The organism is Mycolicibacterium pyrenivorans, from assembly GCF_025821625.1.
In the GTDB taxonomy this organism is placed as follows: domain Bacteria; phylum Actinomycetota; class Actinomycetes; order Mycobacteriales; family Mycobacteriaceae; genus Mycobacterium; species Mycobacterium pyrenivorans.
Genome location: NZ_JACKSH010000190.1, coordinates 57,672 through 107,720, shown reverse-complemented (window position 1 = coordinate 107,720; position 50,049 = coordinate 57,672). Strand labels below are relative to the sequence as shown.

The window sequence follows — 50,049 nt, the reverse complement described above, 5'->3', positions numbered from 1 at the left end:
GCCCCCGCCGCCGGCTCCCGCGCCGCTGCCCCCACCGGGACCGCCCGCCGAGCTGCTGCCGCCCGCGCCGCCCCCACCACCGCCGGGGATCTAAGCCCGTGACCGTGCGGATGACCCCGCAACGGTTCGAGGAACTGGTCGGCGATGCGCTCGACCTCATCCCGCCAGACCTGGCCTCGGCGATCGACAACGTGGTGATCCTGGTGGCCGACCGCAACGCCGACGAGCCGGAACTGCTCGGCCTCTATGAGGGGATCGCGCTGACCGAGCGTGATTCGTGGTACGTCGGATCGCTGCCCGACACCATCACGATCTATCGCGAGGCGCTGCTGGACATCTGCGGCAGCGAGGCCGAGGTGGTCGACGAGGTCGCGATCACGGTGATCCACGAGATCGCCCACCACTTCGGCATCGACGACGACCGGCTGCACGAGCTGGGGTGGGCATGACGGCTGGGTGGGCACGTGCGCAGCACAGGGCGCGGCACCCCGAAGTCGTCGCCCCGGAGTGCTATGAACGGGTCATGACCCGTGAGTGCCGCGCCTGCCGAGAGGGCTTGGAGCACTGCCACGGCGCGCTCATTCACCACGCCTACCGCCGGTCCGAATGCACCGAGGACGGCTGCACCACGCCGGACGGTGTGCACACACTGCACATCGACTGCAGCGCCGTCGACTGTGCGTGCGACCCGGCCGTCGGAGGCAGGCCCTCAGCCCATCGGGTCGGCTGAGCGAGCCGCGTCGTCCCCGATCCGCGTCACCGTCGGTGCGGTGCCGAACGGAGGGGTCAGCGTCCCCCACTGCACACAACTCCAGCGGCCGTCGGTGACGGGGGCGAGCACCACCGATTCGGTGTTCGCCAGATGGTGGTCGATCGCGAAGCCGCCGTCCACCCCGGCGAGCACCGCCGAGACCAGCCGGATGGCCGCACCGTGGCTGACGACCACGATGTCGCTGTTCCAGGTGTCGTCGTCGAGGTAACGCAGCCTGATCTGGTCGATCACCGGCACGTAGCGGTCGAGCACGTCGGCTCCGGATTCGCCGCCGGGCAGCGACAGGCGGAGCTCACCGCGGTGCCAGCGCCGGTAGACGGCGTTGAACTCGTCGTGGGCTTCTTCGTCGTTGCGGTTCTCCAGTTCGCCGACCTGGACCTCGTGGATGCCCTCGAGTTCGTGGGTCTCGGCGGCTGCGCTGATCACGGTGCTGATCTCCAATGCCGTCTGCACTGCGCGGGTGGCCATCGAGTGCGCGACCATCGCCGGGGGGCGCGGCATCGCGAGGGCGAACGTCCTGGCCTGGTCGCGACCGAGGTCGGTGAGCTCGGATCCCGGCGGCCGGGTGTCCAGGCGCCGGTCGACGTTGCCGTGCGACTGCCCGTGGCGCACCAGCACCAACCGCCCGCTCACGGCTTGCCCTCCCGCAGGCGGTCCAGCCACGCCGCCGCCTCGTCGAACTGGGGCGGGCTCGCCCCCGCGGTCTCACCGGTCGGCCACGAGCCGAGGTAGCGCACGTCGGCACAGCGCCGGTGCAGCGCCCGCAGCGCCTCGGCGACCGAGTCGTCGTCGATGTGCCCGACGAAGTCGAGAAAGAACATGTAGGTGCCGAGCTCGGTGCGGGTCGGCCTGGACTCGATGCGCGTGAGGTCGATGTCCCTGATCGCCAACTCGGTCATGGCCGACACCAGCGCGCCGGGGACGTTGTTGAGCCGCAGCACCACCGATGTCCTGTCGGCCCCCGTCCTCTTGGGCGGCGGACCCGGAGGGCCGACGAGGACGAACCTGGTGCGGGCGTTGGGTTCGTCGACGATGTCCGCGGCCAACGTGTCGAGACCGTAGCGCTGCGCGGCGAGCGCGGTGGTGACCGCCGCGTCCGCCCGTCCCGCGGCGACGTCCTGTGCGGCGGCGGCGTTCGAATTGGCAGGAACGAGTTGAGCTTTCGGCAGGTGCCCGGACAGCCAGCGCTTGACCTGTGCGGCGGCGACCGGAAACGCCGCCACGGTCTGCACATCGGAATCCGCGGTGCCGGGGCGGACGGCGATGGTGAAGGACACCTCGAGCGTCAACTCGGCGTAGATCTGCAGCGGCGTACCGTCGGCGAGCCTGTCGAGTGTCGGCAGCACCGATCCGTCGATGGAGTTCTCGATCGGGACGCAGGCGAACTCGGCCTCCCCGGAGCGGACGGCGGCCAGCGCGGCGGGCGTGCTGTCGGCCGCGATCGGCGTGACGGGCTCGGTCCCTGCGGCGCCCGAAGCGCATGACGCCGGGATCAGGCCGTTGCCGGCGATGGCGCGCAGGGCGGCCTCGGTGAACGTTCCTTCGGGACCGAGATATGCGATGCCGGGCACGACTCCAAGACTATCGGTAGGACCGGTAATCCCGTTCCGCTGCACCAAAGCCTTGCGCGAACGACCCCCCACTAGTTAAGTTAGCCTCACCTTACCAAGAGAAAGGTGGCGAGATGGCATCTTCTGCAACTACCGCGGCTCCGACGACGGCGGAGCGGATCCGCAGCGCGTGCGTGCGGGCCGGCGGCGCGATGCTCGCCGTCGAGGGCCTCAACCCGACCCCCACGCCTGTGCATCATCTGCTCGGCGACGGATCGTTCGCGATCACCGCGCCCTCCGGCGGAGTGCTGGCCGCGAAGGTGCTCACCGCGGGCAACACCGGTGTGCCGGCGGTACTGGAGATGACCGACTACGCTCCGCTGCCCCTGCGGGAACCGGTGCGCTCCCTCGTCTGGATCCAGGGCACCCTGCGCGACGTCCCGTCGACCGAGATACCCGGACTGCTCGACCTGATCGCCAGTTCGGACCCCAACCCCGCTCTGCTTCAAGTCAATTCGGGCAACGCCGGGTCCGACACGACGGCAGCGCCGGATACCCGCTACGCGCTGATGCGCCTCGAGATCGAATCCGTCGTGGTGGCCGACGCCACCGGCGCCGAGTCGGTCCCACTCGGCGCCCTCCTGGGGGCCAGCCCGGATCCGTTCTGCGCCATGGAGTCCTGCTGGCTTCAGCACATGGAGTCCGCGCACCGCGACGTCGTCGACCGGCTCGCCAGCCGCCTGCCCACCACGCTGCGCCGCGGCCGGGTGCGGCCGCTTGGCCTCGACCGCTACGGCGTGCAGTTGCGCGTCGAAGGCGACGACGGCGACCACGACGTCCGGCTGCCGTTCGCCAAGCCCGTGGACGACGTGACAGGGCTGAGCCAGGCGATCCGGGTGCTGATGGGCTGCCCGTTCCTCAACGGGTTACGCGCGCGGGGGGTCTGAGTGCCGCCGGTCGCGTCGCGATCCGGTTACCGTGGCTGCGGTGAGCGCGCCCGAGGATGATTTGACCGCGACGCAGCGACGAGCGCTGCGCATCGAGATCGCGGTGGTGCTCGCGGTCACGTTCGCCCTCAGCGCCTACACCGCGTTGCTCAGCCTCATCGAGGGCGTGCTGCTCGGCCTGTCGGGTCAGACCGTGGCGCTCAATCCGCAGCGCTCGGCGTTCGGCCTCATCGACCTCGGACTGAACCTGGCGAGCTTTTTCCAACTGCTGGCGTGGGGTGCGCTGGCGATCTACCTGCTGTGGCGCAGCGGGTTGCGCCCCGCTGCGGTCGGGCTGGGTCGAATCCGCTGGCGGGCCGACGTTCTCGGCGGAATCGGGCTGGCCACCCTGATCGGCGTCCCGGGACTGGCGCTCTACCAGATCGCCCGGATTCTCGGGGTCAACGCCTCCGTGGAACCCGCCGAGCTGAACGACACCTGGTGGCGCATCCCCGTGCTGCTGTTGCTGTCCTTCGGCAACGGGTGGGCCGAGGAGGTCGTCGTCGTCGGGTTCCTGCTCACCCGGTTGCGGCAGCTGCGGGTCAACCCCTGGACGGCGTTGATCGCCTCGAGCCTGCTGCGCGGCGCATACCACCTCTATCAGGGGTTCGGCGCGGGCCTGGGCAATCTCGCCATGGGGCTGGTGTTCGGGTACGCCTGGCAGCGCACAGGCCGGCTGTGGCCGCTGATCATCGCGCACACGATGATCGACGCCGTGGCCTTCGTCGGCTACTCGCTGCTGGCCGGCCACCTCGGCTGGCTGCGGTAGCCCCGGGCACGGGTACGCGACGGTGGGCGTTTCTGCACGTACATTCTTGCTGTGACCGACAAGCGGCCGCCTTTTCCGGGGCCGGCTCCCCCTCCTCCGGCAGGAGGAGCGCCGGGTCGCCGTGAGCCGCCGCAGGCGATCCGGCGCGACCCGAACTACCGGCCTGCCTGGCCGCCGAACCCGGCCACCCCGCAGCGCAGGCCTGCGCCACCGCCACCCCCGCGGCGCAGACCGCCTCCGCCCGCCGCACCCAGGCCGGCTCCGCCGCCCGTCCGGAAACCGGGGCGCCCGCGCCGTGTGTTCCGGATCCTGCTGAGCTGCCTGCTGGTCCTCGTGCTGGCGATGGTCGCCGCAGTCGTCTGGGTGGAGACGTCCCTCACCCGCATCCCGGCACTGGGCGACTATCCCGAACGCCCCGCGCAGGGAGCCGGCACCACGTGGCTGCTCGTCGGTTCCGACGGCCGCGAGGGCCTCACCCCCGAACAACAAGCCGAACTCGCCACCGGTGGCGACCTGGGCGCCAGCCGCACCGACACGATCCTGCTGGTCCATCTGCCCGGGCTGTTCTCCAGCACCCCGGCCACGATGGTCTCGATCCCACGCGATTCTTACGTCCCCATCCCCGACTACGGCAGCGACAAGATCAACGCGGCCTACTCGATCGGTGGCCCCCCGCTGCTGGCGCAAACCGTGGAGCAGGCCACCGGCCTGCGCATCGACCACTACGCAGAAATCGGTTTCGGCGGTTTCGCCGGCCTCGTCGACGCCGTCGGAGGGGTGACGATGTGCCCCGCCGAGCCCATCAACGATCCCCTCGCCGGCATCGATCTGCCCGCCGGCTGCCAGGAGCTGGACGGGCGGGCGGCGTTGGGCTTCGTCCGCAGCCGCGCCACCGCACGCGCCGACCTCGACCGGATGGCCAACCAGCGGCAGTTCATGTCGGCGCTCGTCGACCGCGCCGCCAGTCCCACCGTGCTGCTCAATCCGCTGCGGTGGTTCCCGATGGCACGCGCGGCGGCCGACACCATCACCGTCGACGACGGCGACCACATCTGGGACCTCGCCCGCCTGGCGTGGGCACTGCGGGGTGACCCGTCCTCGCTCATCACCGTCACCGTGCCGATCGGCGAGTTCACCGACAACGGCTCGGGGTCGATCGTGGTGTGGGACAGCGAGGCCGCCCAGCGGTTGTTCTCGGCGCTGGCCTCCGATGCCGCGATACCGCAGGACGTGCTCGAGGCCGCGAATCCCTGACTCGGGCGGCTCCCTCTGAGGCTCTAGTCCGCGGCGGGGCCGGCGTCCCTGCCGGCGCCGGTCAGCCCGTTCTGCAGCCAGGCTTTCGTGCGGCCCGGGTGGTTGGTCGCGATCCAGCCGACGCCGAGGTCTCGGCAGTACTGCACATCCTCGTAGTGGTCGACGGTCCAGCAGTACAGCGCCCGGCCCTGGGCGGCAGCCCGGTCCACCAACTCGGGATGTTCGCGCAGCGTAGCGATGGAGGGCCCGACAGCGGTCGCGCCGACCGTCGTGGCGGCGCCGCCGCCGAGATAGCGCGACGTCTCACCGAGTAGGACGGTCGGCAGCATCGGCGCCGCCCGCCGGATCCGCCACACCGCCGCGGCGGAGAACGACATCACCACGGCGCGGGACAGGTCCGCCGATGCCGGCGAGGCGATGCCGTAGCGGTGCAGCAGGGCCAGTACCTTGCTCTCCACGAGCGCTCCGTAGCGGACCGGGTGCTTGGTCTCGATGAACATCTTGACCGGCCGATTCCAGTCGAGCACCAACGTCACCAGGTCCTCCAGCGTCAGCAATCCGGTGTCGCCCTGACTGCCGTCGGCCCGCCGGCTCGGATGCCACGCGCCGTAGTCCAGGACCCGCAGCTGCGCGAGCGTCATCTCGCTGACCAGGCCGGTCCCGGTCGACGTGCGGTCCACGCTGCGATCGTGCACACACACCAGGTGGCCGTCCTTGGTCAGCCGCACGTCGCATTCGACCCCGTCGGCACCTTCGTCGAGAGCACGGACGTAGGCGGCCTTCGTGTGCTCGGGACGGTCCGCCGAGGCGCCGCGATGCGCCACCACGAACGGGTGGCCGCCGAACACCTCGCCGGAGCTCATACCGCTATGCTGCCGGGTTCGCCCCTTCGGACTCAACCGCAGGCGCGGGTTTCTCGGCGTCCGGGGTGTCCCGAGGGGTGTCGTCGCCCGGCCCTGGTTCGTCGGTGGCGACCATCACCCAACGTTTCGTCGGCCGCTCGACGGGCTGCCGCTCGAAACCGAGGAAGACCTGCAGTGCCAGCAGCAGCGCCGCGAGCGCCAGCAGGTACGCGACGATCGTCGTGACGGTGTTGTTGGCGATGGCCTGGGGATCCGTGGTGAAGCTCGTGGCAATGGAGAACAGCGAGACCGCCGTGCTGACCACCCAGACCACCCACCAGACCGCGATCGGCCTGCGCAGCCATTTCCGTCGCGCCTCGATGTCGGCCAACTCGATGACGTACACGGGCGCCCACGCCAGGTTCACGATCGGCACCAGACAGCCGGCGCGCAGGGCCCATACCGACCTCGGCTCGTGCAGTCCGTGGAAGGCGAACGCGGCCGACCGCCGCGCGATCAGCCAGTTGGTGAGCACCAACGCGCTGCCCACGACCATGAACATCGCGATGACGCTGAGCGCCACCCCACCCCAGGTCGCCGCGCCGGCCACCCACGGATTGAGCAACACCGAGCGGTTGACGATAAGCAGCACGTACCTCACCAGGTGGACGAAGGCGGCGGCGCCGAGCACCGCCATCGTCGTCACCAGCGTCATCCGCACCGCGGTGGCCGACGGGCCGCCGCGTGGAACCTGCTGCTCGGCTGGAGCATCGAAGTGCTCCACCAGACCCCACCGGGGGATCGTCAGGTAGCGAGGCGTCGGGCCGAGTTCGCGCCGCCCGCGCCGGGGCGGCGGCGGCGTACCCGGGCGCACCGCGACCCACCGGTAGCCCGGCGGCAGCAGCGGGCCGGAACGCCGCTGAGCCTGCTGCGGTTTCGCCTGCCGCGCGTTCCACTCCGACTGGCCGGCCGAACCCGAGGGCGCGAGCAGCGTGCCGCGGCAACGCGGACACCAGACCCGCTGCCGGTCGCGTACGTTCCACCGCGTCCCGCACTGGGAACACACCTGGATCATGTGATCAGCCTAATGGGGTATCGAATCGGGACTCGAGGACGAGACCGGATCAGACCGTGCCCACGCCGCCGTCGTCGGTCACCACCGGGCGGCCCGCCCCGGCCCACGCCAGCATGCCGCCGGCGATGTTGACGGGTTGGTAGCCGTTTCGCGCCAGGTACTGCGCGACCCGCTGCGACCGCCCCCCGGCGTGGCAGACGACGAACAACGGGGCCTCGGCGTCGATCTCGGCCATCCGTGCCGGCACCTCGCCCATCGGGATGTGCTGCGCGCCCGGGGCGTGGCCTCGCTGCCACTCGTCATGCTCACGCACGTCGAGCAGCACCGCCGCCTCGTCGAAGTTCACGGGCACGTCGTTGATCGCGGCCTGCGGCACATCGGTGTCATCCATGGCCTCATGCTGGCACGGTGCCGGCGCCGGACACCACGTGGATTGCTCCAGCAACGGAGGCCTATCCACAGTTTCCACAGGTTCATCCACAGGCGGGGAAGGGCTCTGCGAGGCTGTGAGCCCGTCTGATGGCGAAACCGGTCACCGCGGCTGTGCATAACCTGTCGGCGCGCCGTGCCGGCGATCAACAGGCGGGGCGCCGCACGAGCGAAATGCCTCGCACTGCTAAATAATTCGCATTCTGCGCGGCGGCCCGCGGCCCGATTTCGCTGCAGTGAACAACAGGGGTTATGATCGCCGTCACATGGGTCACTCTGTGACCGATCTCACTGGGGGAGTTTCACAGCGTGCAGGTGAGGAGCGTCTGATGGCATCGTCGTCAATGGACTCGGGGTCAGCATTTCCGCCGTCCGGGTGGCAGTCGACGTCGCGTCCCTACACCCGCAGCCAGCTGATGGCGTGCATGCGGGCAGGCCTCATCGCTCTCGTGCTGCTGGGTTTCCTGGCCCTGATCGTGCTGTTCTGAACTCACCCGTTAGCGTCGCCAGAACCTGATCCGGCTGTACCGGCTCGGACCGTCCAGACCACTCGGTAGGACTGCGTCGCCTGCACCCATCCGAATTCCCGCGAATCGGTCGCACCCGGTGCACCGGCGTTGTCCGACAGGGCCTCGAACGTCGCGCCAGACCCGGAGCGCCGCACACCGCCCACGCGCTTGACCAGATATCGCGTCGACAACCGCGGATCGGGGAAAACGCGAATCTGCCCTCTTCTCGGCGTGCCACCCCGCAGCGCCAGCAGTCCGTCGCCGGGCCGCAGCGTCGGCAGCATCGAGTCTTCGACGACGACGAAGCGCCGCACCGGCCAACCACCGAAAGCAGGTCGCGGCCCATGGTTACGGCGCATGGGCTAAGGGTAAGTTAGGGCACATGCTGCATCGACTCTTCGCCAACGCCACTCCTGCCCATGCCCACTGCGACTTGTACTGCGGTGTCTACGACCCCGCGCAGGCCAAGATCGAGGCGCTCTCGTGCCTCAAGACGCTCCAGAAGTACCACGACTCGGACGACGACCACTTCAAGACCCGCGCCATCATCATCAAGGAGCAGCGGGCCGAAGAGGTCAAGCATCACCTGATGGTGCTGTGGGCCGACTTCTTCACCAAGGAGCATTTCGAGCAGTTCCCCAACCTGCACCAGCTGTTCTGGGACGGTGTCCACGGAGCCGGCGACGTGAAGAAGTCGCTCGACGTGGCCGTCGCCGAGAAGCTACTGAAGACCATCGACGAGATCGCCGACATCTTCTGGCAGACCGAGAAGGCCAAGGGCATGGGCGTCTACCCGCCCGCCTGACACGCCTCTCACACAACAGACGACGCTGCCCGGCTCGGTCCTCGACCGAGCCGGGTTTTCGTTTCGTGACCGATTGGCACTCGTGTCCACTTGCGTGCCAGTGGCCCCCTGCCTCATCCTGAGCGAATCGACCCACAGTCGTGTCGGGCATTTGCTGACGGATGCGGGGAGGCGAAATGGCTCTAGGGTCCGGCCGGGCGATCGAGATCGCGCCGTTCCATTCTCGTGGTGCTCTCAAGGGCTTCGTGGTGTCGGGCCGGTGGCCCGATTCGACGAAGGAATGGGCGCAGCTGCTCATGGTCGCCGTCCGCGTCGCATCGCTGCCGGGATTGCTCTCCACCACAACCATTTTCGGTGTGCGCGAGGAGCTGCCCGATCGGCCCGAACCGGGCACCGTCGGTCTGGTGGTGGCCGAGGGCACTGTGGTCGGCGAATCCGCCATGGCCCCTGGCCATTTCGCGGACCGTCAACCTCCGGCACTGCTGATGCTCCACCCCCCGTCGGAGACCACACCGTCACTTCCCGAGTGCACCGGCGCCGCATCGGGTTGCGTCCTGCTCCCCGGGCTGCCCCACCTCGGACTCGAGCACCGCGCGGCGTGGGTCGAGGCGGAGTCCGACGGGACCGTCACCTCGATGGTCAGCCGCGTCGGCGTGGACCCGATCAGCCATCCGGACACGGCAATCCTCGCTATGCTGCTTGCCGCATAAGGCGTTTCGAACTCCTTTATCGGCATCCCCCGAAGGCGCGATTCGGGTTCCCGAAAACCCTTCCCCGACTGGCGCTGTCGCATTTCGCCGACTAGGGTCGGTGAAGTCAGCGAAGGGGAGTAGCCCCCAATCGTCGAGTCGACATACTGGCGTGAGCCCGGCCGGCGAACCACACCTCGAACCCGGGGTGCGGTGGGCGAGACCTTCGACCGAAGCCTGACGGGTCGTGAGCGAGACCTGTTCGGCGACGCGTCGAAAGGTCCATCCCATGCTCACGGCCATTCTGGTCAGTCTCGCAGTGGTCTTCGTCGCCGAACTGGGCGACAAGTCTCAGTTGATCACCATGACGTATTCGCTGCGCCACCGCTGGTGGGTGGTGCTGTCCGGCGTCGCGATCGCCGCGACGCTGGTTCACGGGCTGTCGGTCGCCATCGGCCATTTCCTCGGATTGACGCTGCCGGAACGCCCCATCGCATTCGCCGCCTCGATCGCTTTCCTGCTGTTCGCGGTGTGGACCTGGCGGGAGGGCCACCGCGAGGACGACGACGAGGAGGTGCGCGTCGCCGAACCCCGGTTCGTGGTGTTCGCGATCGTCTCGTCGTTCGTGCTCGCCGAACTCGGCGACAAGACGATGCTGGCCACCGTCGCGCTGGCCAGCGACCACAACTGGGCCGGCGTGTGGATCGGGGCGACGATCGGCATGGTGGTGGCCGACGGGGTGGCCATCGCCGCCGGAATGCTGCTGCACAAGCGCCTGCCCGAACGCTTCCTCCACGCGTCTGCCAGCGTGCTGTTCCTCTTGTTCGGCCTTTTCCTGTTCTTCGACGGCGGCCTGGGGCTGCGGTGGGTGGCCGTCGCAGTGACGGCAACGACCGCGGCGGCCGCCGCGGCGGCCGCCGTCGTCGCGTGGCGCCGCTCTCGGAGACGTCCTGGACCGTCCGCCGACCACGAACCGGCGCCGAATGCTGCCCGGCATGCCACTGGCTACTGACACCAATGCCTGGCACCCTTTGCCGGGCCGCCGCCAAAGTCCGCAGCGCCACATGGCGTGGAGCTCTGTCCGCAGCTTCGCGGCCGCAACCCCTCACCAGGGCTCCAGCAAACCTCGTGGCGCGTGGTTGTCCCGAATGCGGAAGTTGCCCACGGTAAACAAAGACACTGTTGTGACGAGGCTGACCAAGAGGCGGGCGTATGCTTGCTGCCGTGCCGTTGATCTTTGCTTAGCCGCACCGTGCTCTGTCGGTGTGAAGTCCTGCACCGTCGCCGTTGACGCCAGCAGCGGCTGACCGCCTCCCGGAACCGGGTTAACTTTTATCCGGTTTGCACTTGGTTGTGGACACAACTGTCGCTACGATGATCAGCAAATACGCCGCCCTAGAACACCGCTTGTCCGCATGTGGAGGTCAATCCCGATGAGCAATACGTTTGCCGCTCGCTTAAATCGCCTGTTCGACGTCGTCTACCCGCCAGGACGTGGCCCGCACACCTCGGCCGAGGTGATCGCCGCGCTCAAGGCCGAGGGTGTCACGATGTCCGCTCCGTACCTGTCGCAGCTGCGCTCCGGCAACCGAACGAACCCGTCCGCGGCAACGATGGCCGCGCTTGCCAACTTCTTCCGGATCAAGCCGGCGTACTTCACCGACGACGAGTACTACGAGAAGCTCGACAAGGAGCTCACCTGGCTGGCCGGGATGCGCGACGAAGGTGTTCGCCGCATTGCGGCGCGCACGGTCGGCCTGTCCGCCGAAGCCAAGCAGGACATCGCATCGAAGGTCGACGAACTGCGCCGTCGCGAGAACCTGGACAATTAGCCCGGTCTTCTTGGCAGGTCGGAAGCCGGCGAACCACGTCTTATCGGGAGCGGCTTCCTCTGCCACCGCGGGCGTCCAGGGCGAGTCGATACTGGCGGGCGATCTCAAGAATCCACTCGCGGTCTGAGTAGGTAGCGGGTTGGCGTAGCCACGCACGACCGGGGAACTCCGTGCGTCGCGGCTCCGGCGCGTCGTCGGTGCCTTCGGATATCCATCGCGCGACGACCTCGGCCTGCTCGACCGGCGACACGTCCGCCTCGAGCTCGGCGAGCTCTCGCCGGCCATCGAGATCGCCTCGGTCGTTACGGCTGCCTGGGTTGCCTCGGTTGCCTCCGTCGCCTCTACCGCGCACCGTCGCCGTGCCACCGGCATCGACGCGGTGCCGGGCACCGTCGGCGGCGGTGGCCTCCAGGAACAACGCATCCGAGATCAACGACATCCGCTCGGCCACCCTGAACACCAGCGGCCCCCGGGGACGGACACCGATTCCGACGTCGGGGTGGCGCCGGCCCAGCTCGTCGAGAAGCGGCTGGATGGTGCGCAGCTCGTGACGCGCCCCGAACCAGTCTTCCAGGCTGGGCAGCAGCGATCCCGCGGCGACGATGAGCATCGCGCAGCCCAGCAGCGTCGCAGCGGCACCCACGCCGACCAGGCCGCTCGTGCCGACGGCGCGAAGCAGGAAGAACGCCAGCGCAAGGACGATCAGCACGATCCCGACCGTGAACACGAACAGCGCCCGACCGCGACGCGTGCGGTTGGAGTGCCGCAGCCCCGCCCACACCACCAAGCTCAGCGCCAGCAGCACGTAGAGCAGCGGAAGCAGCCACGGAAGCGAGGTCACGCCGGAGCCGAGGCTTCGCCTGAGGTACTCCTCGGGAGACATCTCCGGTTGTTGCCCCGCGGAGAAGAAGACGACCAGGCTCGCCACTGCGATGACGGCGGCGACGCTGTACTGCGCGACGGCGATCTTCTTGACGACCGGGGGTGGCCGACTGGACGCAACCGTCGTGATCATCACGCAGCTGCCTGCCGCGCAGCCGATCAGCGCCACCTGACTGAGCCCCATCGAGATGTTGGGCCACCGCAGCAGCGTGTCGATCAACAGCGTGAGCGGCTGCCAGTTGAACGCCGCGACCAGGCCGAGGCTGCCCAGGGCCAGAATCATCGCAGTGCTGACCAGCGACTGCTTGTTGACCAGCGCCCACCCGATCCGCAGGCCGGTGGCCAACCCCAGGAGTCCGGCGATCACCCAGACGATCAACCAAACGCCTCTCCCAGGCGAACCTGAACGATCGACGACCTGTCAGAGGGAAGCCGACCCAGCCGGTAGATCAGCAGCGCCGCGAAGTCCTCGGCCTCCTGCTCGTGGTCCTCTCCGTGGGGGCCCATACATCCGGTGCGCTGATTGAGCATGTAACCGATCAGGTCGGAGCTGGCCACCTCGGTGTTCTCCTCGGCCGCCTGGATGACGGGAATGCCCTGATGGCCGAGGACGAGATGCCCGAGTTCGTGCGCGAGCGTCCGATCCCATGCCGGTAATCCCTGCTGGATGAGGAAGACGTCGCGGTCGGCGTACTGGCGCCACTGACCGCACACCCCCGGCGGCAGATCGGCGGTCGTGAGTTCGATCGGTCTGTCGCGGTTCTCGCTCACCGCGTCGATCAGCCGAGGCAACGACACCTCACCCCTCTTCGGGGCAAGATCGAGAACCTCACTGACCGCGCGGGTGACATTGCGGCTCGCAGGCATGAAAACCCCCTCTCGATAAGTCCACTATCCGCTGCCCACTCCCGCAGAGCGAGCAGAACTCGTCAGTTCATGAACCGGACCGACCGGGTGGTGCACACCGCACGGCCCGCCTTCGCCTGGCGGTAGCCCAATAATCCGCCCGTCGCGGTGAGGACCAGGATCCCCGCGACGCCCGGCACCGCCAGCGCCGCGATCTGTGGGATTCCGGCGGTCCGTAGATACTCCCCGTAGCCGACGCGATACGACGCGGGCATCGCGACATTGCCCGCTGCTGTGGCCGGCAGAGGCTGCCGGGCAGGCATCGGATCTGCGGTGCCCTGCCGGGGAGCGGCGGGCATTCCGGCCCCCGACCCACCGACCGGACCCGCAGCGGCGCCGGAACCCGTCGGGGCGGCGATCAGGACGGGCAGGCTGATCGGTCCTCCCGCAGGGGTGCTTACCGCGACGCCGACGCCGGGCACCGTGTCGACGACGTCGGGGAACAAGGGCTCCCCCGTAGGCGGCACCAGTTCCGGTGGGACGCCGAATACCGGGCCGGGGAACGGAAGCCCGACCGGCAGGTCCGGAAAACCGCCGCCGTCGTTGTCGGACTTCGGCGGGCCGTCGGGATCTGGTTCGGGCTCCGGCCACGGCCATGGCCAGCAGTCCTTTTCGCCCTTCGCACAACACGGCGGCCACGGTAGCCGCGGTTCCGCCTCCTCACGCGCCTCGGATAGCGGGACCTCGAGGTCTCGGCCCCGGGAAACGTCGGCGGTGCTGTCGGACTCGTCCCCGGCTGCTGCGGCGTCGCCGTCTTCGGGCTCCTCCCCGGCTGCGGGGGCGTCACCGGCTTCAGGGGCGTCACCTTCTTCGCGGGCGTCACCGCCTTCGGGGGCCGAAACGATGCCCCGGTCGGCTCGGTCGCCCCGGTCGCCCCCGTCATCCCGGTCGCCGGCAGTCGTGCCGCCGCCGATCTGCCGACCCGGTGGCGCCGCGTCGGGGCCACCCTCGGATGTGTCGTCGCGGGCGGTCGGCCCGGGGGGATCTGCGAACGCCGTGGCGGTGGTCAGGCCGCCGGCCAGCAGGCCGGACGCGACAAGGCACGCCGCTGCCGTGGCACGCGCACGCGAGCCCACGTCGTCACCACCCTTCGACCGACATGGCGCCGTCTGACCCCGATGACGGGACGATTCTCGCACAATCGGGCGAGACGGTTTGCTGAGAAGCGGAAACGCCCTGGCGATCGGGGCGCGACCACCCCGGTGCGCACCGAACGCTAGGGTTTTGTCAGCGCCACCGCGCTAACCGGTGGGAAGTGTCGAAGGAAGATCTGGGAGGCCGCAGGGATGAGTCTGTTCAAGCGACGCAAATCCCGTGCCACCCGGAGGGCCGAGGCCCGCGCGATCAAGGCGAAGGCCAAGCTCGAGGCGAAGCTGTCGGCCCGCAACGAGGTCCGTCGGTTCAAGTCCGAGCAGAAGGCACAGGCTCGTGCGCTGCGGGCACAGCTGAAAGCCCAGCGTGACAGCGACAGGGCTGCACTCAAGGTTGCTGAAACCCAGCTGAAGGCCGCGCGCGAGGGCAAGTTGTTCTCGCCGACGAAGGTTCGTCGAGCGCTCACCGTGTCGCGTTTGCTCGCGCCGGTGGTTGTGCCCCTCGTCTACCGAGCGTCGATCGCCGCGCGCGGGTTGCTCGACGAGCGTCGCGCGGACCAATTGGGCATTCCGCTGAGTCAGCTCGGGCAGTTCTCCGGGCATGGGGCCCAGTACTCGGCGCGGATCGCCGGTGCCGAGCAGTCGCTGCGCCAGTTGTCGGAGAAGTCGGAGAAGAAGTCCAAGTCCGGCAAGTCCGGCAAGTCCGCGAGTGACGCAGAGACCAAGCAGTTCGTCGCGGCCATCACCGAGCGCCTCAGCGATCTGGCGGTCGCGGTGACCGCCGCCGAGAACATGCCGTCGGCACGTCGTCGCGCCGCGCACGCCGCGATCGCCGAGCAACTCGACGGCATAGAGGCCGACCTCATGGCGCGCCTGGGCGTGGTCTGACCGTTGTCGGCGCTACAGCGCGGAGCAGCCGTCGTCTCGCATGTCATCGCCGTCGCCGCCCTGACGTTCGGGCTCGTCGCAGGCGCGCTGGCCGGCGCCGGTGCGGCGTGGGCCCACGCCGCGCGGATCGGCGGTGACCCTGCCGACAACGCCGAACTGACGCAGCCGCCGTCGCGGGTGAGCGCGACGTTCAACGAACCGATGCAGGCTCAGTTCGCCGCGATGACCGTGATCGGCCCCGACGGCGGGCAGTGGTCCGACGGGCAAATCATTGTCGACGGAGCGGTGATCAGCGTCGGTGTGCGGGGCGGCGGCCCTGCCGGTGACTACACCGTGAACTTCCGGGCGACGTCCGCCGACGGTCACGTCGTGTCGGGGTCGTGGTCCTACCGGCTGCTGGCGGGCGCGACGGACGCCGCCCCGCCGCCGGCCACCCCGACGTCGGATGCGGCCACCCATGCGCCGCCGGGACCGGACACCGCGACCGATGGGCCGCCGGTCTGGCCGTTCGCCGCCGCGGCCACGGCGATCGTGGCGCTCGGCGCGATATGGGCGGTTCGGCGCAGGTCGTGACGCACCGTCGCGCGGTGGCGGGTGCGGTACTCGTCACGACGTCGGCAAGTGTGGTTGCGTGGGCCCTGGCATATCCGGCTACGTCGATGGCGCCGGCACTGACCAGGGCGGTTGCCGACGGAGCAGCGGTCGTCACCCTCGGGCTTGCCGCGGTGCCCGCTCTGGACGCCGAACGGTACCGCGATGAACTCGTCCGTCGCGCGACGGCGCCACTGGTGCTGGCGTCGGCGGTCTGGTTGGTCGCCGAGGTGGTCCGGCTCGTGCTCGCGGGGGCCGAGGCGGCCGGGGTCAGCACCGGCCGACTCGGAATCCGTACCGCCGTGGACTTCGCCCTGGACACGGCGCCGGGACGCGCCGGCCTGCTCACGATGATCGTCGCAGGGGCGGTGTGTCTGCTGGTGGCGGTGGTCCCGCGCTCGGGCCCGGCGTGCGTCATCGCTGTCGGCCTGGCGGCGGTCGGCGTCGTAGGCCACCCGCTGACCGGGCACCTGTCGGCCAGCTCGTGGGGTGGCCTCGCGATCGCGGTGCACGCGCTGGCTGCGGCGGTGTGGTGCGGTGTGCTCGCCGGAATTGTCCTCACCGTCGAGCACCGTGGTCAATGGGCCCGGGTACTGCCCCGGTTTTCTCAACTGTCGCTGTGGTGCGTCACGGCACTGTTCGCCGGCGGCGTCGTCGGCGCGGTGGGGGTGCTGGGCCGGCCCGCCGATCTTTATGCGACCGGCTACGGCAGGGTGCTGACGGCGAAGATCGTGCTCACCGTGGCACTCACGGCTCTGGCGTGGCGCAATCGGACGATATGGCTTCCCGCTGCCCGCGCCCACCGCAGCACCGCCGTCGTCTCGAGGTCACGCGCCTACACCGAGCTCGCATTGATGGCCGCTGCCCTGGCCGCAGCCGCCGCGCTGGCGGTGACGGGCTGACACCGAAATACGCTCGATTTGCGACCTGGCATGATGGGGAGCACTGCCGAGTGCAGACCACTCAAGAGGAGCAGCGACATGGCAGACCAGCCGGATCGGCCCGACGAAGGTCCCGACGCCGCGACCCCTGCGAGCGAGCCCGTCCCGCCGCCGGTGACGAAGTCCCCGGCCGCAAAGAAGTCCCCGGCCGGCAAGAAAGCCGCCGCCAAGAAGGCGCCTGCGAAAAAGGCGGTGGCCAAGAAAGTGGCACCCGCCAAGAAGGCACCCGCTAAGAAGGCACCGGCCAAGAAAGCACCTGCGAAAGCGATGCCTGCCGAGGCGGCATCGACGCCCGCGCAGCTCGTGGAAACCAACGGGAACCTGGCGTCGGCCGCCAAAGAGGCAGCAGCACAGGCAAAGTCAACGGTGGCCACCGCCAGCAACGCCGTCTCCGGGCCGCCCCCCGCGCAGCGTGATGACCAGGATCCGTCCCGGCTCCCGCTGGCCGCTGCACTCGTCACCGGCGTGCTGGCGATCCTCGCCCTGGTGTATATCGCCCGGCGCGGCAGCGGAGACTGACCGACCACCTCCGCGATCAATAATCACGTCATAATGGCGCGGTGACCGTGACGCCGCGCCCCACCGCTGACCTCGTCGACGACATCGGCCCCGATGTTCGTAGCTGCGATCTGCAACTCGTCCAGTACGGGGGCCGCACGCAGTTCGCCGGGCCGATCACGACGGTGCGCTGCTTCGAGGACAATGCACTGCTCAAGTCGGTGCTGTCCGAACAGTGCGACGGCGGTGTGCTGGTGATCGACGGAGACGGATCGGTGCACACCGCGCTGGTGGGTGACGTCATCGCCGAGTTGGGCCGGTCCAACGGGTGGTCCGGCCTGATCATCAACGGCGCGGTGCGGGACGCGGCGACGCTGCGGACGCTGGACATCGGGATCAAGGCACTGGGGACCAATCCGCGCAAGAGCACCAAGACCGGCGAGGGGGTGCGTGATGCCGCCGTCGAGTTCGGCGGTGTGGTGTTCGTTCCGGGACACATCGCCTACAGCGACGACGACGGAATCGTCGTCGTCGCCGAAGGCGACTGATAGTCGTCGTCGCCGAAGGCGACTGATCGTCGTCGTCGCCGCAGGCTGACCGGTCAGGCCGACTGGGCCGAAGTGGCCACCGGCACACGGTGTCTGGAGAAGGCCAGCGCCGCGTCGTCGACCTTGCCGCGACGGATCAGCTGCAGGTCGACCAGGTAGTTCTGCTTGAGCCGCCACGGTGCGCGCGAGCCTTGCTTGGGCAGGTAGTCCAGCGCCCGCAACACATAGCCGGGCGTGAAGTCCATCAGCGGCCGTTCCTCGACACTGTTGCCCGGGTGCCTCGGCTCGACGGTGTCGTAACCGTTGTCGTCCATGTAGTTGATCACCCGGCAGAAGAACTCGGACACCAGGTCCGCCTTCAGCGTCCACGACGCGTTGGTGTAGCCGATCGTGAACGCCATGTTCGGCATGTGGGTCAGCATCATGCCCTTGTAGGCCATGGTGTCGTTGAGTTCGATCGCCTCGCCGTTGCGGGAGATCGCGGCCCCGCCGAACAGCTGGAGGTTCAGACCCGTTGCGGTGATGATGATGTCGGCGTCGAGCTCCTGACCGGAGCTCAGCTTGATCCCGGTCTTGGTGAACCGCTCGATGGTGTCGGTGACGACGTCGGCCTTGCCCGCACGGATGGTCTTGAACAGATCTCCGTTGGGCGCCAGGCACACTCGCTGGTCCCACGGGTTGTAGCTCGGGTTGAAGTGCTTGTTCACGTCGTAGCCCTCAGGCAGCCGGCGGCGGGCCATCGTGAGCAGCTGCTTGCGGAAGAACTCCGGAAAACGGCGCGCGATCTGATACTGGCTGGACTGCGCGACGATGCTCTTCCACCGGTTCAGGACATAGGCGGCCTTCTCGGGAAGACGCTTGTTGGTCTGCACGGTGAACGGGTCGATGTCGGGCAGAGCGGCGATGAACGTCGGCGACCGCTGCAGCATCGTCACGTGGCCCGCACCCGAACTGGCAAGTGCCGGAATGAGAGTGACGGCCGTGGCCCCGCTGCCGATCACCACGATGCGCTTGCCCGCGTAGTCCAGGTCCTCGGGCCAGTGCTGCGGATGCACGATGGTGCCCTCGAAGTCCTCCGCGCCCGCGAACTCGGGCGAGAACCCCTGCTCGTAGTTGTAGTAGCCGCTGCAGGCCATCAGGTATCTGGCGGAGATCTCCACCTGCTCGCCGTCGCGTTCGACGCTCACCGTCCAGCGGTTGTCGTCGTCGGACCAGTTGGCACCCTCGACGTTCTGGCCGTAGCGGATGTGCTTGTCGATGCCGTACTCGGCGACCGTCTCCTTCAGGTAGGCCATGATGTCCGGCCCGTCGGCGATCGCCTTCTCCGAGGTCCACGGCTTGAACCGGAAACCGAGGGTGAACATGTCGGAGTCCGAGCGGATGCCGGGGTACTTGAACAGATCCCAGGTGCCGCCGAGGTTGTCACGGCGTTCCAGGATCACATAGCTCTTGCCGGGGCAGCGGTCCTGCAGATGCCAGGCGGCGCTGATGCCGGAGATGCCGGCTCCCACGATGACTACGTCGACAAATTCGGTCATGGTGTCAAGCTATCAACGCAGTGTCGAACGAGTCAACACCCTGTTGAGAAATTCGACATACTGTAAAGTCGCCGTTGTGATCCCTGCCGAATCGTCACTGTCATGACGGCTGCCAGCACCGCCCGCCCCGGACGGGCCAGGCGCACCGCACGCCCGTCCGGTGACGACCGTGAGCTGGCGATCCTGGAGACCGCCGAGCGCCTCCTCGAAGACAGGTCGCTCGCCGAGATCTCCGTCGACGACCTGGCCAAGGGTGCCGGCATCTCGCGGCCGACGTTCTACTTCTATTTCTCGTCCAAGGACGCGGTGCTGCTGACCCTGCTCAAGCGGGTGATCGGCGAGGCCGACGCCGCACTGCAGGGTCTCATCGAGAGTCGGCCCGCCGACCGCCGCGGCATCTGGCGCCACGGCATCAACGCGTTCTTCCAGACTTTCGGCGCCCATCGCGCGGTCTGCGCCGCGACGGTCGCGGTCAAGTCCGCCAACTCCGAGGCCCGAGCCGTGTGGGCGACGTCGATGCAGCGCTGGATCGATCACATCGCCGCGGTCATCGAGGCCGAACGGGCCGACGGCGCCGCGCCGGTGACGCTGCCTGCGGTCGAGTTGTCCACGTCGTTGAACCTGCTGAACGAGGCTGTGATGACGGCGTCGTTCGCCGGGCATCAGCCCGCACTCCCCGATGATCGCGTACTCGACAACCTGTGCCACATCTGGATGGCCAGCATCTACGGCGATCCGGGCTGACCTGTCGGTCGTCGATGCGAACATATGTTCGTGTCCGATGCCTCTGCCCGATCGACGGCGCGGTCGGCGGCCATCCTGCATGCCGACCTCGACTCGTTCTACGCCTCGGTCGAGCAGCGGGACGACCCAGCGCTGCGCGGCCTGCCGGTGATCGTCGGCGGCGGCGTGGTGTTGGCCGCCAGTTACGAGGCGAAGGCCTACGGGGTGCGCACCGCGATGGGCGGGCGCCAGGCACGGGCGCTGTGCCCGCACGCCGTGGTCGTCCCGCCACGGATGGCGGCGTACTCCCAGGCCAGCACCGCGGTGTTCGAGGTGTTCCACGACACCACCCCCCTCGTCGAACCGCTGTCCGTCGACGAGGCCTTCCTCGACGTCTCCGGACTGCGCCGGGTGTCGGGCACCCCGGTGCAGATCGGTGCCCGGCTGCGGGAACAGGTGAAGGAGCGCGTCGGGCTGCCGATCACCGTCGGCATCGCCCGCACCAAGTTCCTCGCGAAGGTGGCCAGCCAGGGGGCCAAGCCGGACGGCTTGCTGCTGGTGCCTCCGGACCGCGAACTGGCGTTCCTGCACCCGCTTCCCGTGCGGCGGCTGTGGGGCGTCGGGGAGAAGACCGCGGACAAACTCCGCGCCCACGGCATCGAGACCGTCGCCGACGTCGCCGAACTCAGTGAGTCGATGCTGTGTTCGATGGTCGGTGGCGCGATGGGTCGTCAGTTGTTCGCCTTGTCGCGCAACATCGACCGTCGGCGGGTGGTGACGGGGCGCCGACGCCGGTCGGTCGGCGCGCAGCGGGCGCTCGGCCGGGCGGGCAATAAGATGTCGGCCGCCGAGGTCGACGCCGTCGTCGTCAACCTGGTCGACCGGATCACCCGACGAATGCGCAAGGCGGCGCGGACCGGGCGCACCGTGGTGCTGAGGTTGCGGTTCGACGACTTCGGACGGGCCACGCGTTCCCACACGATGCCGCGGGCGACCGCGTCGACCGATGTCATCCTGGGGGCGGCTCGTGCTCTGGTCGCTGCCGCCGGCCCGCTGATCGCCGAACGCGGCCTGACGCTGGTCGGGTTCGCGGTGGGCAACATCGACCGCGACGGTGCCCAGCAGTTGGAGCTTCCGTTTGCCGAAGCTGTCGACATGACGAGCGTCGACGCCGCGATCGACCAGGTGCGGGGACGCTACGGCAATTCCGCCGTGACCCGCGGGGTGCTCGTCGGTCGCGATCCCGGTTTGGAGATGCCCATGCTGCCCGACTGATTCAGGACGATGCCCATTCGAGCAGCTTGTCGGCGGGCCAGGTGTTGACGATCCGGTCGGCGGCCAGCCCGCTGTCCACCGCCCGCTGGGCGCCGTAGCCGAGGAACTCCAGCTGGCCCGGTGCGTGGGAGTCGGTGTCGATGGAGAACACACATCCGATGTCCATCGCGAGGGTGAGCAGCCGTGTCGGTGGATCGCGTCGTTCCGGCCGGGAGTTGATCTCCACGGCGGTGCCGCTGTCCCGGCAGGCGGTGAAGACCGTCTCGGCGTCGAATTTCGACTCCGGCCGCTCTCCGCGGCCGCCGGTGACGAGCCGGCCGGTGCAGTGGCCGAGCACGTCGGTGTGGGGGTTGGCGATCGCCTTGAGCATCCGGCGGGTCATCGCCGGGGCGTCCATCGCGAGCTTGGAGTGGACGCTGGCGACGACGACGTCGAGCCGCTCGAGCAACTCGGGATCCTGGTCGAGGGACCCGTCCTCGAGGATGTCGACCTCGATACCGGTGAGAATCCGCATCGGAGAGACCTTTTCGCGAAGCTCGTCGATGACGTCGAGCTGGTGACGTAGGCGCTCCGGCGACAGCCCGTTGGCGATCCGCAGCCGTGGCGAGTGATCGGTCAGTGCGCAGTACTCGTGGCCGAGGTCGCGGGCGGCCATCATCATCTCTTCGATCGGCGCCGATCCGTCGGACCAGTTGGAGTGGACGTGCAGGTCACCGCGCAGCGCGGCGCGAATCTCGCCGCCCCCGAGATCGGTGGCGGCCTCCCTCAGCTCCGTCAGCGCATCGGGTTCTTCGCCCGCCCACGCCTGTGCGATGACCTTGGCGGTCTTCGGCCCGATCTTGGGCAGCGACTGCCAGCTGTTGGCCGCGCCGTGGCGCTCCCGCTGCGCGTCGGTGAGGGCTTCGACGACGTCGGCGGCGTTGCGGTAGGCCATCACCCGGCGGGGGTCTTCCCGCGCCCGGTCCTTGTAGTACGCGATCTGGCGCAGCGCGGTGACCGGGTCCATGCCCTCCAGTGTGCCCAAAATCGTTAACCGCACCACAGTCCGCGGGATTTCGAGCCGGCGGCCGCTACAGTGGATTGAGAAATCATTCAATCCATCAATCCGTAAGGTGTCTCGTGCCCGAACTCGTCCCGGACGCTCCGGAGAAGCCTCTCTACGAGATCAAGGCCAACCTGTTCAAGGCGCTGGCCCACCCGGCTCGTATCCGCATCCTGGAGATCCTGTCGGCCGGCGGCCGCCCGACGCCGGTGAGCGAGATCCTCGCCCAGACCGCGATCGAGCCCACCCTGCTCTCCCAACACCTCGCCGTGCTCAAGCGTCACCACGTCGTGACCGGCCGTCGAGTCGGAAACGCGGTTCTCTACCAACTGGCCCACCCCAAGATCTCCGAGCTGCTCGTCATCGCCCGCACATTCCTAGCCGATACCCTTGGCGCACAACGTGATCAGCTCAAGGCCATCGAGGCTCTGCCGCCGGTGGAGCCCCGATGATCGCCACTGCGGCAGGTAACCTGGCCCGCCTGTTACCCAGCCGCCGCGACTACTCGGAGTTGCCCCGATCGTGGCGTCGCGACGTGCTGGCCGGCGTCACCGTCGGCGTCGTCGCGCTCCCTCTTGCGCTGGCATTCGGCATCAGCTCCGGGGTCGGCGCAGCCGCCGGACTCATCACCGCGGTGATCGCCGGACTCGTCGCCGCGGTGTTCGGTGGCTCCCACGTCCAGGTGTCTGGCCCGACGGGTGCCATGGCCGTCGTACTGGCGCCGATCGTGATGCAACACGGGCTCGGCAGTATGGCCCTCGTCACCGTGCTGGCCGGCCTCATCGTGCTGGCCGCCGGTGTCACCGGGTTGGGCCGCGCCGTCACGTTCATCCCGTGGCCCGTGATCGAGGGCTTCACCCTCGGCATCGCCGCCATCATCTTCCTCCAGCAGGTCCCCGCAGCCCTCGGGACCACCAGCCCGGCCGGCGAGCGCACCCTGACCGCAGCCTGGCGGATCGTCACCACCGCCGACTGGAGCCAGGCCGCGAAAACCCTTGCCGTGGTGGCATTCGTCGCGCTGCTGATGATCGTCCTGCCGCGCGTGCACCGCAGCATCCCGGAATCGCTGACCGCGGTCATTGCGGCCACGGTCCTCGTCGTCACCCTCGGCATCCCGGTCGCCGCCATCGGCGAGCTGCCGTCGCACCTGCCTGCCCCGGTTCTTCCGCACGCCGACGTCGGCGCGCTGAGCGACCTTATCGGCGCCGCCCTGGCCATCGCTGCGCTGGCCGCGATCGAGTCCCTGTTGTCGGCGCGGGTGGCGGCGACGATGGCGCCCACCGGCCCATACGACCCCGACCGCGAGCTTGTGGGTCAGGGGCTTGCGTCCGTCGCGTCGGGGGTGTTCGGCGGGATGCCCGCCACCGGCGCGATAGCCCGCACCGCGGTCAACGTCAGATCCGGCGCCCGCACCCGACTGTCGGCGATCGTGCACTCGGCGGTCCTGCTGGGTGTCGTCTATCTGGCGACCGGGCCCGTGGCGGCCATCCCGCTCGCCGCGCTGGCGGGCGTGCTGATGGTGACCTCGTTCCGGATGATCGCCGGCTCCACCATCCGCAAGATCCTGCGCTCCACACGTTCTGACGCGTTGACGTTCGTCCTGACCGCTGTCGTCACGGTGTGCTTCGACCTGATCGAGGCCGTCGAGATCGGCATCCTCGTCGCCGCGTTCTTCGCGTTGCGCAGTGTCGCCCGGCGCAGCAGTGTGGTTCGCGAGGAGTTACCGGGGCCGCAACGTCCCGGGGACGAGGAGATCGCCCTGCTCCGCCTGGACGGCGCCATGTTCTTCGGTGTGGCCGAACGGATCTCGACTGCAATCGTGGACGCCGAACATCACCGGACGTCGGTGGTGATCATCCGGATGTCACAGATGGGCATGCTCGACGCCACCGGCGCCAACACCCTCGCCCAGATCTGCGCCGAGCTCGAGGGCCGGGGCATCACGGTCATCATCAAAGGTGTCCGACCCGAACACACCGCGCTGCTGGCCAACGTCGGTGTCTTCGAATCACTGCGTCACGAACACCATCTCGTGGACACCCTCGAGGAGGCGATCGAACACGCCCGCACGCACGTGAGCAGTCAACCCGGCTGAGCTCAGCTGCTGCCGGTCCAGCGCGGGTCACGCCCGCTCATCCCGATGATGCGATCGATGGCAGGTGCGTCGTCCGGGACGGCGACCGCCGGTCCGAACAAGCCCTCGGTGCCCGATGCGTCGAACTGCGCGAGATGGGTCAGGCAAGCCTCGGCGGTGGTCGGGTCGACGTCGTAGGGCTGATCGGTCGTCCGGGCGACGTCCCAGCCGTGGATGACCACCTCCGCCAGCGCCACCGAGCCGGCCACCTCGCCCGGCAGATCGATGCCGCCGACTCGAGTCATGCCGGTCCAGGCGTCAGGTTGCCGCCACGCCTGCGCCAACGCCGCGAGACCGGCAGGGTATGCGGTGCGCCAGTCCGGCTCCAGACCACCGCCCTCCTCGGGCGGCGTGTCGGTCAGCGGTCCCAGATCCTTGCGGGCCGCTGCGGCGAATGCCTCCGCCAAGCCCCCGACATGCGCGACCAGTTCGCGCAGGGACATGTCGGCGCACGGCGTGGCCGCGTCGAGTTGGTCGTCGGTGACGTTGGTCAGCACCTCGGTCGTGCGGCGACACGACTCTCCCAGATCGATCATGTGTGTACCGACCGGCCGGCGGTCAGAAACTCATCGCGCGCTGCGAGGAAACCGGACTAGCCTCGGTGGACGTGCGATTCGCCTTCAAAACCTCACCGCAGAACACCACCTGGTCCGACATGCTGGCCGTTTGGAAGGCCGCCGACGACATCGACGTCTTCGAATCCGGTTGGACGTTCGACCACTTCTACCCGATCTTCTCCGACCCCGCCGGGCCCTGCCTCGAGGGCTGGGTGACGCTCACCGCGCTCGCCCAGGCCACGCAGAGGCTGCGGGTCGGCGTGCTCGTCACCGGAATCCACTACCGCCACCCCGCCGTGCTCGCCAACATGGCCTCGGCGCTGGACATCGTGTCCAACGGGCGGCTCGAGCTGGGCATCGGCGCGGGGTGGAACGAAGAGGAGTCCGGCGCCTACGGCATCGAGCTGGGCAGCATCAAGGAGCGGTTCGATCGCTTCGAGGAGGCGTGCCAGGTGCTCAAGGGCCTGCTCTCGCAGGAGACCACCACCTTCGACGGAAAGTTCTATCAACTCAAGGACGCCCGCAACGAGCCCAAGGGACCGCAACAACCCCATCCGCCGTTCTGTATCGGCGGCAGCGGCGAGAAGCGCACCCTGCGGATCACCGCGCAATACGCCGATCACTGGAATTTCGTCGGCGGTCCGCCCGAGGAGTTCGCCCGCAAGCGCGACGTGCTGGCCGCGCATTGTGCCGATATCGGTCGCGATCCGAAGGAGATCACGCTGTCCGCACACATCCGACTGGGTGAGGATCACAACCATCGCCGGGTGATCGAAGACGCCATCGCCCTGGGCGCCGAGGGACTGGATCTGGCGATTATCTATCTGCCGCCGCCATATGACCCAGCAGTCCTCGAGCCGCTGGCCCAAGAGATCGCCGCATCAGGATTGCTCAACAGCAAAGGTTGAGACCCATCACGATGCCATAACAGTTAGGCAAACATGGCGTCACACGCCGCCGAACCGGGGTAACCGGCCGGTGAAGAGTTCGCTAGACGCCGTAGCGAAGGAGCTCGTCGGCGGTGATCAACCGCTCGGCCTTCTCGGGAAACCAGCGGCTCTTGACCGGGTGGCGGAACAATGACCAGGCCATTCGACCCACCCGGTAACGGGAAATCGGGTTGATATACACGGCGATCACTCCTGCGGTGTGCAATAGCTGAACTGGGGGGCCACCTTACCGCAGCGCCCTCACCGAGTCATTAGATACCCACCTGCTGGCAAACTGCAGGAGGCACGCCGATCAAAGATCGGATGTTTTTAAAGTGACTGAAGTGACGGATGTGACGTCATGAGACCGGTCCGTGACTGTGAGATTGCGCACAGGGCTGTCAGACGCGTGCGACGACAACCCCCTGCGCAACCTCGGCGCCGAACGGCCTACCGCTGCTGTCTGCTCTTCGCGCAAGCGCTCATCGCTGCGGCGCGGCTGTCGGCTCGATCGGTGCCGGCAGCGCCGTGCGGCCCATCAGGTGACGGTCCACCGCGGCGGCGGCAGCCCGGCCCTCGGCGATCGCCCACACGATCAGGGACTGACCGCGGCCCATGTCGCCGGCCACATACACACCGGGCACCGACGTGGCGAAGGCGGCGTCACGGGACACGTTCCCGCGCTCGTTGATCTCGACACCGAGGTCGGTCAGCAGGCCTTCACGCTCGGGGCCGGTGAAGCCCATGGCGAGGAGCACCAGATCGGCGGGCAACTCGAAGTCGGTTCCGTCGATCTTCTCGAATTTGCCTGCCTTCATCTCGACCTCGTGCCCACGCAGGGTGGTGACGCGGCCGTCCTCGCCGAGGAACTGCTCGGTGTTGACCGAATAGACCCGTTCCCCGCCCTCTTCGTGGGCGGAGGTGACCCGGAACATGAGCGGGTAGGTCGGCCACGGCGTCGAGTCGGCGCGCGTCTCCGGGGGCCGCGGCATGATCTCGAACTGGTGCACGCTGGCGGCGCCCTGGCGGTGGGCGGTGCCGAGGCAGTCCGCGCCGGTGTCGCCACCGCCGATGATGATGACCTTCTTGCCCTTCGCCGTGATCGGCGGCTGACCGTCGTCGTCGACCACCGGGTCTCCGAGTTGGACCCGGTTGGCCCACGGCAGGTACTCCATGGCCTGGTGGATGCCGTCGAGCTCACGGCCCGGAATCGGCAGGTCCCGTCGTGCGGTCGCACCACCGGCGAGCACCACGGCGTCGAACTCCTTGCGCAGGTCCTGCGCTGTGATGTCGACGCCGACGTTCACCCCGGTGCGGAACTCGGTGCCTTCGGAGCGCATCTGGTCGAGGCGCCGGTCGATGTGGCGCTTCTCCATCTTGAACTCCGGGATGCCGTAGCGCAGCAATCCTCCGATGCGGTCGTCCCGCTCGAACACCGTCACCGCATGCCCGGCCCGCGTCAGCTGTTGGGCCGCGGCCAGACCGGCGGGCCCGGAACCGACGACCGCGACGGTCTTGCCCGTCAGCCGGTCCGGCGGCAGCGGAACCACCCAGCCCTCGCTGAAGGCGTTGTCGATGATCTCGACCTCGACCTGCTTGATGGTCACCGGATCCTGATTGATCCCCAGCACACAGGAGCCCTCGCACGGCGCAGGGCACAGCCTTCCGGTGAATTCCGGGAAGTTGTTGGTCGCGTGCAGCCGTTCGATGGCGTCGCGCCACCGCCCGGTCCGCACCAGGTCGTTCCACTCCGGGATCAGGTTACCGAGCGGACATCCGTTGTGACAGAACGGAATACCGCAGTCCATGCAGCGACCTGCCTGCTCCTTGAGCGTGTCGTGGGAGAAGTCCTCGTAGACCTCTTTCCAGTCGCGCAGGCGCAGATCGACCGGACGCCGCGGCGGGGTCTCGCGATGGGTGTTCCTCAGAAAGCCGCGCGGGTCAGCCACTTGCGGCCGCCATGATCGCCTCGGCAACGCCGTTCTCGTCCGCGCCGCTGCGTTCCGCCTCGGCGATCGCCTCGAGCACCCGCTTGTAATCCCGCGGCATCACCTTCTTGAAGTGACCCATCTCATTGTTCCAATCAGCCAGAATCCGTTGGCCCACAACCGAATCAGTAGCATCCACGTGGGCCTGGATCATGCCGTGCAACCACACGGCGTCTTCGGAGTCCGCGCCTTCGAGCCTTTCGAGCTCGACCATCTCGGCGTTGAGGTTGTCCGCGAGCACGTCATCGGGGTCGTAGACGTAGCCGATGCCACCCGACATGCCCGCCGCGAAGTTGCGCCCGGTCGGACCGAGGATGACGACCTTGCCGCCGGTCATGTACTCACACCCGTGGTCTCCGACGCCTTCCACCACCGCGTGTGCGCCGGAGTTGCGCACCGCGAACCGCTCACCGACCTGGCCGCGCAGGAACATCTGCCCGCTGGTGGCGCCGAACAGGATCACGTTGCCCGCGATGATGTTGTCCTCGGCCACATAGTCCTCGGGCGCTCCGTCGGACGGCCGGACCACGACCCGCCCGCCGGACAGGCCCTTGCCGACGTAGTCGTTGGCGTCGCCGTACACGCGCAGCGTGATGCCACCGGGCACGAACGCCCCGAAGCTGTTGCCCGCCGAACCCTCGAAGGTGATGTCGATGGTGCCGTCCGGGAGCCCTTGCCCACCATAGGCTTTCGTCACCTCATGGCCGAGCATCGTGCCGACGGTGCGGTTGACGTTGGTGATCGTCGTCGAGAACCTGACCGGGGTGCCGTGATCCAGGGCCTCCCGGCACTGGGCGATCAGCTGCTGATCGAGCGCCTTGTCCAGGCCGTGGTCCTGACGCGAGCTGCAGTACAGATCCTGGTTCATGAACGCCGACTCGGGTTCGTGCAGCACCGGCGCCAGGTCCAGCTTGTGCGCCTTCCAGTGCTCAGCAGCCCGCGCGGTGTCCAGCATCCCGACCTGGCCGACCATCTCGTTGACGGTGCGGAACCCCAACTGCGCCATGAGCTCGCGCACTTCCTCGGCGATGAACATGAAGAAGTTCTCCACGAACTCCGGCTTGGCGTTGAACCGCTGCCGCAGCAGGGGGTTCTGGGTGGCCACGCCCACCGGGCACGTGTCGAGATGGCAGACGCGCATCATGATGCACCCGGCCACCACCAACGGCGCTGTCGCGAAACCGAACTCCTCGGCGCCGAGCAGGGCGGCGACGACGACGTCGCGTCCCGTCTTGAGCTGGCCGTCGACCTGCACGACGATGCGGTCGCGCAAGCCGTTGAGCAGCAACGTCTGTTGGGTTTCCGCCAGCCCGAGCTCCCACGGGGCGCCCGCGTGCTTCTGCGAGGTGAGCGGAGTGGCGCCGGTGCCGCCGTCATGACCGGAGATCAGCACGACGTCGGCGTGCGCCTTGGACACACCCGCGGCGACCGTTCCGACGCCGTTCTCGCTGACCAGCTTCACGTGCACACGTGCCTGCGGGTTGGCGTTCTTCAGATCGTGGATCAGCTGGGCGAGATCCTCGATCGAGTAGATGTCGTGGTGGGGCGGCGGTGAGATCAGACCGACGCCGGGCGTCGAGTGACGCACCTCGGCCACCCACGGGTACACCTTGTGACCCGGAAGCTGGCCGCCCTCACCGGGTTTGGCGCCCTGGGCCATCTTGATCTGGATGTCGGTGCAGTTGGACAGGTAGTGGCTGGTCACGCCGAACCGGCCGGAGGCCACCTGCTTGATGGCACTGCGCCGCCAGTCGCCGTTCTCGTCGCGGTCGAAGCGCGCGACGGACTCGCCACCCTCGCCCGAGTTCGACCGGCCGCCGAGGCGGTTCATCGCGATCGCGAGTGTCTCGTGCGCTTCGGCGGAGATCGACCCGTAGCTCATCGCGCCGGTGGAGAACCGCTTGACGATCTCGCTGGCGGGCTCGACCTCGTCGATCGGCACCGCAGGGCGCTCACCCTCGCGGAACTTGAGCAGCCCGCGCAGCGACGCCATCCGCGTGCTCTGGTCGTCGACCAGGGAGGTGTACTCCTTGAAGATCGAGTACTGCCCGGTGCGGGTGGAGTGCTGGAGCTTGAACACCGTGTCGGGGTTGAACAGGTGGTACTCGCCTTCGCGGCGCCACTGGTACTCGCCGCCGACCTCGAGCTCGCGGTGGGCCCACTCGTCGGGCCGGTCCAGGTAGGCCAGCGCGTGCCGGGCGGCGACGTCGTCGGCGATGTCGTCCAGGTCGATGCCGCCGACCGGGCACGACAGGCCGGTGAAGTACTCGTCGAGCACCTTCTGGCTGATGCCGATGGCCTGGAACAGCTGGGCGCCGGTGTAGGACGCGAGCGTCGAGATGCCCATCTTGGACATCACCTTGAGCACACCCTTGCCCGCGGCCTTGACGTAGTTGGCCTTGGCCTGATCGCTGGAGATGCCTGCGATGACCCCGCGGTCGACCATGTCCTCGATGGACTCGAAAGCCATGTAGGGGTTGATGGCCGCGGCGCCGAAGCCGCACAGGGCCGCCATGTGATGCACCTCGCGGGCATCGCCCGACTCCACCACCAGGCCGACCTTGGTACGGGTGCGTTCGCGCACCAGGTGGTGGTGGACGGCGGAGACGGACAGCAGCGACGGGATGGGAGCCATCTGCTCGTTGGATTCGCGGTCGGACAGCACGATGATGCGTGCGCCGTCGCGAATCGCTGCCGACACCTTGGCCCGCACGTTGTCGAGGGCCTCCTTGAGGCCCTGGCCGCCGCGGTTGACCGGATACAGACAGCGGATCACCGCGGCGCGCATGCCGTGCTTGTGGCCCCGGATCTCGTGATCGGGGTCGACACAGATCAGCTTGGAGAGCTCGGCGTTGCGCAGGATCGGGTTGGACAGCACGATCTGGCGGCAGGACTCGGCGCCCGGGTTGAGCAGGTCACCCTCCGGGCCGACGGTGCCCGAGAGGCTGGTGACCACCTCTTCCCGGATCGCGTCCAGCGGCGGGTTGGTCACCTGGGCGAACAACTGCTGGAAGTAGTCGTAGAACATCCGGGGACGCGCCGAGAGCACGGCGACCGGGGTGTCGGTGCCCATGGAACCGAGCGCTTCGGCACCCGTGCGCGCCATCGGCGCGACGAGCAGGTTGAGCTCCTCGTAGGTGTAGCCGAACGCCTGCTGGCGCGCCACCACCCGGTGGTGCGGCATGCGGACGTAGTCACCGGGGGGCAGATCGTCGACGTGGAACAGTCCGGCGTCGAGCCATTCCCGGTAGGGCTGCTCGGCGGCCAGCCCGGCCTTGATCTCCTCGTCGGCCACGATCCGGCCCTGCGCGGTGTCGACGAGGAACATGCGCCCGGGCTGCAGCCGCATCTTCTTGACGACGGTGGCGGGGTCGAGGTCGAGCACGCCGGCCTCCGACGCCATCACCACCAGACCGTCGTTGGTCACCCAGATCCGCGACGGACGCAGTCCGTTGCGGTCCAGGACCGCTCCGATGACGGTTCCGTCGGTGAAGCACACCGACGCCGGTCCGTCCCAGGGCTCCATCAGCGACGCGTGGTACTGATAAAAGGCCCGACGGGCCGGGTCCATGGATTCGTGGCGTTCCCAGGCCTCGGGGATCATCATCAGCACTGCGTGCGGGAGGCTGCGGCCGCCGAGGTGCAGCAGCTCGAGCACCTCGTCGAAGCGCGCGGTGTCCGACGCCCCCGGCGTACAGACGGGGACGATCTTGTCGAGATCCTCGCCGCCGAAGACGTCGGTCTTGATCAGGGCTTCCCGGGCCCGCATCCAGTTCTCGTTGCCGGTGACGGTGTTGATCTCGCCGTTGTGCGCGATCCGGCGGAAGGGGTGCGCCAGCGGCCAGGACGGGAACGTGTTGGTGGAGAACCGCGAGTGCACGATGCCCAGCGCGCTGGTGAGCCGATCGTCCTGCAGGTCCAGGTAGAAAGCCCGCAGCTGAGGCGTGGTCAGCATGCCCTTGTAGACGAAGGTCTGACCGGAAAGGCTTGGGAAGTACACCGTCTCGCGGCCGGGGCCGTCTTGACCGGGCCCTTTGGTGCCGAGTTCGTGTTCGGCACGTTTGCGCACTACGTAGGCGCGCCGCTCCAGATCCATCCCCGAGGCGCCTGCGATGAACACCTGACGGAAGGTCGGCATCGCGTCACGGGCCAGCGCGCCCAGCGACGACTCGTCGGTGGGTACGTCGCGCCAGCCCAGGACCTGAAGGCCTTCGGCCTCGGCGATCTTCTCGACCGACTCGCACGCGATGGCGGCGTCCTTGGACGACTGCGGCAGGAACGCGATGCCGGTGGCGTAACTGCCGGGCTCGGGCAGGTCGAAGCCCTCCGCTTTGCAGACTGCCCGGAAATACTCATCGGGCACCTGCAGCAGGATGCCCGCGCCGTCGCCGGTGTTCGGCTCAGCGCCCTGGGCGCCCCGGTGTTCGAGGTTCAGCAGCGCGGTGATCGCCTTGTCGACGATGTCGCGGCTGCGACGGCCGTGCATGTCGGCCACCATTGCCACGCCGCACGCATCGTGCTCGAACGCGGGGTTGTACAGCCCTTGACTGCTGGGCGCCATTCCCACCTACCTTTTTCTTGCACACACCGTCGCGGATCCGGACGGACGGCAACTGTCGATGAAAGCATTAGCGGTCTGGCGAGGGAGGGTACCTTCGTGCAGCACCGAACGACGGCCCTTTTCCCGCTCGCCACAAGTGGTGAAAACGATATGACAAAGGGCCCCTGACATGCCAACTTAGTCCTACCTAACTAGGTTCGCTCGGTGACCTGCGGCCTCGAGGCGCTCGGGCCCAGGTCACAGACGAATAACGTTGCCGCGGTATCTATTTCACTGAACTAACAATTCGGGCGAGTGGGTGAGGGATAGATCACACCTCCGACGGGGGGCCGCAATTTGTTTGCTGCGACTATTGTTTCATGCGCTGTACTGCAAAGACGAACTCTGAATGAATTTGCACAAAAGCCTTAGTCGGATTCTTAGAATCCGACTCGGGCACCCTTTCGGACCCCGAGGCGCGGCCGGTCGAACCGCGGCGGCAGCACATCACCGTAAACCGTTCGCCGCCAACGGATTCGACCGCCGAGGCTGGCCTCACACGCCGAGGGGAACAATCGGTGAGCCCGTCGGAGTCCCTCGGTCGGGGTCGATACCTACCGGGGGTATCTGGCAGCGTCGCCTGCCGTCAGGCTGCAGGGTGCCCTACCCGTTGAACACACCGCTGGGCCGCTTCGGGATCGAAACCACCGCGGTGGTGAGTGGACGGTCTCCGGCGAACTGTCCCTGGAGGTCGCGCCGGACGCTGCGGACGTCATCGCGTCCCATCACGACGAACCGGTGATCGGGGGGTCGCGTCCGCTGGGCGGCAAGAGCCGCGCGGCGCTGGGGTTGTGCGAGCTCACCAGTGTGGGCGCCGCGCACTTCCGCACCGCCTCGCTGCGGGTCAACTGCCTATCGCTGATCCCCCGGCAACGGCGCTAGGACTTCTTCTTGGCCTTGCTCGCGGCGGACTTCTCGGTGTTGGCGCCCTCGGTGACGAGCTGACCGCCCGCGTTCTCCAGGTGCGCACGCACGAACCACTGGAACTTCTCCAGCTCGCCGGCGTGACCGATCAGCATGTCCTCGGAGACCGGGTCGAGATCGCCGAGGCGTTCGATGCTCTTGCGAGTGTCCTCGATGACACCGACGTAGACCAGGTTCAGCGCGGCCAGGTGCGCCTGCACGGTGTCGCGGTCGACTGAGTAGTCGTCCCAGGTGCGGTCGTTGATGATGGCGCCGGGCGTACCCAGCGGCGAGCCACCGAGAGCCGCGATGCGCTCGGCGACGTCATCGGCGTAGCCACGGACCAGTTCGACCTGCGGGTCGATCATCTCGTGGACGCCGATGAAGTTGGGGCCCACAACATTCCAGTGCACGTGCTTGAGTGTCAGATGCAGATCGTTGTACCTGCTGAGCGCTTTCTGCAGCAGCCCGGCCGTCTCGGTTCCTTCCTTGCTGGACATTCCGGGCACGGTGTATGAGGTCATTGATGGCTCCTTCGCTTGTCCCGCGACGTGTACCCGGGTGGGCGGCGCGATAATCACGTGTCGAGCACGTCACAGTTCGGCCAGGTTAGGTATCGGCACCCGCGGTCCGAAACGCGGATTGACCGCCAGCCCACTGGCTTCGAGCAGCCGCACCGCCCGGTGCCGGTGCGGGGCCATCGGGGCGAGGAGTTCGACCATCGCGGGGTCGTCGATCGGGTGCCCCAGCAGGCTCCAGCCCACCATCTTCGCGAGGTGGTAGTCGCCGACCGAGAGCGCGTCGGCGTCGCCGAACGCACGCTGCGCCGTCTCGGCGGCCGTCCACTCCCCCACCCCGGGCAACGACATCATCGCGGCGCGTGCGGCCTCGGCGGGGCGGCTCACCAGCCGTTCCAGGGCGTCGGCGCGCTGGGCGCACCCCACCACGGTGCGGGCGCGGCCGGGATCGACGTTGGCGAGATGGAACTCCCAGGACGGAATCCGCCGCCAGGCCTCCGCCGTCGGCGGCACCCGCAGGTGAGCGGGCGCGGGGCCCGGCGCCGGCGTGCCGTATCGGGTGACCAGCCTGCGCCACGCCCGACGCGCATCGGAGCCGTAGACCCGCTGCTCGAGCACCGCGGGGATCAGCGCCTCCAGCACCCGTCCGGTGCGGCCGAGCCGCAGATGCGGCACTCGTCGAAGGGCCGCGGCGATCGTGGGCTCGGCGGGGCGGAACGCGGACGCGTCGTCGTCGACCCCCAGAAGGGCGGGCAGCGTGTCGACGAACTCGGCCGCGCCGGGACCCCACGCTTCGCAGTCGACGGTGTCGGGCGCTGCCCGACCGATGCGCGCGGTGACCGGACCGCTGCGCATCAGGCTGGTCCGCCAGACGGCTCCGTCCGCATCGTCGTGGTAGCACGGGTCTGCCCGGCCGCGGCGCAGCGGCGACAGCGTCAGGCCCGGACTGGCGGGTCCGTCGAAGACCACGCTGGCCGAGCTGTGCACCAAACCAGCCTAGGTGCCGACGCCGACGTCGGCCTTGTCCGGGTAGAACGCAAGGTGCCCCGCGATCGCGGCGACCGCGGGATACGGTTCGGCGTAGGTCCACGCCGCGTCGTCGACGGTGTCGCCGTCCGGGGTCAGCACGTTGTAGTAGCCCGCGTGCCCCTTGTACGGGCAGAAGGTCCGGGTTTCGCTGGTGGCCAGGTGCGCGACCACGTCGGATAACGGGATGTATTGCACCGCAGGGTAGTCGGCTTCCCGGAGCGTCAACGCGGCGTCCGTCTCGGCGACGACGGCTCCGCCGATCCGGACGGTGACGCGGGTACCGGTCGGTTCGATCGTGATGGGATGGGCTTCAGAGGGCTCCAGAGGCTTGCGTACTGGTGGGGTCACATCGCCATTCAACGACAGCCCCGGCCGATACCATCCCGGTATGGCCCCATCGGCAGCACCCGACGCCCGCGCATCCGTCACGATCGCCGCCGACCCCGCCGCGGTGTACGCATTGATCACCGACCTGCCGACGCTGGCATCGCTGGCCGAGGAGACCGAGACGATGCAGTGGCGCAAAGGCCGCGCCGCCACACCCGGTGCGGTGTTCTCCGGGCGCAACCGCAACGGCTCCCGCACGTGGACGACGAAGTGCACGGTGACCGACGCCGAGGCGGGCACGACGTTCGCGTTCGACGTCCGCTCGGCCGGGATCGTGCCGATCGCCCACTGGCGCTATGACATCGAGCCCACCGGCGGGGGCTGCACCGTCACCGAGTCCACCTGGGACCGGCGGCCCCGGTGGATTCTGAGACCCGCGGCGCTGACCACCGGCATCACCGACCGCACCGCGGCCAACACCGAGCACATCAGGCTCACACTGCAGCGCCTCAAGGAGCGCGCAGAGGGTCGGCACGAGCCGCGCTGAGGAGCCCGGCCACGCGGCTAGTGCGGGCGACCGGCGATCTTGTCCGCCACGACCGCGATCGGGGAGGTACCGGACCTGCCGCGCGCCTCGTGCCAGTCGGCGGCCTTGTAGGCCAGATACATTCCGCGCACTCCCAGCCACCGCAGCGGCTCCGGTTCCCAGCCGCGGGAGCGGTGACCGACCCACGGCAGGGACGTCAACGGGGTGGTTCGGTTACCGATCAGGTCGGCGAGCGTGCGCGCAGCAAGGTTGGTGGCGGTGACACCGTGCCCGACGTACCCACCCGCCCAGCCCAGTCCGGTCGCCTCGTCGAAGCCCACCGCCGCCTGCCAGTCCCGGGGCACCGCCAGCACACCGCACCATCCGTGGGCGATCGGCACGTCGGCGACCTGCGGAAGGATGGTGTGCAACGTCGCGCGCAGGCCGCTGATGGTGCGTCCGGGCACCCGCCCGTCGCGGTCGGTCCTGGAACCGAACCGGTAGGGAACGCTGCGCCCGCCGATGGCGATCCGGTCGTCGACGGTGCGCTGGGCGTAGAAGAAGCCGTGCGCGGTGTCGCCGAGTGTTTCCCTGCCCTGCCACCCGATGGCATCCCACGTGCTTGCGGGGATCGGGTCGGTGGCGATCATCGAGCTGTTCATCGGCAGCCAGCGGCGCTTCAAACCCGGCAGCGCCGCGGTGAAGCCCTCGGTGGCGCGCACCACGACCGGGGCGCTCACCGTGCCCGAGGGCGTCGTGGCCCGTCCCGCCGTGATCTCGGTGACCGGGGAGCGCTCGTAGAGGACGACGCCGAGCCGTTCGACGGTGGCGGCCAGGGCGCGGGCCAGCACCGCGGGCTGAATCCGCGCGCAGTGGGGGTTGTGGTAGCCCGCGAGGACACCGTCGAGCCGAATACGTTCGGCCAGCTCTTCTTTGGTGAGCGGCTCGATTCCGTCGACCTGCCAGCGCCGTTCGGCCTCCATCGCCGCGGTCAGCCGCCGTGCCTGAGCCGGGTTGCGCGCCACCTCGAGGGTGCCGCCCTTGACGATGCCTGCGTCGATGTTCTCGCGCGCGGCGACGCCGATCACCTCGTCGACGGCGTCGTTGAGCGCCCGCTGCCAGGCCACCACGCTGTCGCGGCCGTGCCGGCGGGCCATCCGGTCACGGTCGCCGGGAACGAGACCCGACAGCCAGCCCCCGTTGCGACCGGACGCGCCGAACCCGGCGAACCGGGCCTCGAGCACCACGATGCGCAGCGAGGGGTCGGCGCGCTTGAGGTAGTAGGCGGTCCACAGCCCGGTGTACCCGGCCCCGACGATGCAGACGTCGGCGTCCCGGCTGCCGGGCAGCGGCAGCCGACTGGCCGGCAACCCGTCGAACCAGTGCGACACCTGACCGTTGACCGGAGCGTGGATGGACACCGACAGATTGTGGCAGGTGGTCCAATAGCGGAATGACGAATCTGGAGCGCCATGGCGCTGTCTTCGTGCTGACCCTCGGTGACGACGAGAACCGCTTCCACCCCGACCGCTTGTCGGCGATCAGCGCGGCCCTCGACGAGGTGGAGGCGGCAGAAGGCCCGAAAGCGGTCGTGACGACCGGCGCGGGCAAGTTCTACTCCAACGGGCTCGACCTGGACTTCATGTCCGCCAATCCCGATTCGGCGCCCACGAACCTCGCCGACGTGCACGCGTTGTTCGCCCGGGTGCTGAGCTTCCCTGCGCCGATGATCGCCGCGGTGCAGGGCCACGCGTTCGCCGCGGGAGCAATGCTGGCGTTGGCGCACGACCTGATCGCGATGCGCTCCGACCGCGGCTACTTCTGCCTGCCGGAGGTGGACCTCGGAATTCCGTTCACACCGGGCATGAGCGCGCTGATCCGGTCGCGGCTGCCGATCGCGGTGGCCCATGAGGCGATGACGACGGCCCGACGCTACGGCGGCGAGGACGCCCACGATGTGGGCATCGCCGCCGCGATCGGCGGTGAAGACGAGATCCTCGAGGTCGCCATCGCCCGCGCAGATGAACGTTCCGCCAAGGCCGGTCCCGTGCTCGGCGCCATCAAGGCCGGACTCTACGGCGAGGTGATCGCCGAACTGACCGGAGGTCAGTAGGCGTAGCGGTGGTACTGCGCCATCGTCGGGACGCCGAAACGCGGTTCATCACCGCCGCCGTCACCCGGTAGGCCGCCGAGTCGTGGCCAGCATCGTGGCGGGCGCGCCGTGGAGATCGACGCGGAGTCTGTCGCTCACCTGCTCGCGCGTTTGGCGTCGCGAAGGCCGACCCACCACGTGGCGGCTTCGCGGATCGCGTCCTCCACAGGTCTTGGCTGCCAACCTAATTCGCGCTTGGCCTTGCTGCAGTCCACCGGTGCCTCGGCTCGCATCAGCCGCAGCGAACCCAGCGACAGGCGCTCGTCGGTGCCTTTCAGCCGGGCCTTGACGCTTCCCAGCGCCGCCATCGCATACGACAGCGCCAGAGGGATCGTCTTCGTCGGCGCGGCGACACCGGCGGCCTCGGCGGCGATCCGCACCACATCGGCGTTGGAGATCATCTTCTCCGAGATCAGGTAGCGCTCCCCGACACGTCCCTTGTCCGCCGCGAGCACCATGGCGCGCGCCGCGTCGTCGACACCCACCGCCTCGAGCTCGATCCCGCCCATCACGAACGGCAGCTTGCCGAACGCCGCACCGGCGATGATCGCCCCGTGCGGGGTACGGCCCCAGTCGCCTGCGCCGTAGGTGGTGGACACGCACATCGTGACGGCGGGCAGTCCGCGGGTGCGGGCGTAGTCCAGCACGAGGTTCTCGGCCTGCACCCGCGACCTGACGTACGGCGTCAGGCCCCGGTCGACGATCGCGTCGTCCTCTGTGGCGACATGGCCGCGGCGCCGCCCGACGGTCACGTAGCTGCTCGTGAAGACGAACTTCTTCAGCCCTGCCGCGATGGCGGGTTCCACCGCGACGTCGAGGACGTTGCGGGTCCCTTCGACGTTCGTGCGGAACAACGGCGTGGGATCCCGCAGCCAGCCGCGGGTGTCGACCACGCAGTAGTAGACGACGTCGCAGCCGGTCATCGCCGCCCGCAGCACCTCGTCGTCCCAGATGTCGCCGATGAACCGCGTCACCGCCAGGTCGTCGATGCCGACGGTGTTGCCGGAAGTCACAGCGCCGTCGCGCACCATCACCCGCACATCCTTCCCGGCGGCGACGAGTTGGCGGGTCACGTGGCTGCCGAGATAGCCGTTGGCGCCGATCACCAGGACCGGAGCGACGGGAGACGGCCCGGTCACCGGCCGCCACCGAACTTGCTCATCCATTCGGCCGCGACGTCGGGCAGGGTGCCGAGTTCCTGTGCCCTCCTGCACCACTTCACCGTCGCCGCGACGAAGCGCAACGGGTTGTAGACGTCCTCCTGGCGGCACCACTTGCCATCCCCGGCGTAGGTGACGATGGAGATGTTGGTCGCGCTGATGATGGTGCCGTCACCCGGGTCCCGCATCGGGTTGTCGAGTTCGCAGATGACGCGCGCGGTCGCCTCGTCGTACACCCGCCACAGCGCCGGGAACGACGTCATGTAGCTGCCGGGGAAGGTCTCCATCGTCTTCCAGATCCAGGGCCGCACCTCCTCGCGGCCGTGCATCGTGCCCGCGGCGTGCTCGATGTAGAGGACGTCGTCGGTGTACTGGTCAACCCAGGGATCCCAGTCCCGCGTCTGCGCCGCACGGTCGACTGTCCTCTCGAACTCGGCGAATGCCTCTGCCAGCTCGTCGCGGGTGAAAGTGTTGGCGGTCACACCTGGAAATAGAACACGTTCTACCCGGGCTTGTCGAGGCGGGTCAGGTGACGCTCAGGACCCGCCGGGCGCCGAGGGGGTTCTGCAGCGGGACGTCGAGACCGGCGAACAGCGCGATCATGATGCACGCCCGATCCGCGGCGCACGCCACCATCACCGCTGCAGGCACACGCATGCCGCGAAGCCTAGCCGTGGGTACCCGCCAGACGGACTAAAACCTCAGCCCACGGGGTTATACGGGCAACTATGACGCAGCGATACAACAGGAATCCCGCGGCCGTCGACGCACTGTCGCCAGAGCAGTACCACGTGACCCAGCGCAACGGCACCGAGCGGCCGTTCACCGGCGAGTACTGGGACAACCACGAGCCCGGCATCTACGTCGACGTGGTCTCGGGGGAACCGCTCTTCGCGTCGGTCGACAAGTTCGAGAGCGGAAGCGGCTGGCCGAGCTTCACCAGACCGATCGAAGTAACAAACATTCTCGAGAAGCGGGACTTCTCGCACCTGATGCTTCGCACCGAGGTGCGGTCCGCACACGGCGACAGCCACCTCGGCCATGTCTTCAAGGACGGTCCGCGCGCCGAGGGCGGACTGCGCTACTGCATCAATTCCGCGGCGTTGCGGTTCATCCACCTCGACGACCTCGAGTCGCAGGGGTATGCAGAGTACAAGAGGCTTTTCACTGAGGAGGATGCGTGAGCGACCACAAGCGTGCGGTTCTGGCCGGCGGCTGTTTCTGGGGTATGCAGGACCTGATCCGGAAGCAGCCGGGTGTCGTGTCGACCCGGGTGGGCTACACCGGCGGTAAGAACGACCATCCGACCTACCGCAACCACCCCGGCCATGCGGAGGCGATCGAGATCATGTACGACCCGGCGCAGACCGACTACCGGGCGTTGCTGGAGTTCTTCTTCCAGATCCACGATCCGACCACGAAGGACCGGCAGGGCAACGATGTCGGCACGAGCTACCGCTCGGAGATCTTCTACGTCGACGACGAGCAGCGCCAGGTCGCGCTCGACACCATCGCCGACGTCGACGCGTCAGGGTTGTGGCCCGGCAAGGTCGTCACCGCGGTGAGCCCGGCACCCGACTTCTGGGAGGCCGAGCCGGAGCACCAGGACTACCTGGAGCGCTACCCCAGCGGCTACACGTGTCATTTCCCGCGCGCGGGCTGGAAGCTGCCCAGGCGCACGCAGGTCTGACTACCCGACGGGCCGGCGGCGGTGCACCACGATGCGGCCGCCGTCCTTCGGCGTGTGCGCGACTCCCCGGAAGTGTGCCTTCTCGCCGGGGGCGGTCGTCGACTCGATCATGAAGTGCCGCAGCACTGTTCGCAGCACGACATCCATCTCGACGTTGGCGAAGGTGGCGCCGACGCAGCGGCGCGTGCCGCCCCCGAAGGGGATGTGGGCGAACGTCGGCGGTCGCTCCCCGATGAAGCGCTCGGGGTCGAACCGTTCCGGGTCAGGGAAGTCCGCCGGACGCCCGTGCATCTGCGATATCGCCACGAGGATCGAATAGCCCCGCGGGATGACCCACTCGCCGAGTTCGAACGTCGGCGCGTGGACGTGGCGCCCGGCGAAGTCGATGATCGTGCGTGAGCGCTGGACCTCGAGGATGGCGGCCTGCCGGTACTCGTTGCCGTCGGTGTCGGCTTCCGCCGCCAGCTTGGCGAGAACGTCCGGGTGGCGGCTGATGCGCTCGAACGCCCAGCCCATCGTGGCGGCGGTGGTCTCGTGTCCCGCGGCCAGCAGCGTGAGCAGTTCGTCGCCGACGTCCTGGCGCGACATCGTCGACCCGTCCTCGTAGGTGCTGCGCAGCAGCAGCGCGAGGACGTCGTCGCGGGCGTCGAGGTTCGGGTCTGCCGCCACCGCGTCGATGAGGCGGCCGATCACCTCGTCGTACTGCCGGCGGTAGGCCGCCAGCCGGCCCCACGGGCTGAACGGGCCATAGGTCCGGGAGGGCATCGGCAGGACGGCGAGCCGCGAACCGAGGGTGACCCACGGCGGGATGATGCGGCGCAACTCGTCGAGATGTGCGCCGTCGGCGCCGAACACGGCACGCAGGATCGCGTTCAACGTGATGCGCATCATCGGCTCGAGGGTTTCGAACGGTTGACCCTCCGGCCAGCTCGCCGCCTCCCGCAGCGTCTCCTCCTCGAAGATGCTCTCGTAGTTCTTGATGCTCTTGCCGTGCAGCGGCGGCGTCAGCAACTTGCGGCGCAGGCGATGGTCGGTGCCGTCGAGGGCGAACACCGAACCCGAACCGAGCACTCGCGACAGGTTGGGCAGGATGTTTCCGACGTCGTCGGTGTTGGCCATGAACACCTGCTTGGCCAGCGCCGGCTCGGTGACGATCACGGTGCGGCCGAACACGGGGATTCGCATGGTGAAGATGTCGCCGTAGCGGCGCGCGATCTGGGAGATCGTCCACTTCCGCGAGAACGAGAAGCCCAGGCCCTGCAGGAACCTCGGGATGGGTGGGGTGGGCGGCAGCCGCACCGGCAGTGCCGGCGTGACGGCGGGAGGGGTCGAGGGCTGCGTGGTGATCGTTGCTTCGGTCATCGGACATCCCCGCTCGATCGCGTGGTACTGCGGTGTACCGTGGTCATGTCCGGTACGGTACCGCTTGGTACCAGGACGATGCAAGGGTGTGTTGGGAGGTGACGGTCAGGTGACTGCTCCCGTGCTGGCAGCCGTGGCCGACCGCCTGCTCGACGGCCTGGCCTCCTCGATCGGGGAGCGCGGCTATCGCGAGACCACCGTCGCCGACATCGTGCGCCACGCCCGGACCTCCAAGCGCACGTTCTACGAGCAGTTCGCCAGCAAGGAAGAGTGCCTGATCGAGTTGCTCCGCCGGAACAACGAGGACCTGATCGCGTCCATCCAGGCCGGCGTCGACCCGGAGGCCGAGTGGCGTCAGCAGATCCGGCAGGCGGTCAGCGCGTACGTCGCGCACATCGGGGCGCGACCGGCGGTCACCCTCGCCTGGATCCGGGAGGCGCCCGCGCTGGGGGCCGTGGCCCGGCCGCTGCACCGGCTGGCCATGGATCACCTGACCGACATGCTGGTCACCCTCACCGACAGCGCGGGCTTCCGCCGGGCTGACCTGACCCCGATCTCACCGCCGATGGCCCTGATCCTGCTCGGCGGATTGCGGGAACTCACAGCGCTTCTCGTCGAGGACGGGGGCGACGTGCGCCGCATCGCGGAACCGGCGGTGGCGGCCGCGACGGCGATACTCGGGCCTCACTGAGCGTCAGCCCAGCATCAGCCGCGCCGACTTCTCCAGCCTGTCCGCGATCTCCCGGTACGACGCGTATCCCATTCCGGCCCGCACCAGGGCGCCCGAGTAGAGCATCTCCAGAGAATCGATCACATCCGGATCGGTGTCGGGGCCCAGCGCGTCGGAGAGCCGATCGCGGATGTCGCGACCGATGCGAAGTCTGAGCACCTCGACGTCCGGGTCCTTGCCCAGGAGTGCGGTGGTCACCGCGCCGGCGAACTCGGGTTCGTCGGCAACGAGAAGTGAGATGTGCCCGAGCACCTCGATCACCTTGGCGGCCGGATCGCCGGTCTCGTGCGTGGTCCGCGGCGAACCGGCGAGGCGTCGCCAGAAGACCTCGGCGACAAGGTGCTCTTTCGAGGAGAAGTACGTGTACGCCGTCGCCGCCCCCACACCGGCCTCCGCGGCCACCCGCCGCACGGTCAGCCCGGTGAACCCCTCGCGCGTGAGCAGATCGACCGCGGCGCGGCCCAACCGGTCCACGGTGTCGGCCTGTCTGGCCGTCAGTCGGCGCCGAGTCGACTCCAGAGCCGGATCGGACACATGTCCGGACGCTACTACAACTCACCCGGTGCCGCCAGGCACCAAGACGGCCCCAAGGCCGGCAACGGTAAGTTGGGCACGATGAACGACACGACGGCGAGCCGTCCATCCGATGCCGACACCGCGCTGCCACCGGCCGCCGCCGCCCTGTTCGAACTCGCCGAAGGGGTCACCGGCTTCATGCCGGCCGACGAGGGCCGGGTGCTATACGACACCGCCGTGGACTATCTCGGCGAGGGCATCGGCGTCGAGATCGGCACGTACTGCGGCAAGTCGACGGTGATGCTCGGCGCCGCCGCCCAGGAGACCGGCGGACTCGTCTACACGATCGACCACCACCACGGTTCGGAGGAACACCAGCCTGGCTGGGAGTACCACGACACGACGATGGTCGACCCGGTCACCGGCCTGTTCGACACGCTGCCGGCGCTGCGGCACACGCTGGACGCCGCCGGGGTCGACGATCACGTCGTCGCCATCGTCGGCCGGTCACCGGTGGTGGCCCGCGGCTGGCGAACACCGTTGCGGTTCTTGTTCATCGACGGTGGGCACACCGAGGAGGCGGCCAATCGCGACTTCGACGGCTGGGCCCGATGGGTCGACGTCGGCGGTGCCCTCGTGATCCACGACGTGTTTCCCGATCCGGCGGACGGCGGCCAGGCGCCGTTCCACATCTACCGACGAGCGCTGGACAGCGGTGATTTCCGCGAGGTCCGGGCGACCGGTTCGATGCGGGTGCTCGAGCGCGTGTCCGGACAGGCAGGCACGCTGAGCGGCGGTTAGCGGTCGCTCGTCGCGCACTCGCAGTCGTACGCGCCCTCGAGACCTCTGGGCAGGTCCTCGCCGCGGAAGATGGCGCTGCCCGGTGTCGTCGAGGACAGGGCGTCGGCGGCGAGGATCACCGCACCACCTGTCCACGTGGTGCGCTCCACCGGCCAGCGCTTGCCGTCGGCGTACACCAGGCCGGTCCAGTAGGAGCCGTCGTCCTCGCGAAGGTGATGCATCGCCTCGAACTGTTCGTGGGCCCGCTCCAGGTCGTTGATGGCCTCCAAAGCCATTACCAGCTCGCAGGTTTCGGCGCCGGTGACCCACGGGCGGTCATCGACACAGCGGATGCCCAGACCCGGGACGACGAAGTCGTCCCAGCGTTCGTCGATGCGCGCCCGGGCCCTCGGCCCGCGCAACGCCCCGCCGAGCACCGGGTAGTACCACTCCATCGACCACCGGTCCTTGGTGACGAACGCCTCGGGGTGATGCGCGATCGCGTGGCCGAGGCGGCCGACCGCGACCTCCCACTCCGGCTGCGGGGCGTCGAGGTAGTCGGCGAGCGCCAACGCACACCGGATGCTGTGGTGGATACTGGCGCAACCGGTCAGCAGCGCTTCCTCGGCGATGCCGGAAGAACTTCTGGCCCAGGCTATTTCACCTGTGCTGAACTGTAGTTCGAGGACGAAGTCGATGGCCTTGGCCACCACCGGCCACATCGCCTCGGCGAAGCGCCGGTCGTCGGTGACCAGGACATGGTGCCACACGCCGGTGGCGATGTAGGCGCAGAAGTTGCTGTCGCTGTTCGGGTCTTCGACAACGCCGTCGCGCAGCTGGATCGGCCACGTGCCGTCCGGGCGCTGCGTCCTTCGTGACCATTCGAACGCGGCCCGCGCCGGTTCGAGCAGGCCCGCCGCGGTCAGCGCCATCGCGTTCTCGACGTGATCCCAGGGGTCGGTGTGGCCACCTACCGACCAGGGAATGGCCCCCGTCGGCTCCTGCGTCGCGGCGATCGACTCGGCGGTCTGCAGGCACTGGGCAGCGGTGAACACACCGGGCACGCCGGGGATCTCATGCATCGGCGCCACCCGGCTTGCGGAAGTAGAGTGCGACGCTCTTTCCGATCAGCGGGTTCAGCGCCGACTCCGCGACGCGCGTCAGCCAGGGTCGGCTCATCATGTCCCACACCAGCAGCTTGTGGTAGGCGGCCACCGCCGGATGTCCCGACTTCTCGGTGCCGACAGCGCATTTGAGCCACCAGTACGGTGAGTGCAGGGCGTGCGCGTGGTGGGTGTGGGTCAGCTGCAGCCCGTGCGCGAGAACCTTGTCGCGCAGTTCGTCGGCGCGGTAGATGCGGATGTGCCCACCCTCGTTGGCGTGATATTCATCCGACAGCGCCCAGCAGATCCGCTCCGGAAGCCAGCGCGGCACCGTGATGGCCAGGGCGCCACCGGGTTTGAGAACCCGCACCAATTGCACGATCGCCTGATCATCGTTGGGGACGTGCTCGAGGATCTCGGAGGCGATGACACAGTCGAAGGTGCTGTCATCGTAGGGAAGATCGAGGGCGTCGCCCTTGACCACTTCACCCTTGGCCGAGGCGGGAGCCTCACCCTCGTCCTTCATCGCCTGCAGGATCTCGTCGACGTCGTTGAGGTCGGATGCGCTCTGGTCGAATCCGACGACGTCGGCCCCGCGCCGGAACGCCTCGAAGGTGTGGCGGCCCGCGCCACAACCGACGTCGATCACCTTGCTCCCGGCGCGAACCCCCAGCCGGTCGAAGTCAACGGTCAGCATGTCCCAACCCTTTCGCAGGCCCGCTCGTAGACGGCAACGGTCTGCGCGGCAACGGATTCCCAGCTGAACACCTCGAGCGCGCGGCGCCGTCCGTTGTCGCCGAGCCTGCGCAGTTCCATCGGCGAGTCGAGCAACTCGCCGAGTACTTTCGTCAGTTCGTCCACGTCGGCGGGTCTGACCAGCCTGGCGCATTCCCCGTCGGCTCCGACCACCTCGGGCAGCGCACCGGCACGGCTCGCGACGATCGGGGTGCCGCTGGCCATCGCCTCCACGGCCGGCAGCGAGAAGCCTTCGTAAAGCGAAGGGATACAGGCGACCTCAGCCGAGGCCAGCAGGTCGGCCAGCTCGGAGTCGCTGAGCCCGCTGGAGCTGTGCACGATGTCGGAGATGCCCAGCTCGGCGATGAGCTTCTCGGTCGGCCCGTTCGGCTCCAGCTTGGCCACCAGCTGCAGTTCGAGGTCACGCTCGACCCGCAGCCGGGCGACCGCGTGCAGCAGATGGCTGACGCCCTTGAGCGGCACGTCGGCGCTGGCGATGGCGATGATGCGGTTGCGGACACGGTGCTGCGCCGGCTGGAACAGCTGGGTGTCCACGCCGAGAGGCACTACGTGGAGTTGGTCGGCACTGACGGCGAAGTCCTCGGCGATGTCGGCAGCCGACGTCGACGAGACGGTGACCAACTCGGGGATCTGACGTGCCACGGTCTTCTGCATCTCGGCGAAGCCGTACCACCGGCGCACCAGCGGCTTGCGCCACCACTTGGCGGCCGCCACGTCGAGCACCCGGTCCCGCGTGATCGGGTGGTGCACGGTGGCGACGACCGGCATTCCCGTCGCCGCGATCGACAAAAGCCCGGTGCCGAGGCACTGGTTGTCGTGCACGACGTCGAAGTCGTCACGGCGCTCGGCCAGCAGGCGCGCGGCGCGCAGGCTGAAGGTCTTGGGCTCCGGGAATGCCGCGGTCCAGGTGGCGAGGAGCTCGAGCAGGTCGATGCGCGTCTTGATCTCGTTGGGCATCGGGACACGGAACGGATCCGGCTCGCGGTAGAGGTCCAGGCTGGGCACCTTGGTCAGGCGCACCCGCGGGTCGAGGCCCTCGGGGTAGGGCTGCCCGGAGAAGAGCTCGACATCGTGACCGAGCTCGACGAGCCCGCGGCTCAGGTGCCGCACGTAGACGCCCTGACCACCGCAGTGGGTCTTGCTCCGGTAGGACAGCAAGGCAATACGCATGCTCAGCTCACATACCCTGCGCGGCGCGTGAGCGCTGCGGTCCAGGAGCGGTAAACGCCCTGAGCTGGCCGAATCGTTTGACGCAAGTAATCCGAACCCTCCTGGACATGTGTCCAGACTATAGTTTGACGTGCTAGCTGACGCAACGCGTCCGCTTGCTCTGACTACCACAGACGCCGGTGGGCGTCCTGTTCAGCCTGGTGGTTACCCCTCGGCGCACTCTTCTCTATTGCGGCGGAAATCCGCCAGTGGCCACCGGGCCCCACTGCTGCGGCGTGACCCTGATCAGGCACTTGCGCTGGTCCACCATCGCCTGGCGGTACTCGTCCCAGTCGGGATGCTCGCCCGCGACGGACCGGAAGTACTCGACCAGGCCCTCGAGTGCTTCGGGCAGGTCGACGACCTCTGCGGGGCCGTCCACCTGCACGTACGGGCCGTTGAAATCGTCGGACAGGACCACCACGCTGGCCCGAGGCCTGCGACGGATGTTGGCCGCCTTCGCCCGCTGCGGGTAGGACGCGACGACGATTCGACCCTGGCCGTCCACGCCTCCGGTGACCGGTGAACTCTGCAGGGACTCCCCCGCCCGGAAGGTCGTCAGCACCATCCGGTGCCGTGGTCGGATGAAGTCGAGGAGTTCGGACAGGTCGACCACATCGGCGGTGGCGATCTTTCGGGCCATCCGTCCAATGTATCGACGTGTCGGAGGCCAGAACTACCATGTCGAACATGAGTTCGAATGATGAGTTGTTCCGCGCGCTCGACGCCGCGGATGTCGCCTTCCGGGCACTGGCCACCGCGCCGATCCAGACCCTGCGCCCCGCCGACCAGCGCGCCCTGCTGCTCCGCCTCGACGGGATGGAGAAGACGCTGACCGCACTGCAGCGCCGACTCCTCGGGACCGTGGTGGCCGGCCCGCCCCCCGTCCAGTTCGCCGGCGCTTCGTGGGCCGAGGTGCTGGCCCGCCGGCTCCGCATCTCCGTCGGCGAGGCCCAGCGCCGCATCGCCGAGGCCGGAGGCGCCGCCGAACAGAAGTCGGCCTGACCGAACGCCGCCCCGCACTCGGATCTGTCTTTACAATCTGGCGCATCACTGTCAAGGAGATGTGTGGCCGGATTTGATAGCGCAGCAATCGCCGAGTGGCGCCGCTACGGCAAGGTGCCGATCGCGGCCGGCCTGGGCTACTCCATGGGGGTCATCCACGTCTACTGCCTGGGCGCGTTCATGGAGCCCCTGCAGAACGAGTTCGGCTGGAGTCGCGCCGAAGCCTCGGTGGGGCTGACGATCGTGGGGATGGCCGCCGCCGCCGCGGCACTACCGATCGGCCTGATGGTCGACCGCCTCGGTCCGCGACGGGTGGGCCTGACGGGCGTGATCCTGATGGCCGCGGCCTTCGCGCTCCTGGGCAGCGCCACGGGATCGATGACCAACTGGATCCTGCTGTGGGCGCTGCTGGCCTTCGCGTCCTTCTGGGTGCAGACCACCGTCTGGACGTCCGCGGTGGCCAGCCGCTTCGAGAGCTCCCGCGGGTTCGCGTTTGCGGTGACGCTGTCGGGAGGATCGTTGGCGGCGGCGGTGTTCCCGCCGCTGGCGACTGTGTTCATCGGCGAATGGGGTTGGCGCGCAGCATTCCTCGTCCTCGGCGCGCTGTGGGGACTGCTCGTCCTCACCGTCGTCTGGCTGTTCTTCCGTGGCGCGCAGGACGAGAAGGCGCGCGACCTGCCCGAGTCCGCTCCGGCCGCGCCCATCCCGGCACGCGAGGCGGTGGTCGTCGAGCTGCCGGGCCTCACCCTCGGCGAAGGTCTTCGATCGGTGACGTTCTACAAGCTGCTGATCGCCGCCGGGCTGTTCGCCTTCACGACGCTCGGGGTCGTGGTGCACCTGGTTCCGATCCTGCGCGACGCGGGCGCCGAGCCGCTTGCCGCCGCGGGCGCCGCCTCGCTGGTCGGTGTCTTCTCGATCGTCGGACGGCTGGGCATCGGGGTGCTGCTCGACCGGTTCTCGGGCCGGCTCGTCGGCGCGTGCGCCTACCTCGTGCCGATCCTGGGCGGCGCCCTGCTGCTGTTCGACGGCGGGAACCCGGTGAGCCAGACCGCCGCGGCCGCGCTGTTCGGCCTCACCCTCGGCGCCGAGGTCGACGTGATCGCCTACCTCGCCTCGCGTTATTTCGGCCTCAAGAACTTCGGCGGGCTGTTCGGCGGCCTGGTCGCCGCGCTGTCGCTGGGCACCGCGTTCGGCCCGCTGGCGGCCGGCGCGACCTCGGATCACTTCGGCGGCTATTCGAACTTCCTGATACTCACGATGCTCCTGATGGGCGCGAGCAGTCTGGCGCTGGCGAGCCTGAAGGCTCCCCCGGACTGGACCACGGACGCACAGGCACCGGTGACAGCGGCGACGGATCCGCGGCCATGAGCGATCATCCAGCGGCAGTACGGGTCTCGATCCTGGGAACCACGAATGCGAAGGGCTTCGGGTAACCCAGCCCGCTGAGCCGGCCGAGCCGGACGGCGCTCACGTCCACCGTGCGCACCTCGCCGGAGGACGGTTCGTAACAGTGCAGCGCGTCGCCCGGCGTGTCGACGATCAGCACCCAGTGCCTCGGGATGTACCGGCCGATCAGCATCGGCACGGGCCAGTCCGCGCCTGCCGTCTCGAGGACGTCGGCCAGCGCGTCGCGGCGACCC

General features: G+C 68.6%; 57 protein-coding genes (1 of these 57 cut by a window edge). 28 read left to right on the top strand and 29 right to left on the bottom strand.

Annotated elements, in window-relative coordinates:
* The first annotated feature begins 98 nt into the window (after window positions 1–98).
* A complete protein-coding gene (locus tag H7I57_RS22510; RefSeq protein ID WP_264026162.1) occupies window positions 99–449 on the top strand; it encodes a metallopeptidase family protein in 351 nt (116 codons plus the stop codon).
* Between the two features lie 260 nt (window positions 450–709).
* Here H7I57_RS22510 and H7I57_RS22500 read toward each other — a convergent pair whose 3' ends face one another.
* Window positions 710–1,405, bottom strand: a complete 696-nt coding sequence (locus H7I57_RS22500; RefSeq protein WP_264026160.1) for a histidine phosphatase family protein — start codon at window positions 1,403–1,405, stop codon at window positions 710–712.
* Complete coding sequence (gene pheA / locus H7I57_RS22495; RefSeq protein WP_264026159.1) at window positions 1,402–2,343, bottom strand: prephenate dehydratase; 942 nt, start codon at window positions 2,341–2,343, stop codon at window positions 1,402–1,404. Before pheA ends, H7I57_RS22500 begins: the two co-directional genes overlap by 4 nt.
* A gap of 113 nt (window positions 2,344–2,456) precedes the next feature.
* Here pheA and H7I57_RS22490 point away from each other — a divergent pair, with 113 nt between their 5' ends.
* Genes H7I57_RS22490 through H7I57_RS22480 form a run of 3 tightly spaced genes read left to right on the top strand, consistent with a single transcriptional unit; the run spans window position 2,457 to window position 5,331 of the window.
* Window positions 2,457–3,269 (top strand): DUF2470 domain-containing protein, encoded by an 813-nt coding sequence (locus H7I57_RS22490; protein WP_264026156.1) that lies wholly within the window; start codon window positions 2,457–2,459, stop codon window positions 3,267–3,269.
* A gap of 40 nt (window positions 3,270–3,309) precedes the next feature.
* On the top strand, window positions 3,310–4,077 hold the full coding sequence (locus H7I57_RS22485) for a CPBP family intramembrane glutamic endopeptidase (RefSeq protein ID WP_264026155.1): 768 nt from the start codon (window positions 3,310–3,312) through the stop codon (window positions 4,075–4,077).
* A gap of 51 nt (window positions 4,078–4,128) precedes the next feature.
* Window positions 4,129–5,331 carry an LCP family protein gene (locus tag H7I57_RS22480; protein WP_264026154.1) on the top strand — a complete coding sequence of 401 codons (1,203 nt, stop codon included), beginning with the start codon at window positions 4,129–4,131 and terminating at the stop codon, window positions 5,329–5,331.
* 23 nt (window positions 5,332–5,354) lie between these two features.
* Here the strand turns inward: H7I57_RS22480 and H7I57_RS22475 are convergent, their stop codons facing one another.
* The 3 genes from H7I57_RS22475 to H7I57_RS22465 are packed head-to-tail and all read right to left on the bottom strand — an operon-like array spanning window position 5,355 to window position 7,639.
* Complete coding sequence (locus H7I57_RS22475; RefSeq protein WP_264026152.1) at window positions 5,355–6,194, bottom strand: glycerophosphodiester phosphodiesterase; 840 nt, start codon at window positions 6,192–6,194, stop codon at window positions 5,355–5,357.
* A 4-nt stretch (window positions 6,195–6,198) separates the two neighbouring features.
* Window positions 6,199–7,248 carry a DUF4328 domain-containing protein gene (locus H7I57_RS22470; RefSeq protein WP_264026151.1) on the bottom strand — a complete coding sequence of 350 codons (1,050 nt, stop codon included), beginning with the start codon at window positions 7,246–7,248 and terminating at the stop codon, window positions 6,199–6,201.
* 49 nt (window positions 7,249–7,297) lie between these two features.
* The gene (locus H7I57_RS22465; RefSeq protein WP_264026149.1) at window positions 7,298–7,639 is read right to left on the bottom strand and encodes a rhodanese-like domain-containing protein; all 342 of its coding nucleotides are present in this window, start codon (window positions 7,637–7,639) and stop codon (window positions 7,298–7,300) included.
* A 367-nt stretch (window positions 7,640–8,006) separates the two neighbouring features.
* Here H7I57_RS22465 and H7I57_RS22460 point away from each other — a divergent pair, with 367 nt between their 5' ends.
* Window positions 8,007–8,165 (top strand): hypothetical protein, encoded by a 159-nt coding sequence (locus tag H7I57_RS22460; protein ID WP_264026147.1) that lies wholly within the window; start codon window positions 8,007–8,009, stop codon window positions 8,163–8,165.
* 2 nt (window positions 8,166–8,167) lie between these two features.
* On the opposite strand, the gene H7I57_RS22455 is transcribed toward H7I57_RS22460, so the two are convergent.
* Window positions 8,168–8,500, bottom strand: coding sequence for a S26 family signal peptidase (locus H7I57_RS22455; protein WP_264026171.1), 333 nt, complete (start codon window positions 8,498–8,500; stop codon window positions 8,168–8,170).
* A gap of 68 nt (window positions 8,501–8,568) precedes the next feature.
* On the opposite strand from H7I57_RS22455, the gene sodN reads away from it, so the two are divergent.
* The 4 genes from sodN (at window position 8,569) to H7I57_RS22435 (ending at window position 11,512) form a co-directional block, all read left to right on the top strand.
* Window positions 8,569–8,991, top strand: coding sequence for a superoxide dismutase, Ni (sodN, locus tag H7I57_RS22450; RefSeq protein ID WP_264026146.1), 423 nt, complete (start codon window positions 8,569–8,571; stop codon window positions 8,989–8,991).
* A gap of 176 nt (window positions 8,992–9,167) precedes the next feature.
* Complete coding sequence (locus H7I57_RS22445; RefSeq protein ID WP_264026144.1) at window positions 9,168–9,701, top strand: peptidase; 534 nt, start codon at window positions 9,168–9,170, stop codon at window positions 9,699–9,701.
* Window positions 9,702–9,969: 268 nt separating this feature from the next.
* Complete coding sequence (locus H7I57_RS22440) at window positions 9,970–10,692, top strand: TMEM165/GDT1 family protein (protein ID WP_264026142.1); 723 nt, start codon at window positions 9,970–9,972, stop codon at window positions 10,690–10,692.
* Between the two features lie 421 nt (window positions 10,693–11,113).
* Window positions 11,114–11,512, top strand: coding sequence for a CusA/CzcA family heavy metal efflux RND transporter (locus H7I57_RS22435; RefSeq protein WP_137145001.1), 399 nt, complete (start codon window positions 11,114–11,116; stop codon window positions 11,510–11,512).
* 40 nt (window positions 11,513–11,552) lie between these two features.
* Here H7I57_RS22435 and H7I57_RS22430 read toward each other — a convergent pair whose 3' ends face one another.
* The 3 genes from H7I57_RS22430 to H7I57_RS22420 form a co-directional block, all read right to left on the bottom strand.
* Window positions 11,553–12,773, bottom strand: a complete 1,221-nt coding sequence (locus tag H7I57_RS22430; RefSeq protein ID WP_264026140.1) for a hypothetical protein — start codon at window positions 12,771–12,773, stop codon at window positions 11,553–11,555.
* Complete coding sequence (locus H7I57_RS22425) at window positions 12,770–13,261, bottom strand: ImmA/IrrE family metallo-endopeptidase (protein ID WP_264026138.1); 492 nt, start codon at window positions 13,259–13,261, stop codon at window positions 12,770–12,772. Before H7I57_RS22425 ends, H7I57_RS22430 begins: the two co-directional genes overlap by 4 nt.
* A gap of 62 nt (window positions 13,262–13,323) precedes the next feature.
* Window positions 13,324–14,376 carry a hypothetical protein gene (locus H7I57_RS22420; protein WP_264026137.1) on the bottom strand — a complete coding sequence of 351 codons (1,053 nt, stop codon included), beginning with the start codon at window positions 14,374–14,376 and terminating at the stop codon, window positions 13,324–13,326.
* Window positions 14,377–14,586: 210 nt separating this feature from the next.
* Between H7I57_RS22420 and H7I57_RS22415 the strand changes: the two genes are divergently transcribed.
* The 5 genes from H7I57_RS22415 to rraA all read left to right on the top strand — a co-directional run bounded on the left by H7I57_RS22415 (window position 14,587) and on the right by rraA (window position 17,857).
* Window positions 14,587–15,279 carry a DUF6474 family protein gene (locus H7I57_RS22415; RefSeq protein WP_264026136.1) on the top strand — a complete coding sequence of 231 codons (693 nt, stop codon included), beginning with the start codon at window positions 14,587–14,589 and terminating at the stop codon, window positions 15,277–15,279.
* A 3-nt stretch (window positions 15,280–15,282) separates the two neighbouring features.
* Window positions 15,283–15,852, top strand: a complete 570-nt coding sequence (locus H7I57_RS22410; protein WP_264026134.1) for a copper resistance CopC family protein — start codon at window positions 15,283–15,285, stop codon at window positions 15,850–15,852.
* Window positions 15,828–16,772 (top strand): CopD family protein, encoded by a 945-nt coding sequence (locus tag H7I57_RS22405; protein ID WP_264026133.1) that lies wholly within the window; start codon window positions 15,828–15,830, stop codon window positions 16,770–16,772. The genes H7I57_RS22410 and H7I57_RS22405 overlap by 25 nt, the downstream gene beginning before the upstream one ends.
* A gap of 78 nt (window positions 16,773–16,850) precedes the next feature.
* On the top strand, window positions 16,851–17,330 hold the full coding sequence (locus H7I57_RS22400) for an Rv3852 family protein (protein WP_264026132.1): 480 nt from the start codon (window positions 16,851–16,853) through the stop codon (window positions 17,328–17,330).
* A gap of 41 nt (window positions 17,331–17,371) precedes the next feature.
* Window positions 17,372–17,857: a ribonuclease E activity regulator RraA gene (gene rraA / locus H7I57_RS22395; protein ID WP_264026131.1), complete on the top strand. Its 486-nt coding sequence runs from the start codon at window positions 17,372–17,374 to the stop codon at window positions 17,855–17,857.
* 53 nt (window positions 17,858–17,910) lie between these two features.
* Here the strand turns inward: rraA and H7I57_RS22390 are convergent, their stop codons facing one another.
* Entirely contained in the window at window positions 17,911–19,395 is a 1,485-nt protein-coding gene (locus tag H7I57_RS22390) for a flavin-containing monooxygenase (protein ID WP_264026129.1), read from the bottom strand.
* Window positions 19,396–19,497: 102 nt separating this feature from the next.
* Between H7I57_RS22390 and H7I57_RS22385 the strand changes: the two genes are divergently transcribed.
* Window positions 19,498–20,139: a TetR/AcrR family transcriptional regulator gene (locus H7I57_RS22385; RefSeq protein ID WP_264026127.1), complete on the top strand. Its 642-nt coding sequence runs from the start codon at window positions 19,498–19,500 to the stop codon at window positions 20,137–20,139.
* Window positions 20,140–20,163: 24 nt separating this feature from the next.
* Window positions 20,164–21,393: a DNA polymerase IV gene (gene dinB, locus H7I57_RS22380; RefSeq protein ID WP_264026125.1), complete on the top strand. Its 1,230-nt coding sequence runs from the start codon at window positions 20,164–20,166 to the stop codon at window positions 21,391–21,393.
* Window position 21,394: 1 nt separating this feature from the next.
* Here dinB and H7I57_RS22375 read toward each other — a convergent pair whose 3' ends face one another.
* Window positions 21,395–22,399 (bottom strand): PHP domain-containing protein, encoded by a 1,005-nt coding sequence (locus H7I57_RS22375; protein WP_264026124.1) that lies wholly within the window; start codon window positions 22,397–22,399, stop codon window positions 21,395–21,397.
* 113 nt (window positions 22,400–22,512) lie between these two features.
* Between H7I57_RS22375 and H7I57_RS22370 the strand changes: the two genes are divergently transcribed.
* Window positions 22,513–22,887 (top strand): ArsR/SmtB family transcription factor, encoded by a 375-nt coding sequence (locus tag H7I57_RS22370; RefSeq protein ID WP_264026123.1) that lies wholly within the window; start codon window positions 22,513–22,515, stop codon window positions 22,885–22,887.
* Window positions 22,884–24,530, top strand: a complete 1,647-nt coding sequence (locus H7I57_RS22365) for a SulP family inorganic anion transporter (RefSeq protein ID WP_264026122.1) — start codon at window positions 22,884–22,886, stop codon at window positions 24,528–24,530. Before H7I57_RS22370 ends, H7I57_RS22365 begins: the two co-directional genes overlap by 4 nt.
* A 2-nt stretch (window positions 24,531–24,532) precedes the next feature.
* On the opposite strand, the gene H7I57_RS22360 is transcribed toward H7I57_RS22365, so the two are convergent.
* On the bottom strand, window positions 24,533–25,105 hold the full coding sequence (locus H7I57_RS22360; RefSeq protein WP_264026121.1) for a TIGR03086 family metal-binding protein: 573 nt from the start codon (window positions 25,103–25,105) through the stop codon (window positions 24,533–24,535).
* Between the two features lie 71 nt (window positions 25,106–25,176).
* Between H7I57_RS22360 and H7I57_RS22355 the strand changes: the two genes are divergently transcribed.
* The gene (locus tag H7I57_RS22355) at window positions 25,177–26,034 is read left to right on the top strand and encodes an LLM class F420-dependent oxidoreductase (protein ID WP_264026119.1); all 858 of its coding nucleotides are present in this window, start codon (window positions 25,177–25,179) and stop codon (window positions 26,032–26,034) included.
* 503 nt (window positions 26,035–26,537) lie between these two features.
* On the opposite strand, the gene H7I57_RS22350 is transcribed toward H7I57_RS22355, so the two are convergent.
* From H7I57_RS22350 to H7I57_RS22340, 3 genes are all read right to left on the bottom strand, one after another.
* Window positions 26,538–28,004: a glutamate synthase subunit beta gene (locus tag H7I57_RS22350; protein ID WP_264026118.1), complete on the bottom strand. Its 1,467-nt coding sequence runs from the start codon at window positions 28,002–28,004 to the stop codon at window positions 26,538–26,540.
* Window positions 27,997–32,604 (bottom strand): glutamate synthase large subunit, encoded by a 4,608-nt coding sequence (gltB, locus tag H7I57_RS22345; RefSeq protein WP_264026115.1) that lies wholly within the window; start codon window positions 32,602–32,604, stop codon window positions 27,997–27,999. Before gltB ends, H7I57_RS22350 begins: the two co-directional genes overlap by 8 nt.
* Window positions 32,605–33,246: 642 nt before the next feature.
* Entirely contained in the window at window positions 33,247–33,369 is a 123-nt protein-coding gene (locus H7I57_RS22340) for a hypothetical protein (protein WP_264026114.1), read from the bottom strand.
* Window positions 33,370–33,381: 12 nt separating this feature from the next.
* Here H7I57_RS22340 and H7I57_RS22335 point away from each other — a divergent pair, with 12 nt between their 5' ends.
* On the top strand, window positions 33,382–33,525 hold the full coding sequence (locus H7I57_RS22335) for a hypothetical protein (protein ID WP_264026113.1): 144 nt from the start codon (window positions 33,382–33,384) through the stop codon (window positions 33,523–33,525).
* Here H7I57_RS22335 and H7I57_RS22330 read toward each other — a convergent pair.
* The 3 genes from H7I57_RS22330 to H7I57_RS22320 all read right to left on the bottom strand — a co-directional run bounded on the left by H7I57_RS22330 (window position 33,522) and on the right by H7I57_RS22320 (window position 35,441).
* On the bottom strand, window positions 33,522–34,070 hold the full coding sequence (locus tag H7I57_RS22330; RefSeq protein WP_264026112.1) for a Dps family protein: 549 nt from the start codon (window positions 34,068–34,070) through the stop codon (window positions 33,522–33,524). The genes H7I57_RS22335 and H7I57_RS22330 overlap by 4 nt on opposite strands.
* Window positions 34,071–34,139: 69 nt before the next feature.
* Entirely contained in the window at window positions 34,140–35,051 is a 912-nt protein-coding gene (locus H7I57_RS22325) for a DNA-3-methyladenine glycosylase family protein (protein ID WP_264026111.1), read from the bottom strand.
* A 9-nt stretch (window positions 35,052–35,060) separates the two neighbouring features.
* Complete coding sequence (locus H7I57_RS22320; protein ID WP_264026110.1) at window positions 35,061–35,441, bottom strand: DUF427 domain-containing protein; 381 nt, start codon at window positions 35,439–35,441, stop codon at window positions 35,061–35,063.
* Window positions 35,442–35,481: 40 nt separating this feature from the next.
* Here H7I57_RS22320 and H7I57_RS22315 point away from each other — a divergent pair, with 40 nt between their 5' ends.
* Window positions 35,482–35,967 (top strand): SRPBCC family protein, encoded by a 486-nt coding sequence (locus H7I57_RS22315; RefSeq protein ID WP_264026109.1) that lies wholly within the window; start codon window positions 35,482–35,484, stop codon window positions 35,965–35,967.
* 17 nt (window positions 35,968–35,984) lie between these two features.
* On the opposite strand, the gene H7I57_RS22310 is transcribed toward H7I57_RS22315, so the two are convergent.
* Window positions 35,985–37,367: an NAD(P)/FAD-dependent oxidoreductase gene (locus H7I57_RS22310; protein ID WP_264026108.1), complete on the bottom strand. Its 1,383-nt coding sequence runs from the start codon at window positions 37,365–37,367 to the stop codon at window positions 35,985–35,987.
* A 32-nt stretch (window positions 37,368–37,399) separates the two neighbouring features.
* Here H7I57_RS22310 and H7I57_RS22305 point away from each other — a divergent pair, with 32 nt between their 5' ends.
* Window positions 37,400–38,059: an enoyl-CoA hydratase-related protein gene (locus H7I57_RS22305; RefSeq protein ID WP_264026107.1), complete on the top strand. Its 660-nt coding sequence runs from the start codon at window positions 37,400–37,402 to the stop codon at window positions 38,057–38,059.
* Window positions 38,060–38,193: 134 nt separating this feature from the next.
* Here H7I57_RS22305 and H7I57_RS22300 read toward each other — a convergent pair whose 3' ends face one another.
* The 3 genes from H7I57_RS22300 to H7I57_RS22290 are packed head-to-tail and all read right to left on the bottom strand — an operon-like array spanning window position 38,194 to window position 39,915.
* Window positions 38,194–39,237 carry an NAD-dependent epimerase/dehydratase family protein gene (locus tag H7I57_RS22300; RefSeq protein WP_443678339.1) on the bottom strand — a complete coding sequence of 348 codons (1,044 nt, stop codon included), beginning with the start codon at window positions 39,235–39,237 and terminating at the stop codon, window positions 38,194–38,196.
* The gene (locus H7I57_RS22295) at window positions 39,234–39,740 is read right to left on the bottom strand and encodes a nuclear transport factor 2 family protein (RefSeq protein ID WP_264026105.1); all 507 of its coding nucleotides are present in this window, start codon (window positions 39,738–39,740) and stop codon (window positions 39,234–39,236) included. Before H7I57_RS22295 ends, H7I57_RS22300 begins: the two co-directional genes overlap by 4 nt.
* 43 nt (window positions 39,741–39,783) lie before the next feature.
* Window positions 39,784–39,915 carry a hypothetical protein gene (locus tag H7I57_RS22290; RefSeq protein ID WP_264026104.1) on the bottom strand — a complete coding sequence of 44 codons (132 nt, stop codon included), beginning with the start codon at window positions 39,913–39,915 and terminating at the stop codon, window positions 39,784–39,786.
* 71 nt (window positions 39,916–39,986) lie between these two features.
* Here H7I57_RS22290 and msrB point away from each other — a divergent pair, with 71 nt between their 5' ends.
* Together msrB and msrA are read left to right on the top strand one after the other, a co-directional pair.
* Window positions 39,987–40,442, top strand: coding sequence for a peptide-methionine (R)-S-oxide reductase MsrB (msrB, locus tag H7I57_RS22285; RefSeq protein WP_264026103.1), 456 nt, complete (start codon window positions 39,987–39,989; stop codon window positions 40,440–40,442).
* Entirely contained in the window at window positions 40,439–40,948 is a 510-nt protein-coding gene (gene msrA / locus H7I57_RS22280; protein WP_264026102.1) for a peptide-methionine (S)-S-oxide reductase MsrA, read from the top strand. Before msrB ends, msrA begins: the two co-directional genes overlap by 4 nt.
* Here the strand turns inward: msrA and H7I57_RS22275 are convergent, their stop codons facing one another.
* The gene (locus tag H7I57_RS22275) at window positions 40,949–42,310 is read right to left on the bottom strand and encodes a cytochrome P450 (protein ID WP_264026101.1); all 1,362 of its coding nucleotides are present in this window, start codon (window positions 42,308–42,310) and stop codon (window positions 40,949–40,951) included. It abuts the gene before it with no gap.
* Between the two features lie 109 nt (window positions 42,311–42,419).
* Between H7I57_RS22275 and H7I57_RS22270 the strand changes: the two genes are divergently transcribed.
* Window positions 42,420–43,001, top strand: coding sequence for a TetR/AcrR family transcriptional regulator (locus H7I57_RS22270; RefSeq protein ID WP_264026100.1), 582 nt, complete (start codon window positions 42,420–42,422; stop codon window positions 42,999–43,001).
* A 3-nt stretch (window positions 43,002–43,004) separates the two neighbouring features.
* Here H7I57_RS22270 and H7I57_RS22265 read toward each other — a convergent pair whose 3' ends face one another.
* The gene (locus H7I57_RS22265) at window positions 43,005–43,574 is read right to left on the bottom strand and encodes a TetR/AcrR family transcriptional regulator (RefSeq protein ID WP_264026099.1); all 570 of its coding nucleotides are present in this window, start codon (window positions 43,572–43,574) and stop codon (window positions 43,005–43,007) included.
* Window positions 43,575–43,655: 81 nt separating this feature from the next.
* Here H7I57_RS22265 and H7I57_RS22260 point away from each other — a divergent pair, with 81 nt between their 5' ends.
* A complete protein-coding gene (locus H7I57_RS22260) occupies window positions 43,656–44,357 on the top strand; it encodes a class I SAM-dependent methyltransferase (RefSeq protein ID WP_264026170.1) in 702 nt (233 codons plus the stop codon).
* Here the strand turns inward: H7I57_RS22260 and mmpH are convergent.
* From mmpH to H7I57_RS22240, 4 genes are all read right to left on the bottom strand, one after another.
* Window positions 44,354–45,418 (bottom strand): MMP endo-(1,4)-3-O-methyl-alpha-D-mannosidase, encoded by a 1,065-nt coding sequence (gene mmpH, locus H7I57_RS22255; protein ID WP_264026097.1) that lies wholly within the window; start codon window positions 45,416–45,418, stop codon window positions 44,354–44,356. The two genes, H7I57_RS22260 and mmpH, sit on opposite strands and share 4 nt — an antisense overlap.
* Window positions 45,411–46,136 carry a class I SAM-dependent methyltransferase gene (locus H7I57_RS22250; RefSeq protein WP_264026095.1) on the bottom strand — a complete coding sequence of 242 codons (726 nt, stop codon included), beginning with the start codon at window positions 46,134–46,136 and terminating at the stop codon, window positions 45,411–45,413. Before H7I57_RS22250 ends, mmpH begins: the two co-directional genes overlap by 8 nt.
* The gene (gene manT, locus H7I57_RS22245) at window positions 46,130–47,365 is read right to left on the bottom strand and encodes an MMP alpha-(1->4)-mannosyltransferase (RefSeq protein ID WP_264026093.1); all 1,236 of its coding nucleotides are present in this window, start codon (window positions 47,363–47,365) and stop codon (window positions 46,130–46,132) included. Before manT ends, H7I57_RS22250 begins: the two co-directional genes overlap by 7 nt.
* Before the next feature lie 226 nt (window positions 47,366–47,591).
* Complete coding sequence (locus H7I57_RS22240; protein WP_264026091.1) at window positions 47,592–48,047, bottom strand: PPOX class F420-dependent oxidoreductase; 456 nt, start codon at window positions 48,045–48,047, stop codon at window positions 47,592–47,594.
* Window positions 48,048–48,094: 47 nt separating this feature from the next.
* Here H7I57_RS22240 and H7I57_RS22235 point away from each other — a divergent pair, with 47 nt between their 5' ends.
* Together H7I57_RS22235 and H7I57_RS22230 are read left to right on the top strand one after the other, a co-directional pair.
* Entirely contained in the window at window positions 48,095–48,409 is a 315-nt protein-coding gene (locus H7I57_RS22235; RefSeq protein ID WP_264026090.1) for a hypothetical protein, read from the top strand.
* A 63-nt stretch (window positions 48,410–48,472) separates the two neighbouring features.
* Window positions 48,473–49,777, top strand: a complete 1,305-nt coding sequence (locus H7I57_RS22230) for an MFS transporter (RefSeq protein WP_264026088.1) — start codon at window positions 48,473–48,475, stop codon at window positions 49,775–49,777.
* A gap of 4 nt (window positions 49,778–49,781) precedes the next feature.
* On the opposite strand, the gene H7I57_RS22225 is transcribed toward H7I57_RS22230, so the two are convergent.
* Window positions 49,782–50,049, bottom strand: partial view of a hypothetical protein gene (locus tag H7I57_RS22225; protein ID WP_264026086.1) — the final stretch only. It continues 278 nt past the right edge of the window; the window shows 268 of its 546 coding nt (coding positions 279–546); its start codon lies off the right edge, out of view; it ends in the stop codon at window positions 49,782–49,784.

Bases quoted from the DNA above. Each gene is read 5' to 3' on its own strand.
- H7I57_RS22235 (WP_264026090.1), top strand. From the start codon at position 48,095: ATGAGTTCGAATGATGAGTTGTTCCGCGCGCTCGACGCCGCGGATGTC.
- H7I57_RS22330 (WP_264026112.1), bottom strand. From the start codon at position 34,070: ATGACCTCATACACCGTGCCCGGAATGTCCAGCAAGGAAGGAACCGAG.
- msrB (WP_264026103.1), top strand. From the start codon at position 39,987: ATGACGCAGCGATACAACAGGAATCCCGCGGCCGTCGACGCACTGTCG.
- H7I57_RS22305 (WP_264026107.1), top strand. From the start codon at position 37,400: ATGACGAATCTGGAGCGCCATGGCGCTGTCTTCGTGCTGACCCTCGGT.
- H7I57_RS22240 (WP_264026091.1), bottom strand. From the start codon at position 48,047: ATGGCCCGAAAGATCGCCACCGCCGATGTGGTCGACCTGTCCGAACTC.
- H7I57_RS22440 (WP_264026142.1), top strand. From the start codon at position 9,970: ATGCTCACGGCCATTCTGGTCAGTCTCGCAGTGGTCTTCGTCGCCGAA.
- H7I57_RS22490 (WP_264026156.1), top strand. From the start codon at position 2,457: ATGGCATCTTCTGCAACTACCGCGGCTCCGACGACGGCGGAGCGGATC.
- H7I57_RS22460 (WP_264026147.1), top strand. From the start codon at position 8,007: ATGGCATCGTCGTCAATGGACTCGGGGTCAGCATTTCCGCCGTCCGGG.
- sodN (WP_264026146.1), top strand. From the start codon at position 8,569: ATGCTGCATCGACTCTTCGCCAACGCCACTCCTGCCCATGCCCACTGC.
- manT (WP_264026093.1), bottom strand. From the start codon at position 47,365: ATGCGTATTGCCTTGCTGTCCTACCGGAGCAAGACCCACTGCGGTGGT.
- H7I57_RS22365 (WP_264026122.1), top strand. From the start codon at position 22,884: ATGATCGCCACTGCGGCAGGTAACCTGGCCCGCCTGTTACCCAGCCGC.
- H7I57_RS22415 (WP_264026136.1), top strand. From the start codon at position 14,587: ATGAGTCTGTTCAAGCGACGCAAATCCCGTGCCACCCGGAGGGCCGAG.
- H7I57_RS22290 (WP_264026104.1), bottom strand. From the start codon at position 39,915: ATGCGTGTGCCTGCAGCGGTGATGGTGGCGTGCGCCGCGGATCGGGCG.
- H7I57_RS22445 (WP_264026144.1), top strand. From the start codon at position 9,168: ATGGCTCTAGGGTCCGGCCGGGCGATCGAGATCGCGCCGTTCCATTCT.
- H7I57_RS22400 (WP_264026132.1), top strand. From the start codon at position 16,851: ATGGCAGACCAGCCGGATCGGCCCGACGAAGGTCCCGACGCCGCGACC.
- H7I57_RS22390 (WP_264026129.1), bottom strand. From the start codon at position 19,395: ATGACCGAATTTGTCGACGTAGTCATCGTGGGAGCCGGCATCTCCGGC.
- H7I57_RS22275 (WP_264026101.1), bottom strand. From the start codon at position 42,310: ATGACCGAAGCAACGATCACCACGCAGCCCTCGACCCCTCCCGCCGTC.
- H7I57_RS22250 (WP_264026095.1), bottom strand. From the start codon at position 46,136: ATGCTGACCGTTGACTTCGACCGGCTGGGGGTTCGCGCCGGGAGCAAG.
- H7I57_RS22425 (WP_264026138.1), bottom strand. From the start codon at position 13,261: ATGCCTGCGAGCCGCAATGTCACCCGCGCGGTCAGTGAGGTTCTCGAT.
- mmpH (WP_264026097.1), bottom strand. From the start codon at position 45,418: ATGCATGAGATCCCCGGCGTGCCCGGTGTGTTCACCGCTGCCCAGTGC.
- H7I57_RS22470 (WP_264026151.1), bottom strand. From the start codon at position 7,248: ATGATCCAGGTGTGTTCCCAGTGCGGGACGCGGTGGAACGTACGCGAC.
- H7I57_RS22475 (WP_264026152.1), bottom strand. From the start codon at position 6,194: ATGAGCTCCGGCGAGGTGTTCGGCGGCCACCCGTTCGTGGTGGCGCAT.
- H7I57_RS22260 (WP_264026170.1), top strand. From the start codon at position 43,656: ATGAACGACACGACGGCGAGCCGTCCATCCGATGCCGACACCGCGCTG.
- H7I57_RS22315 (WP_264026109.1), top strand. From the start codon at position 35,482: ATGGCCCCATCGGCAGCACCCGACGCCCGCGCATCCGTCACGATCGCC.
- H7I57_RS22435 (WP_137145001.1), top strand. From the start codon at position 11,114: ATGAGCAATACGTTTGCCGCTCGCTTAAATCGCCTGTTCGACGTCGTC.
- H7I57_RS22465 (WP_264026149.1), bottom strand. From the start codon at position 7,639: ATGGATGACACCGATGTGCCGCAGGCCGCGATCAACGACGTGCCCGTG.
- H7I57_RS22340 (WP_264026114.1), bottom strand. From the start codon at position 33,369: ATGGGACGCGATGACGTCCGCAGCGTCCGGCGCGACCTCCAGGGACAG.
- H7I57_RS22405 (WP_264026133.1), top strand. From the start codon at position 15,828: ATGGGCGGTTCGGCGCAGGTCGTGACGCACCGTCGCGCGGTGGCGGGT.
- H7I57_RS22385 (WP_264026127.1), top strand. From the start codon at position 19,498: ATGACGGCTGCCAGCACCGCCCGCCCCGGACGGGCCAGGCGCACCGCA.
- gltB (WP_264026115.1), bottom strand. From the start codon at position 32,604: ATGGCGCCCAGCAGTCAAGGGCTGTACAACCCCGCGTTCGAGCACGAT.
- dinB (WP_264026125.1), top strand. From the start codon at position 20,164: ATGTTCGTGTCCGATGCCTCTGCCCGATCGACGGCGCGGTCGGCGGCC.
- H7I57_RS22375 (WP_264026124.1), bottom strand. From the start codon at position 22,399: ATGGACCCGGTCACCGCGCTGCGCCAGATCGCGTACTACAAGGACCGG.
- H7I57_RS22360 (WP_264026121.1), bottom strand. From the start codon at position 25,105: ATGATCGATCTGGGAGAGTCGTGTCGCCGCACGACCGAGGTGCTGACC.